Origin of the sequence: Peribacillus frigoritolerans, from assembly GCF_040250305.1 — a bacterium.
GTDB lineage: Bacteria > Bacillota > Bacilli > Bacillales > DSM-1321 > Peribacillus.
On sequence record NZ_CP158190.1, the window covers coordinates 2,822,130 to 2,879,800 of the forward strand.

52 protein-coding genes and 1 pseudogene (2 of these 53 cut by a window edge) are annotated in these 57,671 nt (G+C 35.0%); 5 read left to right on the forward strand and 48 right to left on the reverse strand.

Going from position 1 to position 57,671, the window contains the following annotated elements; genetic code table 11:
- From fdhF to ABOA58_RS13915, 9 genes and pseudogenes are all read right to left on the reverse strand, one after another.
- Positions 1-176 carry the beginning of a formate dehydrogenase subunit alpha gene (fdhF, locus tag ABOA58_RS13875; protein ID WP_350298853.1) on the reverse strand. 2,788 nt of this gene lie to the left of the window's left edge, so 176 of the gene's 2,964 nt are visible here — the first part of the coding sequence; it begins with the start codon at positions 174-176; its stop codon lies off the left edge, out of view.
- 176 nt (positions 177-352) lie between these two features.
- Positions 353-2,239: pseudogene (pulA, locus tag ABOA58_RS13880) on the reverse strand (type I pullulanase); the annotation flags it as partial.
- A 383-nt stretch (positions 2,240-2,622) separates the two neighbouring features.
- A complete protein-coding gene (locus ABOA58_RS13885; protein WP_350298854.1) occupies positions 2,623-4,752 on the reverse strand; it encodes an ATP-dependent Clp protease ATP-binding subunit in 2,130 nt (709 codons plus the stop codon).
- Between the two features lie 764 nt (positions 4,753-5,516).
- Positions 5,517-5,960: a C40 family peptidase gene (locus ABOA58_RS13890; RefSeq protein WP_230175920.1), complete on the reverse strand. Its 444-nt coding sequence runs from the start codon at positions 5,958-5,960 to the stop codon at positions 5,517-5,519.
- A 444-nt stretch (positions 5,961-6,404) separates the two neighbouring features.
- A complete protein-coding gene (locus ABOA58_RS13895; protein ID WP_133346439.1) occupies positions 6,405-7,031 on the reverse strand; it encodes a metal-dependent hydrolase in 627 nt (208 codons plus the stop codon).
- A 242-nt stretch (positions 7,032-7,273) separates the two neighbouring features.
- Positions 7,274-8,239 carry a nucleotidyltransferase family protein gene (locus ABOA58_RS13900; RefSeq protein WP_350298855.1) on the reverse strand — a complete coding sequence of 322 codons (966 nt, stop codon included), beginning with the start codon at positions 8,237-8,239 and terminating at the stop codon, positions 7,274-7,276.
- On the reverse strand, positions 8,236-8,703 hold the full coding sequence (locus tag ABOA58_RS13905; protein ID WP_214768319.1) for a signal peptidase I: 468 nt from the start codon (positions 8,701-8,703) through the stop codon (positions 8,236-8,238). Before ABOA58_RS13905 ends, ABOA58_RS13900 begins: the two co-directional genes overlap by 4 nt.
- Positions 8,693-8,959 carry a PqqD family protein gene (locus ABOA58_RS13910; protein WP_214768320.1) on the reverse strand — a complete coding sequence of 89 codons (267 nt, stop codon included), beginning with the start codon at positions 8,957-8,959 and terminating at the stop codon, positions 8,693-8,695. Before ABOA58_RS13910 ends, ABOA58_RS13905 begins: the two co-directional genes overlap by 11 nt.
- The gene (locus ABOA58_RS13915; protein WP_350298856.1) at positions 8,959-9,729 is read right to left on the reverse strand and encodes a hypothetical protein; all 771 of its coding nucleotides are present in this window, start codon (positions 9,727-9,729) and stop codon (positions 8,959-8,961) included. The genes ABOA58_RS13910 and ABOA58_RS13915 overlap by 1 nt, the downstream gene beginning before the upstream one ends.
- Before the next feature lie 454 nt (positions 9,730-10,183).
- Between ABOA58_RS13915 and ABOA58_RS13920 the strand changes: the two genes are divergently transcribed.
- From ABOA58_RS13920 to ABOA58_RS13930, 3 genes are all read left to right on the forward strand, one after another.
- Complete coding sequence (locus ABOA58_RS13920) at positions 10,184-12,358, forward strand: Ig-like domain-containing protein (RefSeq protein ID WP_350298857.1); 2,175 nt, start codon at positions 10,184-10,186, stop codon at positions 12,356-12,358.
- A 15-nt stretch (positions 12,359-12,373) separates the two neighbouring features.
- Entirely contained in the window at positions 12,374-12,526 is a 153-nt protein-coding gene (locus ABOA58_RS13925; RefSeq protein WP_241594449.1) for a hypothetical protein, read from the forward strand.
- Positions 12,527-12,838: 312 nt separating this feature from the next.
- Positions 12,839-14,884, forward strand: a complete 2,046-nt coding sequence (locus ABOA58_RS13930; RefSeq protein ID WP_350298858.1) for a right-handed parallel beta-helix repeat-containing protein — start codon at positions 12,839-12,841, stop codon at positions 14,882-14,884.
- A gap of 176 nt (positions 14,885-15,060) precedes the next feature.
- Here ABOA58_RS13930 and ABOA58_RS13935 read toward each other — a convergent pair whose 3' ends face one another.
- The 32 genes from ABOA58_RS13935 to ABOA58_RS14090 form a co-directional block, all read right to left on the reverse strand.
- The gene (locus ABOA58_RS13935) at positions 15,061-15,780 is read right to left on the reverse strand and encodes a metallophosphoesterase family protein (protein ID WP_350298859.1); all 720 of its coding nucleotides are present in this window, start codon (positions 15,778-15,780) and stop codon (positions 15,061-15,063) included.
- 56 nt (positions 15,781-15,836) lie between these two features.
- Entirely contained in the window at positions 15,837-17,384 is a 1,548-nt protein-coding gene (locus ABOA58_RS13940; RefSeq protein ID WP_350298860.1) for a lipopolysaccharide biosynthesis protein, read from the reverse strand.
- 271 nt (positions 17,385-17,655) lie between these two features.
- Positions 17,656-18,843 (reverse strand): glycosyltransferase, encoded by a 1,188-nt coding sequence (locus ABOA58_RS13945; protein ID WP_350298861.1) that lies wholly within the window; start codon positions 18,841-18,843, stop codon positions 17,656-17,658.
- Between the two features lie 54 nt (positions 18,844-18,897).
- Complete coding sequence (locus ABOA58_RS13950) at positions 18,898-20,082, reverse strand: glycosyltransferase (protein WP_350298862.1); 1,185 nt, start codon at positions 20,080-20,082, stop codon at positions 18,898-18,900.
- A 24-nt stretch (positions 20,083-20,106) separates the two neighbouring features.
- The gene (locus ABOA58_RS13955; protein WP_350298863.1) at positions 20,107-21,297 is read right to left on the reverse strand and encodes a glycosyltransferase; all 1,191 of its coding nucleotides are present in this window, start codon (positions 21,295-21,297) and stop codon (positions 20,107-20,109) included.
- 242 nt (positions 21,298-21,539) lie between these two features.
- Positions 21,540-21,956 carry an adenylyltransferase/cytidyltransferase family protein gene (locus ABOA58_RS13960; protein WP_350298864.1) on the reverse strand — a complete coding sequence of 139 codons (417 nt, stop codon included), beginning with the start codon at positions 21,954-21,956 and terminating at the stop codon, positions 21,540-21,542.
- Positions 21,916-23,130 (reverse strand): CDP-glycerol glycerophosphotransferase family protein, encoded by a 1,215-nt coding sequence (locus tag ABOA58_RS13965; protein ID WP_350298865.1) that lies wholly within the window; start codon positions 23,128-23,130, stop codon positions 21,916-21,918. Before ABOA58_RS13965 ends, ABOA58_RS13960 begins: the two co-directional genes overlap by 41 nt.
- Positions 23,130-24,185, reverse strand: a complete 1,056-nt coding sequence (locus ABOA58_RS13970; protein ID WP_350298866.1) for a glycosyltransferase family 2 protein — start codon at positions 24,183-24,185, stop codon at positions 23,130-23,132. Before ABOA58_RS13970 ends, ABOA58_RS13965 begins: the two co-directional genes overlap by 1 nt.
- 38 nt (positions 24,186-24,223) lie before the next feature.
- On the reverse strand, positions 24,224-24,565 hold the full coding sequence (locus ABOA58_RS13975; RefSeq protein WP_350298867.1) for a helix-turn-helix domain-containing protein: 342 nt from the start codon (positions 24,563-24,565) through the stop codon (positions 24,224-24,226).
- Between the two features lie 22 nt (positions 24,566-24,587).
- Positions 24,588-25,793 carry a DegT/DnrJ/EryC1/StrS family aminotransferase gene (locus ABOA58_RS13980; RefSeq protein WP_350298868.1) on the reverse strand — a complete coding sequence of 402 codons (1,206 nt, stop codon included), beginning with the start codon at positions 25,791-25,793 and terminating at the stop codon, positions 24,588-24,590.
- A gap of 2 nt (positions 25,794-25,795) precedes the next feature.
- Entirely contained in the window at positions 25,796-26,437 is a 642-nt protein-coding gene (locus ABOA58_RS13985) for an acetyltransferase (protein ID WP_350298869.1), read from the reverse strand.
- The gene (locus ABOA58_RS13990) at positions 26,434-27,048 is read right to left on the reverse strand and encodes a sugar transferase (protein ID WP_350298870.1); all 615 of its coding nucleotides are present in this window, start codon (positions 27,046-27,048) and stop codon (positions 26,434-26,436) included. Before ABOA58_RS13990 ends, ABOA58_RS13985 begins: the two co-directional genes overlap by 4 nt.
- Before the next feature lie 20 nt (positions 27,049-27,068).
- Positions 27,069-27,206 carry a hypothetical protein gene (locus tag ABOA58_RS13995; RefSeq protein WP_350298871.1) on the reverse strand — a complete coding sequence of 46 codons (138 nt, stop codon included), beginning with the start codon at positions 27,204-27,206 and terminating at the stop codon, positions 27,069-27,071.
- Between the two features lie 16 nt (positions 27,207-27,222).
- Complete coding sequence (galE, locus tag ABOA58_RS14000; RefSeq protein ID WP_350298872.1) at positions 27,223-28,296, reverse strand: UDP-glucose 4-epimerase GalE; 1,074 nt, start codon at positions 28,294-28,296, stop codon at positions 27,223-27,225.
- Between the two features lie 29 nt (positions 28,297-28,325).
- Positions 28,326-29,525, reverse strand: coding sequence for a glycosyltransferase (locus ABOA58_RS14005; RefSeq protein ID WP_350298873.1), 1,200 nt, complete (start codon positions 29,523-29,525; stop codon positions 28,326-28,328).
- A gap of 16 nt (positions 29,526-29,541) precedes the next feature.
- A complete protein-coding gene (locus ABOA58_RS14010; protein ID WP_434547733.1) occupies positions 29,542-30,681 on the reverse strand; it encodes a glycosyltransferase family 1 protein in 1,140 nt (379 codons plus the stop codon).
- An 18-nt stretch (positions 30,682-30,699) separates the two neighbouring features.
- Positions 30,700-31,782 (reverse strand): EpsG family protein, encoded by a 1,083-nt coding sequence (locus ABOA58_RS14015; protein ID WP_350298874.1) that lies wholly within the window; start codon positions 31,780-31,782, stop codon positions 30,700-30,702.
- A gap of 6 nt (positions 31,783-31,788) precedes the next feature.
- Positions 31,789-32,688, reverse strand: a complete 900-nt coding sequence (locus ABOA58_RS14020; protein ID WP_350298875.1) for a glycosyltransferase family 2 protein — start codon at positions 32,686-32,688, stop codon at positions 31,789-31,791.
- A 5-nt stretch (positions 32,689-32,693) separates the two neighbouring features.
- Complete coding sequence (locus ABOA58_RS14025; protein ID WP_350298876.1) at positions 32,694-33,803, reverse strand: glycosyltransferase family 1 protein; 1,110 nt, start codon at positions 33,801-33,803, stop codon at positions 32,694-32,696.
- Positions 33,788-34,945 carry a glycosyltransferase family 4 protein gene (locus ABOA58_RS14030; RefSeq protein ID WP_350298877.1) on the reverse strand — a complete coding sequence of 386 codons (1,158 nt, stop codon included), beginning with the start codon at positions 34,943-34,945 and terminating at the stop codon, positions 33,788-33,790. The genes ABOA58_RS14025 and ABOA58_RS14030 overlap by 16 nt, the downstream gene beginning before the upstream one ends.
- 94 nt (positions 34,946-35,039) lie before the next feature.
- Complete coding sequence (locus ABOA58_RS14035) at positions 35,040-36,866, reverse strand: polysaccharide biosynthesis protein (RefSeq protein ID WP_350298878.1); 1,827 nt, start codon at positions 36,864-36,866, stop codon at positions 35,040-35,042.
- Positions 36,867-37,156: 290 nt separating this feature from the next.
- Positions 37,157-37,855, reverse strand: a complete 699-nt coding sequence (locus ABOA58_RS14040) for a CpsD/CapB family tyrosine-protein kinase (RefSeq protein ID WP_350298879.1) — start codon at positions 37,853-37,855, stop codon at positions 37,157-37,159.
- Positions 37,856-37,871: 16 nt separating this feature from the next.
- Complete coding sequence (locus ABOA58_RS14045) at positions 37,872-38,621, reverse strand: YveK family protein (protein ID WP_350298880.1); 750 nt, start codon at positions 38,619-38,621, stop codon at positions 37,872-37,874.
- A 180-nt stretch (positions 38,622-38,801) separates the two neighbouring features.
- A complete protein-coding gene (locus ABOA58_RS14050) occupies positions 38,802-40,589 on the reverse strand; it encodes an ABC transporter ATP-binding protein (RefSeq protein ID WP_350298881.1) in 1,788 nt (595 codons plus the stop codon).
- A 1-nt stretch (position 40,590) separates the two neighbouring features.
- Positions 40,591-41,772, reverse strand: coding sequence for a nucleotidyltransferase domain-containing protein (locus tag ABOA58_RS14055; RefSeq protein WP_350298882.1), 1,182 nt, complete (start codon positions 41,770-41,772; stop codon positions 40,591-40,593).
- Between the two features lie 14 nt (positions 41,773-41,786).
- Positions 41,787-42,242, reverse strand: coding sequence for a lasso peptide biosynthesis B2 protein (locus ABOA58_RS14060; protein WP_350298883.1), 456 nt, complete (start codon positions 42,240-42,242; stop codon positions 41,787-41,789).
- Between the two features lie 33 nt (positions 42,243-42,275).
- On the reverse strand, positions 42,276-42,575 hold the full coding sequence (locus tag ABOA58_RS14065; RefSeq protein WP_350298884.1) for a lasso peptide biosynthesis PqqD family chaperone: 300 nt from the start codon (positions 42,573-42,575) through the stop codon (positions 42,276-42,278).
- Positions 42,568-43,506: an aldolase gene (locus ABOA58_RS14070; protein ID WP_350298885.1), complete on the reverse strand. Its 939-nt coding sequence runs from the start codon at positions 43,504-43,506 to the stop codon at positions 42,568-42,570. The genes ABOA58_RS14065 and ABOA58_RS14070 overlap by 8 nt, the downstream gene beginning before the upstream one ends.
- 89 nt (positions 43,507-43,595) lie before the next feature.
- A complete protein-coding gene (locus ABOA58_RS14075; RefSeq protein ID WP_133346496.1) occupies positions 43,596-43,721 on the reverse strand; it encodes a paeninodin family lasso peptide in 126 nt (41 codons plus the stop codon).
- Positions 43,722-43,735: 14 nt separating this feature from the next.
- Entirely contained in the window at positions 43,736-45,652 is a 1,917-nt protein-coding gene (locus tag ABOA58_RS14080; protein WP_350298886.1) for an asparagine synthase-related protein, read from the reverse strand.
- 545 nt (positions 45,653-46,197) lie between these two features.
- Positions 46,198-47,103 carry a hypothetical protein gene (locus ABOA58_RS14085; RefSeq protein WP_350298887.1) on the reverse strand — a complete coding sequence of 302 codons (906 nt, stop codon included), beginning with the start codon at positions 47,101-47,103 and terminating at the stop codon, positions 46,198-46,200.
- A 238-nt stretch (positions 47,104-47,341) separates the two neighbouring features.
- On the reverse strand, positions 47,342-48,235 hold the full coding sequence (locus tag ABOA58_RS14090; RefSeq protein WP_350298888.1) for a selenium metabolism-associated LysR family transcriptional regulator: 894 nt from the start codon (positions 48,233-48,235) through the stop codon (positions 47,342-47,344).
- A 133-nt stretch (positions 48,236-48,368) separates the two neighbouring features.
- Here ABOA58_RS14090 and ABOA58_RS14095 point away from each other — a divergent pair, with 133 nt between their 5' ends.
- On the forward strand, positions 48,369-49,394 hold the full coding sequence (locus ABOA58_RS14095) for a YeiH family protein (protein ID WP_350302874.1): 1,026 nt from the start codon (positions 48,369-48,371) through the stop codon (positions 49,392-49,394).
- Positions 49,395-49,417: 23 nt separating this feature from the next.
- Here ABOA58_RS14095 and speD read toward each other — a convergent pair whose 3' ends face one another.
- The 6 genes from speD to ABOA58_RS14125 form a co-directional block, all read right to left on the reverse strand.
- On the reverse strand, positions 49,418-50,254 hold the full coding sequence (gene speD, locus ABOA58_RS14100) for an adenosylmethionine decarboxylase (protein ID WP_095391141.1): 837 nt from the start codon (positions 50,252-50,254) through the stop codon (positions 49,418-49,420).
- 922 nt (positions 50,255-51,176) lie between these two features.
- The gene (locus ABOA58_RS14105; protein WP_350298889.1) at positions 51,177-51,839 is read right to left on the reverse strand and encodes an ABC transporter permease; all 663 of its coding nucleotides are present in this window, start codon (positions 51,837-51,839) and stop codon (positions 51,177-51,179) included.
- A 17-nt stretch (positions 51,840-51,856) separates the two neighbouring features.
- Positions 51,857-52,774 (reverse strand): osmoprotectant ABC transporter substrate-binding protein, encoded by a 918-nt coding sequence (locus ABOA58_RS14110; RefSeq protein WP_350298890.1) that lies wholly within the window; start codon positions 52,772-52,774, stop codon positions 51,857-51,859.
- Between the two features lie 11 nt (positions 52,775-52,785).
- Positions 52,786-53,439 carry an ABC transporter permease gene (locus tag ABOA58_RS14115; protein WP_133346510.1) on the reverse strand — a complete coding sequence of 218 codons (654 nt, stop codon included), beginning with the start codon at positions 53,437-53,439 and terminating at the stop codon, positions 52,786-52,788.
- Positions 53,440-53,451: 12 nt separating this feature from the next.
- Positions 53,452-54,606, reverse strand: a complete 1,155-nt coding sequence (locus tag ABOA58_RS14120) for a betaine/proline/choline family ABC transporter ATP-binding protein (RefSeq protein ID WP_350298891.1) — start codon at positions 54,604-54,606, stop codon at positions 53,452-53,454.
- 207 nt (positions 54,607-54,813) lie between these two features.
- Positions 54,814-55,989 carry an acyl-CoA dehydrogenase family protein gene (locus ABOA58_RS14125; RefSeq protein ID WP_350298892.1) on the reverse strand — a complete coding sequence of 392 codons (1,176 nt, stop codon included), beginning with the start codon at positions 55,987-55,989 and terminating at the stop codon, positions 54,814-54,816.
- Between the two features lie 470 nt (positions 55,990-56,459).
- On the opposite strand from ABOA58_RS14125, the gene ABOA58_RS14130 reads away from it, so the two are divergent.
- Positions 56,460-57,092, forward strand: a complete 633-nt coding sequence (locus tag ABOA58_RS14130; protein ID WP_350298893.1) for a 2OG-Fe(II) oxygenase — start codon at positions 56,460-56,462, stop codon at positions 57,090-57,092.
- A gap of 252 nt (positions 57,093-57,344) precedes the next feature.
- Here ABOA58_RS14130 and ABOA58_RS14135 read toward each other — a convergent pair whose 3' ends face one another.
- Positions 57,345-57,671, reverse strand: the 3' end of a protein-coding gene (locus ABOA58_RS14135) for a hypothetical protein (RefSeq protein ID WP_350298894.1). 453 nt of this gene lie beyond the right edge of the window; 327 of the gene's 780 nt are visible here — the last part of the coding sequence; its start codon lies off the right edge, out of view; the stop codon is at positions 57,345-57,347.

A 57,671-nucleotide genomic window follows, 5' to 3' on the forward strand; every position in this document is an offset into this window, starting at 1 on the left:
AGTTCACCATTAACACTCACTAAACATGTATCACATGTTTCGATAGGACCTAGGCTAGGATGGTAACAAACATTCGGGACATCAATGGAGCTATCCGTCAGCATTTGTAATATTGTTTGATTACCTTCCATACTGGTCTCAGCACCATTGATTTTTATATGCACTTTCTCTGGCAAAATAATCGCTCCCCTCTTACACAACGATAAAATTCATCATTTGGTATTTTCTACCCCCGCACATTTTTTCTCAAACTTGCGAAAGTAAATAATGGAAGACTCCTTTTAACCAATTTCATATCAGCAAATGAACAAAGCCGAAGTGAGACATAGTATTCCCTCACTTCGACCTTATGTCATTGGTTAGAATTTGCTTTTAACACAAACGAACTTAAAGGGGCAACGGTTATCTGACTCCCTTTAATCCTTTCTATTTCTTCCAGGCCAGCCCGCTGACCATCCACTAGAACGGACCAATTATCTTCGTGGGGAAGATTAATCGTTATCGCATCCCAATTTGCATTATGAATCACTGCAATTGTTGAATCTTCTGTTTTTAAAGAGAATGCAACCACATTTGGCGGAGCATCAATGAATTGTAAATGCTCTTCAATTTCTTCGGGTGTGCTTAACCTAAAAACAGAATGATTTTTCCTGAGCGAAATCAGTCCTTTCATATACTCCACTTCCCGATCGAAATCAGCTCTTCTTTTCCAATCCAATCGGTTAATCCAATCAGAAGATTGATAGCTATTTTCATCTCCATCCTTTGTGCGCATAAACTCTTGTCCAGCATGTATCATTGGAATTCCCTGTGACAGTAAGACAATTGCCGAAGCTAATTTATGCATTTGTTTCCGTTTTTCTTCTGTCGCATCTGGATTAGTGATGAGAAGCTTATCCCATAAAGTATAATTATCATGTGCTTCAACATAATTGATCACTTGATCTGGTCTTTGATATGTCGCGATATCATCATCATATTCCAAACCACCAGCAATGCCTTTTTTTATAATATCTTCCATTCCTGGTTTGCCATTCACGAATCCTTTATCATGTTCATTCATTACAAACCCTTTTAAACCATCACGGATCGCATCATTAAAGTGAGCGATTCCAGGCATTTTAAAAGCATTCTTTTGATTTGCTTTCAGCTCTTTGGCCAAGGGGGTATCCATATCCCAGCCTTCACCCAAAACAATGAGGGTCGGATCAATTTCTGCCAGTGCCTTTTTCACTTCATTCATCGTTTCCACATCATGAATCCCCATTAAATCGAAACGGAAACCATCAAGGTTAAATTCCTTCGCCCAATAGGTTACGGATTCAACAATGAATTTGCGCATCATTTTACGTTCAGACGCGGTGTCATTTCCTACACCAGTTCCATTAGATAGGGTGCCGTCAGCGTAATAGCGAAAAAAGTAAGTGGGAACGAGTTTATGGAAGTTCGAGTCCTCCACAGAATAAACGTGATTATAGACAACATCCATGATGACTCGTAAACCGTGATCATGCATTCCTTGAATCATTTCCTTTAACTCCCGAATCCTGACTTTTGGTTGATACGGATCAGTCGAATAAGATCCCTCGGGAGCGTTATAATTCTGTGGATCATATCCCCAGTTATATTGTGGTTCATTCAATTTCATTTCATTGACTGTAGCAAAATCGAATATCGGGATAAACTGAACATGAGTAACGCCTAGATCTTTAATATGATCAAGACCCGTTTTCGCTCCTTCTGGACCTTTGGTTCCGGCTTCAATTACTCCTATGAATTTACCTTTATTATTTATTCCGCTTTCAGGATGAATCGACAAATCCCGAGTATGCAATTCATAAATGACTATGTCCTCAGCTTTTTCGAGAGGTGGTTTATCCCGTGTCCACCTTTTTGGGTTCGTATCTGTTAAATCTATCACGACTCCTTTAATACCATTAACAGTAACTGCACGAACATATGGATCGACGGCTTCACTCCAGATTTCTCCCACTCTCACTTTATATGTATAAATCAATCCATCCTGATCACCGTCCAACTCAATCGTCCAGGTACCTTTTTCCGAACGAACCATCGGAATCTCCATTCCATCTGAATCATCCCAATGTTTATAAGTAACTAGCTTAGCTTCAGATGCAAGTGGCGCCCATAACCGGAATGCCGTTTTATCTTTAAGATAGGAATTTCCTAAATCTTTGCCTTCATAGAAATATAGGTCATCCAATTCCGACGGATTTACTGGATTAATATTAGCAATCGGCAGGGATTCCAACTGATTTTCCGTTTCATTATCCGTAGGTTTTCGATTATTTTTATTTTCCTCTTCAAAATAAGAAAGTGAATCTTTAATAGGTCATTCCTCCATTGAAATTCCCATTTCAGAACAGGAATTATTAATTTTTATAATCATTAGCGAATCTTCACTTATGTTATGATTCCACAGGCATTACCCATCAAAACATTTGATCGGCAAATTATGTCGAAAATTCAGAAATCTATATTTTTATCGAAAGCTGTAGGTCATTTAGCCGGACCTTACCCTTTTATGAAAACGAAGCCTAAAAAAGATAAAAAAATGCCTCCATAACAGTTTTACGGTCTTGGAGGCATTTCTAGTACTCTTTATGGTGTTTTAATAATTTTCACAGAGTTATCTTCAACAATTGCAGTGAAGTTCTTAACTTCGGGCTGCTCAAAGATAAAGTCAGTGATGCCGTCTTCGAGCTGTTCTTGTAGAACCCGGCGTAGCGGTCTCGCCCCGAAAGTTGGGTGATATCCGAGTTCAATTAGCCTTTGTTTCGCTTCATTAGTTACATCTAAAGATAAACCATTTGCAGCAAGTGTTTCGTCAAGCTCGTGAATCATGATATCAACGATTTGCAGAAGATCTTCTTTCTTCAATGCCGAGAATTCAATGATGCTATCGAATCGATTCAGGAATTCCGGTTTGAAGAAGCTGCCTAAAGATTGTAGGATTGAAGCTTCTTCTACAGCTGAACTTGTACCGAATCCCATTACTTTTTGTTTCTCACCGACTCCAGCATTACTCGTCATGATGATCACGGTATCTTTAAAAGTAACGGTCCGGCCTTGACTGTCGGTTAAGCGGCCATCTTCCATGATTTGCAGGAACATATGCATTACATCCGGATGTGCCTTTTCGATTTCATCCAATAAGATGATACTGTAAGGCTTGCGGCGAACTTTTTCCGTCAATTGTCCAGCTTCCTCATGTCCTACATATCCAGGAGGAGAACCGATTAATTTAGAAACACTGTGTTTCTCCATGAATTCACTCATGTCAAGACGAATCATCGCTTCCTTGTCCCCGAATAATTCCTCAGCAAGAGTTTTTGCCAATTCGGTTTTACCGACTCCTGTCGGACCAACGAAAAGGAAAGAACCGGTAGGACGGTTTTTTGATTTTAACCCGGCACGACTTCTTCGAACGGCCTTGGAAACCTTTTTGACAGCTTCTTCCTGCCCGATTACTTTTTTCATCAGCTCCGCTTGGAGGTGAACCATTCTTTCTTGCTCATCTTCTTGGAGCTTACCTACAGGTATACCAGTCTTTTGTTCGATGATATTTTGAATGTCTTCAACGGTAACGGTTGGCTTAATTGCAGCTTCCCCAGCCTGCAATGACTTTTCCAGTTTTTCTTCTTCATCACGAAGAACCGCAGCTTTTTCATATGCTTCTTCTTTTAAGGCCATTTCTTTTTCTTTATAGATTTGAGCCAGACGCTCTTTCATGTTTTCTACTTGGCCGTCTTCGATGGTCAAGTTCAATTTGGAACCAGCTTCATCCATTAAGTCTATTGCCTTATCAGGCAGGAAACGGTCTTGAATGTAGCGGTTCGAAAGTTCAACAGCCGCTTTAAGGGCTTCCTCACTATATGTCACACCATGATAAGATTCGTAACTATCCTTTAATCCACGTAAGATGACAAGTGCCTCAGCCGTTGTCGGCTCATTAACGTGTACAGGCTGGAAGCGCCTTTCAAGGGCACCATCTTTTTCAATTTTCCTATATTCTGATAAAGTGGTTGCTCCGACAAGCTGGAGTTCGCCGCGTGCAAGTGCAGGCTTCAAGATATTTCCTGCATCCATTGATCCTTCGGCCGAACCCGCTCCCACTAGCTGATGAATTTCATCGATGAATAGTATGACATTTTTTCTTTCCTGTAATTCGCTGATCAATTGCTTCATTCGTTCTTCGAATTGCCCTCTAATTCCAGTATTCGAAACAAGGGACGCTACATCAAGCATATATACAAGCTTATTACGTAATTTAACTGGCACTGAACCTTCAACAATCGCTAAAGCAAGACCTTCAGCAATGGCTGTTTTGCCGACACCAGGTTCACCGATTAAAACTGGATTATTTTTATTGCGCCTATTTAGAACTTCAATGACGCGTTTAATTTCTTCATTTCGTCCGATAACCGGATCAATAAGTCCTGCTTTAGCAGCATCGGTCAAATTGCGGCCATACTCCTCAAGCAATCCTCCATCCTCGCCATGTTCAGCTGAATCCGGTTTTGGTACACCATTATAATTAAATGGATTGAATGAATTTGGAGATCCGTTAAATTGGAATTTCCCTATATCCATTCCGCCCATAGCTGCTCCAAGTTTGTTTCGCTCTTCTTTATAACAAGTGGAGCACAGTTTCACATCATGCTCCTGACCATTCATATTTAGGTGAACTTGAATATTAGCTTGGTTTACATGGCATTTTTCACAAAGCATGTAGTACTCCTCCTTTAAAAAATGAATTTAAAAATCTTTGACCTTCTTTGACTTTCTGACTTTATTATACATTGACCTTCTTTGACTTTCAATAATTTTGTCTGGGAATTTTTTTGATAAAAAAAGAAATTACCTTGAATTGGTTTGCTAAGCATATTAAACTATCCATTTCCAGTCAAATAAAAAGATTCTATGTATGCCCCTTAGTATTTTCTGTTAGTATTGATTACCCACTTCAGGACTCACCATAACCTTAAACTATTACAAAACGCCAATTCTATTGTCCATATGCACCTCATCCACTCTTATTTTTTAAAACAAAAAAAGACTTTATTAAGTCTTTTTAAGGTTTGTACAATTTTTAAACGTTGGATTTCCACTCCAGGTACTCGCTTTACGCGGGCGGTCGGGGAGCCTCCTCGGCGTCTTCGCGCCTGTGGGGTCCCCCCTTGACGCGCTTTTCCCGCAGGAGTCTCTTACACCCGCTCCAATCAACTTTGTTTTAACTTTAAGATAGAACACTTTTGCCTACAGTCTTTTTTGTTTTTAAGTAGTATTAATACTTGAGGTGATATCGAACTTTCTAAAAAGTCCCCACGTTGTCCAACCCATGCCATGCTTTCCTTTCCGCTATAGCTGCTTCAATTCCAATAAAAAATCAAAAAGGTTTCGGAATGAAACCTTCCGAAACCTTTTTGTCTACAAATTGAAAGAGACTTCATTAAGTCTCTTAGCTTTTTTATATTAAGAATGATTTTCTTCTATTATATACGTTTCGCACCAATATACTTTGGCTTCCAATAGGTATTATTGGTTTTAGCGTATGACACTCCTTTAGATGACGAAGAGTGTATGAATTCATTGTTTCCTATGTATATAGCCACATGTGTAGGTTTTTTCGCTTTATTTGGTGCAAAAAACATTAAGTCACCTTTTTGCAGGCTTTTAACTTTCTTACCTTTTTTATATATGTCAGCAGCAGTTCTTGGTAAATTCTTACCAGCTTTTTGATATGAATACTTCACTAAACCGGAACAATCAAAACCTGAAGAAGAAATGCCACCCATTTTATATTTTGTACCTAATTCACTTTTAGCCACTTTAATAGCTTTTGTATGATATGAAGCAGCTTCCACTTGGTCCCCAGCAAAGGATGCGGTTACAAGCGTAATAGCCAATGACAATCCGACGACAATTTTCTTAAACAAATTATTTTACCCCCTGATGTGATTTGCTAAACCTAATATACTAGAAAAGGTATATCACTCGCATCACAGGATCTTTACAAATATGTTACATTTAGTAGATTTAGGAAGAATGACCATATAAAACATAAAAATAAGTCGAATGATGTGTCCTTTTCGCTTAAATCTTACTTTACCTCATAGAAAAAACAGTAGTTAGATAACCACTGTCCAGTTTATCGATTAAAGAAGATTCGAGAATTTTAATATCCTTCATGTTTTTTATTTGATTATACGAATGGATCCCGCTCTAAAATGAAGAAATTTGCGACGAAATCCAGCTAGCCGAGACCCCACGTCCGCTTGCTTTCATGGTCGGCGGGAGCGAATTTCTGGAATCAACTAACTGCAGGCAAACTGGCTCTACTCCAATTTGTCTGCAGCCTGAACAGCGATAAAAAAACACTGTTAAAATTCTTTTGAGAAAAATGGAAGAAATAATTTCACCCCACGTTTATTAAAAGGTAAACATTTCAAATCTGCAATTAAATGACTTATGTATCCTAATGAACAAGTTGCGAAAATCCCGTCAATCCCCATAAAGGCTTCGAATTGAAAGGCAATGATGCCAAAAAAAGCGATACCGGCAATCGAATGGGTATAACTTCTATGTGGTGTAAAGGATGCCAGGATAATATAGACGCCTAACAGCCACAACCAGCTTTCCTGCAAAGATAAACCGCCGCCTAAAACCGCTAATCCAGTCAGGGTCAGCATATGCCTTTGCCTAATGAATGAAGAAATAATGATGATTCCGATTCCTGCACCTACACCGATCCACTTTTCCGTATCAGAGCCTTCCAAAAGACTATAAATGATCATTAATATCCCAATCGTTTGTGCTATCGTTCGGATAAACTTATGTGAAAAGGTAATCCTATTACTTAACTTCCCATCAATATCCATATCGGGCATCAGCCCTGAAACTCCCCCGATGCCCACCAAGAATAAAGTGGTGGTTGGATCTGTTTGAAGTGTGTTTGCCGTCAAGAATCCAACTGTTGCCCCTATAGCCATGTGTGCTGTACCGTTCACTGTCTCTCTCCTGTCCCTCTAAGATGTAATCTGCTTCCAAAAAACGAATGTTTGTTCGAATCCCTGCATACTAACTATACAACATTTTGGGGAAAATTTCTCTAGTTCTTATAAATAAAGCCATAGAAATCAGTAATTAGACCATATAAAGAACCTTATTATTTTAGTTTCTTAGCTCGTTCTATATAAAGTATACTTTCAACCTTTTTGGGTATTGGGAAATTAAATTCAGCCAGTAACATTTATTTTTGGAGATATAACCAATTACGAAGCTCAATTATGGAATGTTTAGGTGAATCAAAACTTAGAAATGAATAGTCAATGAAGTCCACATACTTATTGATTGCAGAATTCCTTTTGTTGAATAAAGTCGGAATATAGTAAGGAAACTCTTTAACTGAATGAAGAATAGGTAACTGCTCATATACAATCGATAACGTTCTGATGATTCTTTTTTTTGTTTTGTGACGCTTAGCATCCGCTAGTAATCTTTCAAAATCGATATCCAGGTTTATAAGAAGTTGAATGATATCTATAAAATACTTTAATGAATCCATGTTATGCCGCCACCCATGGAGACAAATCGTATAAAAAAGATGGTAATCGGAAAGTTGTTTAACATGAAGTGAGTCATTGATGAGATATCCTTCTTTCCAAAACTCGGTGATTTCCAAATTAGCGGTATCTTTCTTTAAAATATCCCAATGAAGTTCGATGGTTAGTGGGATTTTGGATTCAGGAAGGTATTTACTGAACGAAGTATGAAAATGATTAGGTATTTGTTTCTCCTTTTGTTTATACCCTAATTGTTTGACCGATTCAATTGCCTGATCCATGTCACTAGCTTTAATTAGTAAATCGATATCAGACGTGGGCCGAGCTCCAAGATGGCCGAACTGTTCCTCAGAAAAAAGCGTCCCTTTTAAAGGAATAACATCTAAGCCGTTATGTTCAAATTCACGCAAAACCAAATCTGTTTGACTTTTAATCAGGATATTTTGATAAAAGACACTTTGAAATTTTTCAATTATTACTTGCTGAAAGAACGCTGGAGTATCCATAAACCTCCCATTCCCTTTCATTAGGAACAATATTTGCGGATGAATTTTCGATTTTTCTATTTCATTTAGAAGCTGCCAATAATATTCTGAGTCAATTGGCAACTTTACTTGCGGTTCAAATAGTACCTGCAGAATCGTTGGATTCAATGGGAAAGTCTCCCCTTTACTCTTTGTTGTAAATTTAGGTGCTTTCGTAACATCCTCGATATAAACGGAAATGTAAGTATTAATCCACCCCATGCTTTTGCTAGAAAACCAGAAGCATGCAATTTGGAATTCCGTTTTTGGACATAAACAAGTTTACCAATCAATTGTTCCAATTGTACTGTATGATCAAAGCTTACATTAGTATCTCCTTTGAAAAGGTATCCGGGTTGCTGATCACTTTTCATTTCCTTATAATACCGGTGGGCAATCAATCGATTAGATGAAGTGTAAAACAAAATAATATCCCCTTTTTTTAAATGAAAAGGATTGCATTCATTAAAGTTACATATATCCCCTTCCTCTATAAAAGGATACATACTACATCCTTGCGCAGGTAAATTAAGTGAGCCCTCTTTTTTCAGTGTCATCTTAAATAATTCGACAATCTCCTTGTCAAATAACATGCTGAATTAATCCAAACTGTAATAAATCCAATAAATACGACTCTATGTCATCTTTTGCTATTTCCTCTGCCGTTAAATATTGATCAGTTAATGTCTGAATCAAGGAGTCCACTGTTTGTGCTTGGTTTAAAAGCCCCCAGCAAAACCCACCGATTTCATTTAGCTTTGTCACTGTGAATTTTTCAGTATGTAAAATAATCCATTCATCACCAAGTTGCGTGGCTTCCACATGATTACTTTGAATATATTGGACCATTACGAAATCAACTCCCAAAAAGTATCGTTTTTCTGAAAAAAGAGGTTATATATAGGTACTTGGTTAACCAGTTCCGTTAACATCCCTAGTATCACTTTTTTATTTGCTGGATGATCTGACCAATAAAACACTTTATTTATCATTGTTATAAGCGAATCCGATTTAGTAAGTATTTCTCTTTGGTTTTGAAGAGACTGATGCAAGACTTGAATACTCCCTAATGGGAAAATTTCTTCTTCCCCAGCAGCTAGGATTTCACTTCGGAATGGCGAATTATATACTTCCATTTTTTCGGATGAAATTTTTAAAATGGTTGCTTCATCCGAGAGAAGGTTTCGCGGATAAGATAATTTTGCTGCCGTTGATTTTCCAGCACCAGAATGACCTGCAAAAATATGAGCTTTACCATTTTCTATTACGCAAGAAGAGTGAAGCAGCAGCCCCCATTCATGGTATACAATGAACGAACTGTATAAATTAATTAATGCATGCTTTAAAGCCAATTCATTATAAGCGGAAATCTCTGCATATTGATATTCTGCATCTACTTCCACTAGGTAATCAGACCTTCGAAAATAAATTCTATCAGCCTGCCTATCTTCTTTCACATCATAGTTCACAAAAGATGATCCAAAGTCCATCTGGATTGTTACGGTAAGGTCAGGCCGATAATTTGCGCCCTCCAATTCTCGGAACATCCCATTTATATATTCGGGGGCATTTTCAAATTGAATGAAATGATCCCCTATTTTAGTGTGAAATATTTTCATAATTAGATTCCTTTCTCCCCTTTTTTTATCGACCGAAAATGTTTAAACAGAATATCCAACATTAGGATAATACTCCTACACACGCTATTATAATTCATTATATATTCTTTTTAAAGAACATTTTCAGCTACCTGAATTAAAAATATAAGTATATAAAGCACAAGTTATCTTATACTTTACCTTATTATTTAATTGTTTTTACTGAATTAAATAATTTTCATAAACGCATATTGTTCTTTATGAAGAACGATGGTATTCTAAAAAAAGTCAGGTATTTAGTTCTAGTAAATATTATAAACATGAGATGTAACGAATGAGTGAGGAAAACATACCACTACAAACATCCTGTTTTTTTCTAGACTTATTCTTTATAAATAAAGGCTTCATGTGTGAAAAGGAGGGGATTTACAAGAAAATTCAGCTTATATAAACATTTAACACAGGGGGAAATTTCATGTCATTTGCAAGGAATATTAAAACGCTCACAATTTTAACGATTGCAATCCTTTTTTTATGTCTTGTGGGCAACTCGCAGGCATATGCGACAAATGGAGGTGGAAAAGGAAGTAAACCTGTTCATGTGACAGGGATTTCTCTAGCTCCAGAGACTATAAAAATGAAAATTAATGATAAAGATGTGGAACTTGTTGAAACGATCAAACCTTTTAATGCTTCAAATAAGCAAGTGACTTGGTCTTCATCAAACACTCGAGTCGCAACGGTTTCTAACGACGGTATAGTCCATCCGAAAGGTCCGGGTACAACAACTGTTACAGTCACGACAAAAGATGGGAATTTTAAGGCGAGAACGAAAGTAATAGTATGTGAACCGGATATTGCCGTAAAAAGTGTTACGTTAAATCCGAAACTAGTAAATCTTACTGTTAATGATGAATCGCAATTAACAGCCAAAGTCATACCGGAGAATGCAACAAATCAAAAGCTTAGTTGGTTTTCTTTAAACCCACGAGTAGCTACCGTTTCAGACGGTAGGGTTCACGCCGTAAGGCCAGGAATCGCCATAATAAAGGTTTTCACTAACAATGGGCGGTTCGATTGGTCAATAGTGACCGTTTGTGCTAGTAAACTAGTACCTGTTGAGAGTCTATCACTTAATCCGAAGAATATAGACATGACTGTTGGTGGAAAAGATGAGATCTTAACTGCGACCATCACTCCATCCAATGCAACAAACAAAAAATTAATATGGACTACATCCGACTCGAATGTGGCAACTGTTATAAATGGAATAGTCCATCCAGTAGGTCCAGGGTTGGCTACCATCACTGTTTCTACAGAAGATGGAAAAATACAGGAAACAGCTAAAGTGACCGTAACAGTCCCAGTGACTGGAGTAAACATTAGCCCGGATTCTTTGAATCTAACGGTTGACGGTGAGGATAAAGCTTTAAACGCCCAGGTTTCACCATCCAATGCAACCAACAAGAATGTCACTTGGTCAAGCTCAGATTCAAGTGTTGCCACCGTTGATAATGGTATCGTCCACCCTGTCGGACCAGGCCAAGCAACAATCACTGTTACCACGGAAGATGGCAACTTCACAGCTTCAGCAACTGTTACTGTCAAAATACCTGTTACGGGTATTTCACTGGATCCTGCATCTCTGGAATTGATTGTTGGTGGAAAAAACGGAACCTTAACAGGAACAGTTTCACCATCCAATGCAACAAACAAGAGCGTCACTTGGTCAAGCTCAGATTCAAGTGTTGCCACCGTTGATAATGGTATCGTCCACCCTGTCGGACCAGGCCAAGCAACAATCACTGTTACCACGGAGGATGGCAGCTTCACAGCTTCAGCAAATATTACTGTTACCGTACCGGTTACTGGAGTAACGGTTGACCCTGACACACTTGAACTTATTGTTGGCGGAAAAGATAAAAGTGTAACAGAAACGGTTTCACCATCTAATGCAACAAACAAGAATGTCACTTGGTCCAGTTCAGATTCAAGTGTTGCCACCGTTGATAACGGTGTTGTCCATCCTGTTGGACCAGGTAAAGCCATCATCACAGTTTCAACAGAAGATGGCGGGTTCACGGATATTGCTACTGTCATTGTCACAGCCCCAGTAGTAAGTGTATCTCTAGATCCTAAAAGCCTGAATTTCAAACTTGGAGACGCAGATCAAAGTTTAACAGCAAAGCTTAATCCCTCCAATGCAACAAACCAAAATGTAAACTGGACTACATCAGATTCTAGTGTAGCTACCGTTGTAAACGGGGTTGTCCATGCGGTCGGTATAGGTCAAGCAACAATTACAGTCACAACCGAGGAAGGTGGCTTTTCAGACTCAGCTATCATAACAGTTGTCGATCCGGATACCATACCACCGATTACGAAAAATAAAATGACTCCTATTTTTAACGACAAAAATACCTATGTAATAGCCTTGACGGTTACCTACAATGCCTCAGATGATAAATCTGGAGTAAAAGAAACATTATACCGAATAAACGGAGGAACTTGGCAGGTCTATACAAAACCTTTTGATGTCACTGCCGATAAAACCCACACATTGGATTACTACAGCATTGACAATGCTGGCAATAAAGAAACAATCAATTTATATGATTTTGACAAAGGAACATGCTCATGTTCTAAATAATCGGGAGGAATAATTATGGAAAAGCAAATCAAAGCAAAAAAGAAATACGAAGCGCCTAAAGTATTGCATCATCAAAACGTCACCTTTGAAACAGCGATCTCTTCTGCAACGGGACATTGGGAATTCCAATATATAGATGGATGCTGGGTAAGGGTTTTTGTTCCTTGATGGTTATAATAAAGTAAAATAGCGCGTTAAGGTCTTTTCTAAAGATCTTAACGCGTTTTTTTGTGCAACTTTTTATATTATCTTGTTTGTTTTTCGTTTCTGTAACTAGACCCATTCCCCCTCCTTCCGTTTAGCTATACAAATTTGAAAAATGATACATATAACTGTGCACTTTTGCCCTTACAACTTGTCCATAGATGAATATCATAATCATATAGATTCTTTAATCGATGCTATTTTGTGAGGATTTCTCGAATTATTATGAAAAATAAAGTGTGAGAAGTCTAATTCTTTTAATGAAGGAGAATTTTTATGGAAAGTTCATATGTACTAGAATTGGACCGATGGAACGTGAAAAATAATAATACTGACCCTGTTAATACTTCTAAAGGTATAAATAGCGCATTAGACTGGGCAGCCCAAGAAGGATATATAGAATTTGTATTACCAAAAGGCACCTATTTAATAGATGAAAACAATCCCATTCAACCAAAAAGTTTTATGACATTTAATCTAGGCGGATCAGTTTTGAGGATTAGAGATAATAGCTTGATTGGATATGCAATAATCTCTCTTAAAAATAAGCAGCAATATGCCAGAATAACAAACGGAAAAATTGAAGGTGACCGATACAATCATGATTATTCTAGTGGAGAAACCCATGAATTTGGAGTGGGCATTGAATTAAAACAAGGAGTTCGTTATATTACTCTAGATAACTTGGAAATTTATAATACTACCGGTGATGCAATTATTGCCATTACATCATACGGAGGTATTGTCGGTGGATACCCCTCAATTGGTGGAAATATAGAAAGTGGAGGAATAAATACTTCTAACGGCACATTAGTGAACGATACAAAGAGAGTACGCACAAGTATCAAGCTGCCCATCGTCAACCAGATATTAAACACAGGTTATTTTGGCTTATATGGAGATAGCTACGGTGGCATTGGTAATGAAATAACAACTGATATATATGACGTGGTTTTTTATAAAAGTAATGACACTTTTTTATCATCTGTGACAAATGTACATTTTTTTGATGAGGTAGAAGTCCCTTCTGGCGCAAGTTATGCTAAAGCAGTATTACATCAAAGTGCAGTGCCATCAAAAAACGGGAACACACTAGTTGTAAGAACCCCTGAGTTCCCCAAACATGTTTATATAGAAAAATGTAATTTACATCATTGTAGGAGGTTAGGAATTGCTATTTGTGGTGTTAAGCATTGTTATATCCGAGGCTGTGAGATTCACCACATTAGTGGGACAGCCCCAAGTGGAGCCATAGATATCGAAGATGGATATGACTTAAACCAATATATATATATAGACGGTAATAACATATATGAGAATTCCAATTATAACATTATCGCTGTTTCAGGGCGTCATGTAAGTATTACTAATAATAAAATAAAACTTGGATTATTCACTATAAACCCTGGTGTTAACAAAGCAATTGTGAGTAATAACTATTTTCATGAAGCGGGCCAACGACTATCTGGCGATACACTTTTCACTAACAATCATTTATATAATTGTAGGTTAACCCTATTAGAAGAAAAAGAGGCACTTATAGATAATTGTTTCTTTCATAATAGTCCCTTATCCTTTGATAAAAAGAAAGACTATGTTGCCCAAATCAATAATTGTAAATTTCTTTACGATGAAGATTTTTACTCAGCATCTGTGAATCCTGGTGCACCCTTAGTATTTAGTGCCAAACCTCAACATATATCTAATTGTGTATTTGAAGGTTGTGGCATTGAAGCATTTACAGCAGTACCAACTGGAACGTATGGATGGAGTTTAATCAATGTGACTTTTATAAATATTAAGCATCGAGAAAATAGAATAACTAGGCTCCCGGCTGGTACTTATATTGGGTGTAAGTTTGTTAATACCGGTCGTTTAGGCGAAGGACCTTCACCATTAAAACCAGTTTATCATTTTGAAGGTTGCTACTTTGAATGGGATGGTTATTCTCAATTCTATATGGGTCCCACTGCAAAAATAGACCATTTTAAAATCAATAACAGCTATTTTGCTGGGAAGTCTAATGCTTTTTATCTAAGTGGCGTTTGGAGGAACTTAGAGTTTCATAATAATATGTTTAATTATCCTGTGTCGTCTACTGGTCGAATGATAGAGCTAGTAAATACCCTAGCCGCTGAAACAGTTTTAATTACTAATAATAAATTTACATCTAACAATTCTCTGGTTGCTGTCTATGCTGAAAATTCTCCTTCTGTCCCTTTATTGTTTAAAGATAATGTTCTTCAAAATGTACAATTAAAGCTTAATTTTAATCATATTAAACTAAATAATTTTGTTAATGGAGTTTTAAATCCTAATTAACTTTGATAATTCCACTTAAACCAAATCCCATATTAATCCAAGAGGTTTTATTCGATGGGTTGTTCTCCAAGATGGAATTTCAGATAATAATTTGAAGTCGATAAATATAAAATAATCCATCTCTCTTGTGTTAGATGGATTATTTTTACATGAACGATTTTTTAATACTTTTATGATTAAATTTTCCCATTCAACACAATACTGCTCATTAATTTCTTATTAGGATAATCCAAAATTTCATACTGTTGAATAACTTCCTGAACATCATAATCAACTCTAATAATAGATGCTTCAAAACTATCTTTTTCAATATTAAGTAATGCATATGATGATTTTCTTAGTCCATCAAATGGTAAACCAACACTACCAATATTTATAATGCACTTACCTTCTATATATCTGATGTATGGTTTATGAATATGAGCATAAATGAATATATCGGCTGAATTATTTTTTATTAATTTTTCATTTATAGTTTCATCACTTTCTGAGGGCAAAACTACTTCGAATAAATCATCTGGAGTTGCATGAAACGCATGAATTTTAATATTTTCATATTCTAAGTTTAGTTTTAAAGGTAGATTTTTTAAGTACTCTTTATCTTCAGATGTGAGTTTAGAGTTTGTCCAATTTACTTCTGTGTTCATAATTTCCAACACCTGTTGAGGTACCTCTCCTTCATTTATACCCCGAACTACCCATTCATCTGCATTCCCTTTAATTACAGATGTCTTTAAAGAACGCACTAGGTCAAGTGATCGCTTTGGTTCAGGTCCGCGAAAACAAAGATCACCAAGAACAATAATTTTATCCACATTTTGTTTGTTAATATTATTCAATACTGTCTCTAATGCTATGGCATTCCCATGTATATCAGATATAAATGCAAGTCTCAAAATAAAAACTCCTTTGCTAAGTTAGGCTTGAGTATGATTTTAAACCGTGTTTCCCGCTAAATTATTTTAGTTTGTCCTTTTGAATGAATTTTACTTTTTATTATGTCTGTAAGCAACATGAATATATATTGAAACTCTTTGTTTCTGTAAAACAGTAAAAAATAAATTATATTTGGAACTATTAAACAAATTATCCCTTTAAATATTAGAGGCAATATACCCATGCCTTCTATTAATATATTACAAATAAAAGTTGTTATACTACATGCCACTACTGTTAAGATTACATAATATAAATAAATAAGGAAATATGAGTTAACGGGTTTCTTGAAAAGGTATTTATATACGATTATGGGCTGAGTCCAAAAAATAGTTAAAATAGTACTTATTGTGGTTCCCATAAATATCCCTGCTAAACCAAAATAGTTACTTAAGATTATAGAAGCTAATAAATTTATACCACCTTCTAATAATGGGATATACTTATCTTGAACAAATAAACCTGCCTTAATTTTAAAAGTAGAAATAGTTGTTCGCATTCCTGCTAAATAAAAATTGATTAATATTAGAATAAATGCATTATTATTAAATAAATATTGACTCCCAAGCCACCAAGAAATAAACGGTTCTAATAAATTATATAAAAAAATAACACATAATGAATAAATCCAAAAATTAACCAAATATGAAACTTTAAATATAGAGTAATTTTTCTCGTTACTTTCTGTTGCTATTAAATTACCCACGCTGGCTCCAATTCCACCTAAGATTGGGTTTACTAAAGCTGCTAGTTGTTGTGTTATCATTAAGTAGTTAGAATAAATTCCAACCATCGTGATACTAACCAATGAAGAAATTAGTATATTATCAGTACCAAATACTAAAAAACCACCGATGTTATGTAAAAACATAGCTTTTACATTCGTGATTAAATTCCCTTTCGTCTCAATGTCAATAGGATACTTCTTTTTTGTTAGAATATATGAGTATCTTTTATTCACAATGTTTCCATTCACAATATTTTGAATTATAAATAATAATAATTCTAGAGACAAATAAAGTATATAGTTATTGGTTAAAACTAAGATTATTATTTTGACAATTGTCGTCAATATCTGAAAAACTAGGTTAGTTTTTGCGATTACATAGCCTCTTTGATCTGCATTTATCAAGGCTAATTTGTATGCGTTCAAAAAGGAAACTATATTTTTAGCTATAAAAATATAGTATATTATCGTGAAGTTAGTTATAGATTCTCCACCTTTAACAAGGTTATCCATAAGTGGATATAAGCAAAGACCCAATATTAGAACGATTATAGCTAATACTCTATAAACTTTTTTATATAATTGAATGAGTGAAATAATTTTTTTCTGATCATTTTCTGAAAGAGGTTTATATAAATAATAAACAATGCTAATACCTATACCACTTTCAATTAGCGCAATAACAGATAAAACATTGGTTAATAATCCATCAATTCCTAAATAATCTATTCCTAAGCTATCTAGAAAAACTTTCCTTGAGATAAATCCTAGTAAAATGATTATTATTTGAGAAAGAATGCCTATTGATATATTTTTCATTGAAAGAATGGTTCTCATTTTATTTCCTCATTTAATTCAAGATTTATGATAGCGTTCAAAAGTTTATTTTAAAAAAATTTTATTCTGGTCCATGTTAATAGTAGCTTTTCTATATCAGTTTATTTTTTCAGTTTTCTGAAAAAATATTTTATTAGTGATAACACATTTATTTTTTATTCACAAATTAAAAAGCAGCTTGTTCTAACTAGAATTTACTCATTGCTGGGAGTAAGATTCAATAATTAAGAGGTACTATAATACTGTTCATGTATCAATTTTTAATTCCTCTTTACTTTATATATGCAATTAGCTTTTCAATTTCACGTCTCGTATCGAAATGCTGATTTGATAAATTTTTACTTAACTCGTTCCTTTTATCCTTATGATCTATTAAGTATTTTATTTTTTCGAATAAATCTTCTTCATTACAATTAGCTATTACCCCAGTCTTTCCATCGACAATTTGTTCAATAGCTCCCACAAAATTTGTTGCTACTATTGGTTTATTTAATATTTTTGCTTCTGTTAAAGCTAGACAGTACCCATCATGTAGAGAAGGCTGTACATAAATATCTGCCTTTGATATCTGAGGATAAGGATTAGTTGTTGAACCACAAAGAATGAAATCATGTTTTACTTTGTATTCAGTAATTAATGTTTCGAGTTCTTTTCTATAATTTCCTTCCCCAATGCAATACCACCTCACATCATATCCATTTTTTCTTAATCGTGATAAAACAGATATAGCAATATCTTGGCCTTTTTCTTTTGAAAGTCTCCCAACAGTGACAATCTTTATACCAGAAAAAGACCGATCTAAATACTCTTCCTTTTCCGACATTTCTTTAATTACTTTACTTGAGATAATATTCAAAAATGTACTTGTTTTTGATTTGTAATATGGGAATTTTTTAGTTAATTCATTCCTAGCCTCTTTTGATACGACATAAATTTTACTGAACTTTTTATAAATTTTTTTGTAGAACCTATCATTAATTTGATGATTGGAAATATCAAAGTGAACCCATGATATTTTCTTTTTTGCTTTCACTTTATTTATAATGTAATAATCATTAATATCTGTTGGTCCTTGATAAGAGATAGCTACATCATAGTAATCATTATGATTGGGAACATTTCGAAAAATATTTTTGTAGTAGAAATACCTTTGATTGAACTTTTTGTCCAGATAATAGCTAAATAAAAAAATCAAAAGTTCAAGAAAATTTTTATTATGAATGTAAGTTTTTACTGTCATTTGAGGAGGTTGCGTAATTATTGGCTTGATATATTTATACCAATTAACCTCCTCTACTTTTACCCAATCTGGTAGATAATTTAAAAACTCACCTTTTTTCTCTAAAAGTAAGATCGTTACTTCATAATTTTCTTTTGGAAAAACTGACAGAAAAGATAGTAGGGATTTTTCTACTCCACCTATATTCATACTACTCAACATAATTAAGATTTTTTTCATTTTTTCACCGATATTCTGAAATATTTCAAAAATTCTTTAATGAATTATTTGATATTATATATTCACTATTTTCTTTATCTCATTTTTCGTATCTATTGTTTCTGCAGACAAATTCTCTATGAGTTTTTTGCATCTATTTGTTTCATTTATCAACGTTACAATTGCTTGATATATTTCATCTTCATCACAGTTAACGATTACACCAGTTACGCCATTTTTTATTTGTTCCTTTGCTCCGGTAAAACTTGTAGTTATGATAGGCTTATTTAAGCATCTTGCTTCAGCAAGGGTAATACAATAACCTTCATGTCTAGACGGTTGAACGTAGATATCACAATTTTTTATATATGGGTAAGGATTTGGATCAGATCCTAATAAAATAAAATGTTCTGAAACGTTATTCTTCTGTATTAGTTTTTCAAAATTCAATCTTGAATTACCTTCTCCAACACAATACCACCTCGCTTTATATCCATTTTGAATTAACCTAGTTAAAGCTTGTATTGCTATATCTTGACCTTTTTCGAATGAAAGTCTACCAACTGTTAAAATTCTTACCCCTTCAAATTCGTCAGTGAATCCTCTTCCTTTTTCAGCTTGAAATTTAATTAACTCTTGTGAAAGTAAATTTGAAAAAACTTCTGTCTTTTCTTTTATAGAAGGAAGGATGCTAACTAAATGTTTTCTGCCCTCTTTAGATACGACGAAAATTTTATCGAATTTTTTATAAACCTTAGACGCAAAAAATTTATTAAAACCTATCTGACTAACATCAAAATGAATCCATTGGATTTTTTTTTGGGCATTTATTTTATTAATAACAAAATAGCTTATGAAATCCATTGGACCTGCATAAGCTACCGCTATATCGTATTCATCTTCTACAACTGGAAATCCTCTTAAAATATATTTATAATATAAACTTCTTTCCTTCGAAACCTTTGATATTAAGTAAAAAAACATCAAAACAAAAGATTTAATGAGATGCCCCTCTTTAAAAAGATCTAAAGCATACTTATGTAATGGGGTATTCAGTGAATTTTTAATGTGTTTATATTCTGGCACGATTTCAACTCGAACTCCATCAGGAAGATAATTTAAAAAGCCCCCGTATTTTTCTAACATTAAGATAGTAATATCATATTTATTTTTCTTAAGTTCTGAAATCATATTTAGCAAAGCCTTTTCAGTTCCCCCAATATTCAAATTTATTAACATAAATAATATTTTTTTATTCATGGATTGACTCCTTCGAATATGATGTTATCCCATTAAATTGTATATCTTTTCCATTTCCTCTACATTTCCTTTTTTTTCTGTTCTAAGATAGTTAATGATTTTTTCTTTTAACTTTTCTTCTTTAATCAAAGTACGTATACCTTCACTAACCGCATTAGAGTCCATATCAACAACTAAACCATTTTTTTTATCTATCATTTGATTGTAAACAGCATCAAATCGCGTTGTGACTACTGGTGTATTTAGCATTCTTGCTTCAGCAATTGCTAAGCCAAAACCTTCGAATCGAGATGTTTGTACATATATATCTGCATCTTTAATGAAGGGATATGGGTTCGCTTCAACCCCTAATAATCTGAAATGATCATTTAACCCCTCCTTTGCAATCTGTTCTTCCATTTCATCTCTTAATGGTCCTTTCCCTAAAACATACCACCTAAAATTCACTCCACTTTCTTTTAGTGTTTTACAAGCTGCTAATGCAATATCATATCCCTTTTGTTTAGCAAGTCTTCCGATAGTAAGTATTCTTATTCCCTTAAAACCATCCTCGTAACTTTTTCCCATTTCAGCCATTTCCATAATTAAATTCGCATTATTAATATCATAAATTACTTCAGTATTTAATTTGTATTGATTAAATGTTTCAATAAAAACCTCTTTTGCCGTTTCAGAAACCGCGATTATTTTATCAAATTGATCATAATATTTCTGTTGAAAGTTCTTCTCTACTTCATCTAATCGGTAAATTGCATTTACCCATGCAAATTTTTTCTTTGCTTTTATTTTTTCAGCAACATAAAAAGTGGGTACACCTTGTGCGTAACTTATAGCAAAATCATACACTTTAGTATTATGTTCAATGACATCACTAACGGATTGCCAAAAAATCCTAGCCTTTTGAGGATTGTTAAAATGTTTACGACGGATTTTATATGAATATTTCAATCTGGAAGATATCATCTTGAAATTCAATTTTCCTAATGAGTATTTGAATGCTGATGATAAACTAAGGTTTGAAAATTTTGTATAAGTTAGAGGTTCTAATATATTTACTTCTCTAGGTACTGATTTTATTAAAATTCCATCATGCGCAAATAACATTAAGTCTACCGAATACTCTGAGTAATCTAATAGTGAAAATAAAGAAACTAAGCTTTTTTCTGCACCAGCACAATCCAAAGAATCAATTACAAATAGAAGGTTTTTTTTCATTTTTCTCACTTCTCTTTTAATAATTTTAATAAAATATATATAAATATAGAATTATATATATTTTACTTTTGTTATACTTTGCCTAATTTTATTTTTAATCTAACTGATTCTTTTTTGAAAATATCTATCTTTAGATCCATCGTTTACAAAAATACTTCGCCTTAGTTAAAGACTATGAAATTACACTATTTTAAATATTCACTTAAATAATTATCATAGTTATAAATAGGTAAAGTTAGTTCCTATAGTTTAATTTTCTCTTTGACAATTGATGTGGAGACTCCCTTCGTATAAGGGAAATAGATGATGTCTACACCCACCTGTTTAAATTTCATTTCCAATTCATTGAATAGAGGGTCACCTTTCCAATCATCCCCTACAAACATCCGATTGAATTGAAGGCTTTCCCATGCAGTAAACTTATCCCGATTCGTTTGAGAAACTACTTTATCTACATATTTTATACCTGCTATGATTTCCATTCTTTCATTATGAGGGATTACAGGCTGTTGACTTTTATATTCCATCACAAGTTCATCTGTACTTACGCCAACAATAAGGTATTCACAGTTTTCTTTTGCTTTTTTCAAAATATTAAGGTGCCCAACATGAAATAAATCAAACACTCCTGTTGTATAACCTATTTTGTATTGATTCATCAATTTTCCCTCCTGGTTTATTAAAGCAAATTTTTTCTATATGATTTAATAAACTTTCACTTGCTTTACCATCTTCATATGTTTTAATTCGTTCAAGAAAGCCGCTCAATTCGTTTTCATACATTTCAGTATTAAATTGTAAAATTTCCATATTTAAATCTGCATTATTGGCTGAACTAATATACGGTAAATCTGAAATGTCATAGTACAGTTTTCGATCCGTGTTTGTATATTCCAATAAATCTGGCACATATAAAAAACATGGCCGTTTCGTGATTGAAAAGTCAAAAATCATGGATGAATAGTCCGAAATTAGAATATCTGATATAGATAATAGTTCTTGAATATCGTCATATGCTGTTACATCCATAACATTTTCACCCTTTATTAATTTATGCGCTTCAGAGAGTAAATGAGGATGTAGTCTAACTAAAAAAACCCAATTACCACTGAACTTTTCTTTCAAAGTTTTTAGGGTACTTGAGTAGTCAAGGTTATAAATTTCAGTGCTGTTGCCTTTTCTGAAAGTAGGAGCATATAAAATTACTTTAGTTCCTTCTGGAATGCCTAGTTTAGTCAATATTCCTTGTTTTTGTTTAGGATCGGAATGAAAAAGGAAATCATTTCTTGGTATACCCTTTTTGAAAATTTCTCCATTATACCAAAATGCTCTTTTGAGAATTTCCGTACTATCGTGACACCCGGATAATAGTAAATCACATTTTAAAGAATCCTTTTTAGCCATTTGAATATACTGTTCTGGTAAATTTTCTTCAGCGTCTTTTTCAATTTGTTTTAACCTTAAGGAACTGTGCCAAGTTTGAATGTAGTATTGATTTTTCCTTTTTATGAAGAATTCATTAGTTCTATAATTAGTTATGATTATCTTAGAAGTACATAATTCATAAAAATACTTAAAAGTCATGGTTTTAACTTTTCTGATGTTTGTTATTTCTGTTTTAGATTCTAAGTCATTAAAAGCCCAGACTAGATCGAAATAGTCTTGAGGGTAATGTTTTAGTATATATTCAGTAATATATTTAGGGTTACACCCATATTGGCTGCCATAATAACTATAAAGAAATATCTTATTTTTTTTAACAGGAAGCAGATTTAATAAATGAATAAGAAGAAAAGTGATTCTTTTTTTTAGAACTAGCCATAGTGTACCCATTATTCAGGAATCCCCTTTATGTTGTTTGATAAATTTATACGTTCTAGTTTAGGAGACTTTGCATGAAACCCTGTCAATCTAAAAAATCTGTTTACAGCCAAATATAAAGTATGCAGATAAGGGTGTATGTTAAAGAGATGTAATTGAGTTTGTAATTGGCGATTATACGAAACAGCTTCATTAATTTCACGATAATGAGTCTTTAAATAGTTTTGAAGATCTTTCCTTAACAATCCGCCTTTGTCTTTTGATCGGTTAGCTAAAAGGAGATTATAATGAATAAGAATATTCTTTAGAAGAGATTGGTACGAATCATTGGCCAAGTTTTCATAAAATTCTTCTATAAAACTATGTCTTTCTTTTAACCCTTGTATAATATCCAAGTTCCTTGTGGTATAAGAGGCAACGATGCTGTCATCTCTTTGAAAATAGTAACACAAGGGTTTATGAACAATTACATAAGAATTGACTCGCTGCATAACATGATGAGCCCAAAATACATCCTCGAATAAAACGCCCTTTTTGAAAGGTATATCCTTTATAATGCTGGTCCTATAGAGCTTCCCCCATGCAAAATTCTTCACTCTTTCATTAATGACTAACTCAGCCATTAATGATTGATTGTCTAATATTAATGGGGGGGCATCTTTGGTAAAATATCTATTATCAAAAATTAAATGATCTTCATGGGCATAATAAAAAGCAGATTGAACTATATCTGCTTTAAATGTTAAACTCGTACGGACAAGTTCTTCAATCATATTAAGCTCCAACCAATCATCACTATCTACAAAAATAGTTAATTCACCTGTAGCTATTCTCATCCCGTAGTTTCTAGCATCGGATAGTCCTCCATTTTTTTTATGAATTACTTGAATTCGGGAGTCCTTTTTTTCATAATCATCTGCGATTTTTCCACAGTTATCGGGTGAACCATCATCAACTAATATTATATCAAGATTAGTGAAGCTTTGATTGACGATACTATCAATACACCTTGTTAAGTATTTTTCCACGTTGAAAATAGGTACAATAACACTCACTTTCGGTAACATTATCATTGTAACCACCTAACTTTTATGAAAGCTTTATCTCATTTATTGGATGTGTTATTTTGCCATTTTATAAAATCAATTAATGGTTTGTACTGAGGAATATGTTCTTTCTCAAGACCATTCCTTTTTAGTTCTTGAACAAATTCAATCCATTCTTTTTCTAAATAATTTGGAGCGACCTTTGTAGTCTCTTGTAGAAGTGAAACAAAATCGACATTCAATACATGCGCAATTTTTTCCATAATGTGAAGTGAGGGATTGCGATTTAGATTGCGCTCAATGTTACTTAGATAAGACTTCGATATATTTGCCTGTTCAGCCAATTCAGATAACGTATATCCTCTTTTCTTACGCAATTCTGCAATATTTTTTCCAATCATTTGATTACCTCTTCATCCTTTTTTACCCATTTCCAACTGGATTCCCTTTGGATGGATGGGTGTTATCAATTCCTTCATTTATAGCATTTTTTATTGAATTGATGACTCTCATTTGATCATCCCGACTCATGTTTGATCCGGATGGTAAACAGATCCCTGTAAAAAATAACTGTTCAGAAACGCTCGTTTCTCTATAATGAGGGTAATAGACATACCCTTTAAAAATAGGTTGCATGTGTAGCGGCTTCCAAACATGTCTAGCCTCAATATTTTTTTCCTGTAGATCCTGTAATAATTTTTTTATGGAAATTCCAAATTCAGCTTCATTTATGGTCAATGCGGTCAACCATCTGTTTGAACGGGTATTTTCTAATTCGGGCATGAATTTTAAACCAGGTAAATCAGCCAATTGCTGATAATATAAATCATAAACCGCTCTCCTTGCTTTTACTCTTTCCTCCAATACCTCTAATTGCCCTCTTCCAATTCCAGCAAGAATATTACTCATACGGTAATTGTAACCAACCTCACTATGCTGATAATGAGGAGCAACATCTTTAGCTTGAGTAGCTAAAAACCGAGCTCGTTGTATTGCATTAGTATCGTTAGAAATTACCGCTCCGCCACCAGAGGTTGTGATGATTTTATTTCCATTGAATGAGTAAATTCCGAATTCCCCAAATGTCCCACTCGCTTTTCCTTTATAAGTGGCACCTAATGACTCGGCTGCATCTTCGATGATCGGGACTTCATACTGATTACAAATAGTTATTAGTTCATCCATTTTAGCTGGTTGACCGTATAGATTAACTATTATGACGGCTTTAGGGAGTTTGCCGGCATTAGCAGCTTCTTTTAATGCTCTTTCTAAAGCATTAGGAGACATATTCCAAGTTTCTGGTTCAGAATCTATGAAAATAGGTTGTGCATTTAAATAAAGAATCGGATTGGCGGTTGCCACAAAGGTAAGACTAGAGCAAAAAACAGTATCATCTTTTCTCACACTCAATAAAGAAAGAGCCAAATGAATTGCGGCAGTTCCTGAGCTGACTGCAAGCACTTCTTTGACTCCTACATATTTGGCTATATCTTTTTCGAAAGCATCCAGATTTGGCCCCAGCGGTGCAATCCAATTTGTTTGAAATGCTTCTTTAATATACTTTTCTTCATTTCCGCTCATATGGGGAGATGATAGTAAAATTCTTTTTTTGCTTGTTGCATTTAGCATTTCTACACATCTCCTATACCTATTTTTTTCATTTTTGCAGGGGTTCCGACTGCTAAACTATGGGATTGAATGTTATTTATAACAGTAGCTCCAGCACCAATCACGGACCATTCTCCGATATTCACATTTGGTATCAGTGTAGAACCGGCACCTACATGAGTCCCTTCATCTACTTTTACGGCACCAGTTAATGTCGCATGGGGTGATATATGTACGAAATCACCTATTTCGCTATCATGTTCTATCACAGAAGCTGTATTGATGATTGAATGACGGCCAATTTTAGCATCAGCATTGATGACAGTTGATGGCATGACTACTGTCCCTACTCCTATCTTTATGCTTGGACTAATAATGGAAGAAGGGTGAATCACCGATACATAATAAGAATCAGGTATATTCAATTCCTCTACAACTTTTTTACGAATATGGTTATTACCTATTGCAACAATGAATTTTATATCCTTGAATTGCTCTAATAAATCGGATACGATTGAAAGCGGTGCAAAAAACAGATGACCTTTCACGATTGTTCTATCATATTTATCGTCTAGGTATCCAATTAATTCGTAACCATCAGCTCTATCAATCATGTCCTTTATAACTTTACTATGACCGCCTTCCCCAATTAATACAATTTTCATCCCTGCCCCTCTCTTTCCTGATTATCAGATCCCCTAAAGGGAAGCATGGTTTCATTTGTCCCTGAATTTACTCCTTCAGATCTAACCACTTTTACTATCGTGAGTAATAATATTTTAAAATCGAGTAAAAATGATTGATGATTTACATACCAAACGTCCAATGTGAATTTTTCTTCCCATGATATCGCATTTCTACCATTTACTTGTGCCCAACCAGTTATACCAGGACGAACATCATGACGTTTAGCTTGATCGTCGTTATATAAAGGAAGGTATTCCATTAATAAAGGACGTGGTCCGACTAAACTAAGATCACCTTTAACAACATTAACTAACTGTGGCAATTCATCTAGACTTAACTTTCTAAGTGTATTTCCAAATCTGGTTAATCTCAAATGGTCAGGAAGGGGTATACCGTGTTCATCGGTTTGATTATTCATGGAACGAAATTTATAAAGGGTAAAAGGCTTTCCATTAAAACCTGGTCTTGTTTGTTTAAAAAGTATAGGCGTTCCAAGGTTAAACTTTATTAAAATTCCTAGTATCATCATTATTGGACTTAGGATAACTAATAAAATAAATGAAATTAAAAAATCAATTATTCTTTTCATAATCTTCACTTCCGAGATTTTTATTTACCATTTGTCATGACAATTTTTTGTTTGATTTCTTCTATTATAATAGATACTTTCATATCTGATTGATTACCCAAGTTGTAGGCAACTAATAAAATATCTTTAAAGTTATCCTTCTTTGCTTTTTTGCTCATCCTTTACACCATTTTTCTAATTATTTGGTATTAAAAAATCCTCGCTTTGTATTAAGCGGGGATTTTCCAATTCTTCATTTATTTTATATCCATCAGGATTACGTGATTGCCATCTCCAAGAATCCTCACACATTTCGTGAATGCTTTTGTTTGCAATCCAGTTTAATTCTTTTTCCGCTTTCTTAGGATTTGCATAACAAATGGCGGCATCTCCCGGCCTAGAATGTGTAATGTTAATGGGGATTTTCACTCCTGTTGCTAATTCAAAAGCTGACACTACTTCTAACACGCTGTATCCTATTCCAGTTCCAAGATTATAAATATTAACACCGGTTGATTTTAGAGTTTTATCCAGTGCTGCTACATGGCCATTTGCAAGATCAACTACATGTATATAATCTCTTACACCTGTCCCATCTTTCGTTGAATAACCATTTCCGAAAATATTAAGTACATTTAACTGACCTACGGCCACTTTAGTGATATATGGCATTAAGTTATTAGGGGTTCCGCTTGGATCTTCACCTATCAAGCCGCTTTCATGTGCTCCTATTGGATTGAAATATCTCAGGATTGTAATGCTCCATTCATTGTCTGAAATATATATGTCCTGAAGAATTTCTTCGACCATTAATTTTGTCCTGCCATATGGATTCAAAGCTTTTAAGGGAAATCCTTCTGATATTGGTACTGTATCCGGCAACCCATATACAGTGGCAGATGAACTAAATACCAGTTTTTTTACACTATATTTTTGCATAAGGTCACAAATTATAATGGTCGTAGTGATATTGTTTTTATAATATTTCAGAGATTCTTTAACAGATTCACCTACCGCTTTAAGTCCGGCAAAGTGGATAACTGCTTCAATTTGATTTACTAGGAACACTTTTTCTAAAGATTGCGAATCTAAAAGATCCAAATGATAAATCATGATGGATTTTCCTGTTATTTCACAAACACGTTTTAGCGATTCGGGTTTACTATTAGAAAAATTATCTACCACAATAATCTCATAACCTTCATTCAAGAGCTCTATGCATGTATGGCTGCCGATGAATCCAGCTCCGCCGGTGACCAGTATTGCCATTTATTAGTTTCCCTCACTTTCATTTAAATTTAATTGTTAATTAATCCATAGATTTTATTAATTTCATTTTCATTGCCATAATCCTTTGAAAGTACGTTCGAAACTATTGCCCCCCTAAATTCATCGTCTACAATCATTTTTGCAATCCCTCTGGCAATTCCATCCTGACCGCACTCTGTAATTAAAGCATCAAACCCATTATCCGCTTGGCTTTTTGCGGTAGGGAAATTGGTTATTACAACTGGTTTACCTAGTACTTGTGCTTCTCGTATTGTTACTGCTTTACCTTCATAGCGTGAGGGTTGAACATAAATATCACAAGCTGCAATATATGGATATGGATTGGTTTTCTTCCCTAATAATATAAATTGCTTTTCTACTCCTAATTTCTTTATTAAATTTCTTAACTCGTTTTCGAGAGGTCCATAACCTACCACATACCACTGAATGTCAAATCCCTCGTCTATTAGTTTTTTACAAGCTCTTATTGCTTCATCTAAACCTTTTGCATGTGTTAAACGTCCCACTGTTACTAATATGGTTTTTCCAGGCAAATTAATGATTTCTTTTGGAATATCTGCCTTTGCTTGTTCTCTAACAAAATCTGGAGAAAGAATATTTTCGATTACGGTTGTTTTTTCCTTGAAGTCAGGAAAAACATCTAAAAAAGTTTGTGAACATTCTTCAGAAACCACTACAATATCATCTATTTTCCCCCACATTTTCTTCTCTATTTTCTTATTCACATAAATATTGGAATAATCGGTATGAATCCAACCGATTTTCTTCTTGGCTTTGACTTTATCCCCGATAAAGTGATGCGGCCATAAAAAACCTATGGCAACATCATATTCTTTATTAAGATTTGGTAAATGACGGGTAGTTAGCTCCCAACCGTACTGAATGGATAAATAACCTGGTTCTTCAACCTTTTTTACTTTTCCATGTACTACACCTGAATACTTTGCGATGACTCTAGAGATAGCGATAGGATAAAAACCCTCTTTTACTATTTGTTGAATTGATTTTCTAAAGGTTGTATACGAAGGTTCTTCCGGTAATAAATTGGGACCGTCCGGGATATATGACAGGAATTCTCCTTCATGTTTAAATAATAATAAATCGACATCGTATTTAGCATAATCGATTTGATTTAACAATCCTATTAGACTTCTTTCGACTCCTCCGATTGCCAAGTCAAAAGATGTGATCAAAATCTTTTTCTTCATCGTAAAAACCTCTTTTTCAGGAAACATCATATAGCCTTAACCAATCCCTAACATTCCCATGTATATCATAACCCTTATTCGATATTTTTCTTTTAATAGTTTCATTGTCAGGTGTATCGATCAATAAGGATCTAATTACTTCGTTACACCAAACATCTAGTGGCTCCTGCAAACTAATAAATGATGCTAAGCCCAGGTCCATATCTATACTTTTTGGTAAAGTATCCGACATAATGCAAGGCGTTCCAGATCCTTGTGCTTCTAATGCAGCAATTCCAAAGCCTTCGAATAATGATGGGAATATGAAAACATCAAAAGCTTTCATTAATCTAGGAATATCCGTTCTTACACCTAAGAACTTGATATTTTCTTGAATTCCTAACGCTTCTGCTTTTTGCTCTATTTCCAGTCTTAAAGGACCATCTCCGATTAAAAGGGCAAAAAACCTTCTATCTTTCTTTAATAATGTATTTAAAAATTGCAAAATAAAAAGGTGGTTTTTCGACTCCGAAAACCGCCCCACATGTCCAATGATTTTTACATCTTCGTTTAAACCAAACTCTCTAATGATACTATCCTTACTATTTACATTTGTTTCAGTAAAGTCGTTTACATTTATTCCATTCTTTAATATCGTGACTTTTCCATTTTTTACTCTTTGTTTACCAAACATGAATTGAGCGGCCTCAGGACTACATCCGCAAAATCTATTAGCAGAAATTTTCATGATTGTTTGAAGGAGCTTAAGCGTAAATCTTTCTTTGAAATGGTTTCCTTTTGCCCAATTATTACTGTGTGAATGACAGATCCTTATTTTAATCCCTGCTATCTTTGCTGCTAATGCTGGAAAGCCTGCTTGATAATCCGTATGGGCATGAACAGCTTGGTAAGGGTTGGAAGACATAATTCTATTTAGTTCTTTAAGATAGGATATTGGACCAACTTTACCTAAGCTTGGTATTTTAATCAGTTTTCCACCTAAACCAATAATTTCATCTTCAAAATCTTCTTTCTTATTTGAATGGGTAACAAAGTCAAATTGAATCTTCTCTCTGTCCAGATTTCTATATATATTCATAATAATTGTTTCTGCCCCGCCACGATCCATTGCACTGACAATATGTAATATTCTCAAAGGAGCACTTAATTTAACCAATATATTTCCCCCCTTCCGTCAAAATAGGTTTTCTAATATTTCACTTTTATACAAAATATTCAAACTGGTAACATTTTCATAAAAATAAAGAACAAAAAATAAAGCAATTATTGAATAATATAATAGTTTTTGATCTTTCTTACTGAATAGCTCAATAAGCCAGGAAATCAGAATGAGTTGATATAAATTAAAGTAGATGGAAATCCTTGCAAATATCCATTGTTGAGTTGAAACAATCATAAAAATCAGACCCAACAATGCCATATTTACTATATAGTCACTTTTTGGAAATATTTCACGAAGTTTATCTTTACCTAAATATGCAATAACTAAGGGAGCGGCGCTTACAGCTACTCTGAGTATATTAGCTCCCCCTTCATTAAATTTAGAATAGTCACTATATTGTGAGTCCTCGATAGCTGAAAATAATAAGGAAGAGAATTGTTCATAACCCAAAACGACAATGACCGAAAAAGATAACCAGGCAATAGTGGACTTTGTCCAAGCTTTTGTTCTAACTAAAAAATAAATGGGTATAAGGATAAGAGCACTTTGGTGAAATGTAGATGCTATTAAAACAATTAATGAGTATTTCATAAAATTTCCGTTTATTAAATATTTAGTAGCTGTAAAAATAATGGCAGCTGCAAGCACTTGCCGTATTCCATTCATTGATACTAAATGCAAACCACCTGTAATATATACAAAGGTGCTTAGTTCAAAAAGTCGTGAATATTTATATAAAACCATGACAATTAAAACATTTGTGATCATAGCAGTTGTAAAAATCAGTATCTGAGGGTCATCCGAGAATTTCTTTAATAACATCTGCAGAATGCCAAATCCCATATCCTTTTGTGAAGATATATACTCCCAAGTAAAGTCATTTTCGATATAAATATTTTTATAATTGAAAGTATCACCAATATTTGTCCTGAGTCCCGAAACACATACTAAACATACAGCAGCTAAAAAAACCAACATCTTATTCGGTTTAAAGTCATATAATCCAGTCGGTGTTATAAGTGAATATGTTGAAAAATACCTACCTAAATATGAAAAAATAAATACGATGGCGAGATTGATCCAAAGTATGGTCATTTAACATTAATTCCTTTCAATTAACCTAGTCCTTGTTTTACTGATGATCAAAGCATATAAAAGTATGCCTAATGGAAAGGCCAAAACAGTGAGTGCTTTCTTAGGAGTTTCAATGAACAGCTTCGGGTTTTTCATTAGTAGGTTGCTTGATACATAATGAATGGCTTGCTTATATTTGAAAAGCTTCCCTCCAAAAGGTAACTTCATAAGCTCTTTCCGGTAAAATGAGAAGCCTCTAGGATTTTTAAGATATTGGTTATACATATTTCGAGAGGATCCATCAGGAAGATATTCAACATGACACAGCACTTCATTCATCAGTAACAATTCATATTTCTTATCCAGCATATAGTATTTATATGCTAGCCCTACATATTTCTCGTTTTTAAAAACAGGATAGGGATATTGCTTCGTCAATTCTGTTCGATAAACCAATTTCTTGTCTCCTGTTACACCATATTTGTTATAGAGATCAAACAATGTAGAACTTTTTAATTTCTCTGGTAACCTTGACCCTATAATTTGATGATCAATTGTTGCATCTAAAGCTGCTATACCACTTACATTTTCGTTACCATGCTTTCTCCAAAATGAAAGGATACTTTCTACTGCCCCATCCGCCATATAGTCATCGGAATCAATACAAACATTCAATTCCGTTTCAATTATTTTATAGGCTGTATTATGTGCACCATGCATTCCTTGATTTTCTTGCCAGTAATACTTAATATCAATTTTCTTTTCCTGAATCCAATGATGTGCCATTTCTTTTGTATTATCTGTTGATCCATCATCAATAATTAACCAAATAAAATCTTTATTGTTTTGACGTACTAAGCTCTTATAACATTTTTCTAGACAATAAGACCTATTATAGGTTGGAGTAAACACTGTTAAAGTTTTCATATGATTCACCCTGACATTGATATATAAAAATCTTTTAGTTCATTGGCTGTTTCATTTATCGAATACCCCTGTTTGGATAATGAATCCGGTTGTATACTTCTTTTCGTATTGTTAGTAGTTAATTTCATTAAATGGGAGGTCCATTCTGATTTACTGGTAATGGGCAGAAATTTAATAAGATTGATACCCAAGTCTACCTCTTTGGAAATTTGGTCCGAGATTAAGCAAGGCAGTCCAGCTGCCTGAGCTTCGATAAGTGAAACCGGCAATCCTTCATGTAAAGAAGGAAAGACAAAAACATCGAAGGCTTGTAGGACTTGATTTATATCACTCCGTATCCCAAGGAATTTAACTTTTTCTTCTAATTTATGAGCTTTAACCTTTGCTAAGATTTCTGGTTTCAATGGCCCATCTCCGACTAAAATCAAGTAGGAATTTTCCTTTTCTCTAATAAAATTTGCAAAGATATCAATCAAAAAAGCATGATTTTTTTGTTGAGCAAATCTTCCAACGTGTCCTAAAACACATGCATCACTTTCGATATTTAATTCTTTTCTTAATTTACATCTTGTCTCAGGTGAGAAAGAAAATAATTGGTATTCAATGCCGTTTTTTAAAATATTGGCATTATTTGTCTTATCTTTAAATAACCACTGTGCTGCCTGTCTAGAACAAGCTAATAAATTTGTAGCATTGGGCAGGATCAATGTCCCTGCATACCATTTATAAATCCTGGAAGCTAAGCCACCTTCACTTTGGGTGTTATGACTATGTGAAATTCTTTTTGGAATTCCTGCTTTTTTAGCTGCTTGAAGAACGATTCCGCTCATTTTATCCATATGGGCATGAACGACCTTATAGGAATGATTTTTCCTAAAGAATCCATCTAACTGTTTTTTATAAGCAAAGTGACCTACATCAGAAATATAAGGAATTCTATGAATCTTACCGCCAAGTTTTACGATTTCATCATCAAATACGCCTTCTTTGGATGTAAGAAAATCAAATTGAATTTTCGAGCGGTCCATATTGCGATACAAGTTCATGATCAAGGTTTCCGCTCCGCCCCTATTCATATTAACGACAACATGCAGGATCCTTAGTGGATTCCCCATACTCTTTCCTCCGTATCTTCCATGTAGGATTTATAAAGTTGGCTTTTAGCTTCCAAGATTTTTTTTGTACTATATTTCCTTTCCACCATTTTATAGCTACTTTCACCAAGCATTTTTCTCATACCCATATTTCCAGCAATTTTTATGACCTTTTCAGAAAATGATTTTTCATCATTCCTGCCAATTAACCACCCATTTTGACCATTGAAGACCAACTCCCTATGGCCTCTATTTTCATTAGCTATTATTGGCAGCCCACAAGCCATTGCTTCCATGATATTTACCGGTAGTCCTTCTCTCAAACTTGACGCTACAGCGAGATCACTGATTTTCAATAATTCATCAATATCTTTCCGAAAACCAAGAAAATCAACCCTATTTCTAATTCCTAAAGAATCTGCAAGCATCTTGCATTCGTCTAATAATGCTCCATCTCCGGCCAATAGTAACCTTGCATTTGAAACCTCCTCTTTTATCAAGGAAAAAGCTCGAAGCAATAGTTGCTGGTTTTTGTTTTTATTGAACTCGGCTGCATAAAACATAAGGAAATCCTCTTCACAATACCCTTTTTCTAACCTTAGTTCAGTTTTCTTATTTGTGGAGACAGGATGGTATTGATTTGTATCAACTCCAACACCAAGGATATGAGTAATCTCCTGTGCCCTGAAGTTTCTTTGTATGGCAATTTGAAAATCTTCATTATTGATCGTAATCAAACAATCTGTCATTCTTGCTAAAAATTTTTCAATGGGATAGTAGACTAGCCAGTTTAGGATAGGAGCGCCTTTGAAAAAATGGAAGCCGTGTGCCGTATATAGCATTTTTGTATCACGTTCTCTCGCTTTCCGACCAGCAAGTCTGCCTAGAACTCCCCCCATTGGGGTATGACAATGAATGATTTGAAAATTATTGTTATCGATGATGTACTTTAATTCTTTGTATGCCATAATGTTTTCTTTTTTAAATGGAGACCTCTGAATGGGAATAACATGCTTTTTATCAACAAATGGGAGATTCAAATCACCATGTGCCGCTGTATGAACCTTATACCCTTGCTCTTTAAACCATTTAAAATATGGCAAGTGAAACGCTTCAAAATGATAATCCTTTGTTGCACAAAATAGGACTTTTTTCTCCATCATTCACTATCCTTTCGATATCCTGTTCCTTGTTTCATTCCATGTTTCTTGCAGCAATATTTTCTTATATATAAGATCTTAATTATCGTTTAGTTGTTTAGTTGGAAACTTGCACAAGTAAAGGGGCAGTGTCACGCTCATTCGCCAGATCTACAAGTTTTTTTCTTAGTGATTCTTTATCCATATCAGGATAACTGTTTATAATATCTTCAATCTCCTTTGAATATAAATTCCCCGTCTTCCCTATGTAAATATTTGGATATATTTGTTTTTCATGAATTTCATCTTGATTCAACAGCTCTTCAAATAGTTTTTCACCTGGTCTTGTTCCCGTGAATTCTATTGATATATCATCTTCAGAATGTCCGGAGAGTTTAATCAAGTTTTTCGCCAAATCTACAATCTTCACTGGATGGCCCATATCAAGTACAAAAATCTCCCCGCCTTGTGCTAACGCCCCCGCTTGGATGACAAGTCTTGAAGCTTCAGGGATAGTCATGAAATAACGAATCATATCAGGATGTGTCACTGTGACTGGCCCGCCTTTTTCAATTTGTTTGGTGAATAGCGGGATGACACTTCCTCTGCTCCCCAGCACATTCCCAAAACGAACGGCTACAAACTTCGTTTTGCTTTCTTTATTTATTTGTTGAATCGTCATTTCCGCTAGCCTTTTTGTGGAGCCCATAACACTCGTAGGGTTAACTGCCTTATCACTGGATATCATCACAAAAGTCTTTACTCCGCTCCAGCTAGCCGCATTGGCAACATTCCTTGTACCTATTAAGTTATTTTTGACGGCTTCTTCAGGGTTTCGCTCCATCAATGGTACATGTTTATGTGCTGCTGCATGATAAACGACATCTGGTTGATATTCTGCCATAACAGCCAGCATTTTTTTTTGATCTTGAAGATCAGCAATTTCTGTTAAAAACTCGATTTTTTTGTTTTTATATGTTTCTTTCAACTCCATTTCTATTGTATAAATACTGTTTTCACCATGACCGAGTAAAATTAACCTTGATGGATTAAATTTAGAAATTTGGCGGCAAATTTCTGATCCAATTGAACCTCCAGCCCCAGTGACTAGAATTACCTTTTCGGTTACATACTCTGAAATTACATCAATATCTAATTCTACAGGTTCTCTTCCAAGAAGATCTTGAACCTGTACATCTCTAAATTTATTGACTGAAAGCTTTCCTGTTAATAAATCTTCTAACATTGGGAGGATTTGTGTCTTAGCATTTGTTTTTGCACATTCATGGAAAATTCGATTCATTTCCTGTTTATTCAATGAAGGAATGGCAATGATAATATGTTCGATATTCAATGCTTCAACTTTTCCGGAAATTTTGCCCACTCCTCCCACAACAGGTATGCCTAAAATATCAAGATTATGTTTTCGTACGTTATCATCAATAAATGCTACTGGTAATAAATCCACATCATTATTCTTTAATAATTGCCGGGCAACCATCGTACCTGCTGAACCTGCCCCTATTATTAACGTTCTTTTCTTATTTTCATATTTGATTAAGTATTGATCTCTAAACATCCTCCAACAAAATCTTGATCCGCCTATCAATAGCATGTGAAGTAACCAAGTTACCGCCAACAACCGATAATATACATCTTGAAAAAGGAGCGCCTGTACGATTGATGTAGTAAAAATTGATACCGTAACAGTTTTGAATATAATGACTAATTCACCTATGCTCGCATACTCCCACGCTTTTTTATATAGATGAAAGGTAATAGCAAAAATATGATGGCTGAGGAGAATCGTAACAGAGCTGAGCACAATCGGAATAGTAAAAACATAAATACTGGCATCTACTAAAAATCGCCCTAAAAAAATAGCTGATAAGACAATACATGAATCTATTAATATAAAAAGTGATAGTCTTTGCTGATATGTCAATACTTTCCCCCCTTATAAGATCAATTTATTGTTACAGTTAAAAGGAATTAAATGATAAAGTGCTAATGAATGCTGTCTTATTAAGACAGCATTCATTAGCACTTTAATAGAATAATAGGGCATTTAACCCTCCCTCACCCCACACTCTTGACGACTGGCGTCTAAGGTCCATTAAACCCACAGCATGATCGAGTGCCTCCGTTTATAATGGCAAGGAGACATCACCAAATACTTTATTAATTTTATTTTCGTTCGCAATAAAGAACGGTACTGTAAAAATTTTTTCGTCTTTATAAGATTTTCTTCAATAAATTGGTAAACAGATTTTCTGGATTATCGTTTAAAACGACTCCTACAATCTTTTCTTCAACAAATTGAAGGATTCTTTTTGTAGCTAAAGCTTTTTTTAACTCCGTTTTGCCGTTATTGAACACCAGAATGATCCCATTGCAATAATTGGCCAAAATTTTTGTGTCTGTAACCTCCAATATTGATGGGGAGTCTATCAGAACAATATCGTATTGCTCTTCACACTTAACAAGGAAGTCCTGCATGATTGGCAACCCTATTATTTCGCCTGGATTGAAGGGTATAGGCCCACTTGTCAAAACATCTAAATCACCCATTCCCGTCCTGTATACAGCCTTTTCAAGAGATGTGAAATTTGAATCAGATAAAATATTTGTCAATCCTACTTTATTTGGAATCTTAAAAATCGAGTGAATTGCAGGATTCCTTAAATTAGCATCTATCAGTAAAACCTTTTCTTTGTTTTGGGCCATTGAAACAGCTAGATTTGCAGCAGTGGTTGATTTACCTTCTCCAGATGATGGAGAGGTTATCATGATGATATTCCGTTTTTTCGATACGGAGGAAAACTTAATATTTGTTCGAATCGTTCTATATTGTTCGGAGATAAAAGAATCCGGACTTGAAAAAGCTACAAGATTCCTTTTCTTTAGTCTATCCCCGATTTTTTGTTTATTCATCGTCATTCAAACCACCTCACAATTCTGCTCTTGTTTCTTTTGAATGTTTAGCTTGTTGCACTTCTTTAATTTTTTTTATATTGTTTTTACTGACATTCGAATTCTTTTTATTCATTTTAGATACATGTCCTATAACTGGAAAACCTATGATATCCTCTACTTCTTGCTCGTTACGAATTGTATAATCCAATGAATTCAATAAAAATGTAAGCCCGATGCCCAAAAATAAACCTATAATTCCGCTTTTTATAATTGTTCCATTATTGTCTCCGTTAATGGGCACTAAGTTTACCTTGGCCGGGGACAAGTTTCGTATTTTTTTAAAGTCCACTATATTAGGAGCCTCATTTTTAAATACTCTCGCCGTCGTATTGGCGATCTCGGCAGCTGTATAAGGATTGGATGATGTGACGCTGATACTGACTACTTCTGATTCCTCTACACTGGTTACGTTTATAGCCCCAGCCAATGCTTCTGGTGATAGCGGTAATTCCATTTCATCGATAACTTTCTGTAAAACTGTAGTATCTTTTATTATGACTTGAAGAGTTTTCATTTTATCTTGATTGGCTTCAATAATAATTCTCGTAGATGCCTGGTAAAGAGGGGTTGTTGTTAAAGTTTTCAAATATCCTGCCAGTATGAATAAGAGTGTGACAATAATGACGATCCAGATACGCCTACTAATGATTCCGATCAGTTCTTTTAAATTTATCTCTTTGGCAGGTTGTTGATTTTCAAAGTTCCTTTTTGAGTAATTTGTCATTGAACCACCTTTTCAACTCACTTTTCTTTATTAAGAACAATAGTGTTTTAAGCCTCGATGTAAAACAGCTAAAACTGTACTATTCTTCTTATGTGTTAATTTTCCTATGAATATATCCTTATTTTAGTTCTTTATAAAGAACGAGTCAACTAGTTATCTACTTTTATTTTAGAAATTCTTTCATGAATTTATCGTATCCACTTCTCTTGTTAGCAATTGTTTAAATAAACCTCTTTCTTTAGACAACTCACTATATTCACCGTTCTGTAAAATTTCACCTTTCTCTAATACGATGACTTGATCGGCATTCCTTATGGTGCTTAAACGGTGTGCAATGACAATGATGGTCATGCGGCCCTGTAAAGTTTCGATAGCTTTTTGAATTTTGGCTTCAGTGTCGTTATCAAGGGCGCTGGTAGCTTCATCCAAAACCAGAATCGATGGTTTACGTAATATAGCCCTTGCTAGAACTAGTCTCTGTCTTTCTCCCCCGGATAACCTAATGCCTCTATCCCCAATTACCGTATCTATATTTTGAGGCAATTTAATCACAAAATCAGCTGCGGCAGAAAATTCCAATGCTTCCCATATTTGTTGGTCGCTTGCCTTCGGATCGACTAAAAGCAAATTCTCCTTTATACTTCCATTGAATAAAAATGGATCTTGGGAAACATAACTAATCGATTTCCTTAAACCGATTAAATCTTTTCTAGAAAGTTTTTTACCATCAACTATAATCTCTCCCACATCAGGGAGCATGAGGCCCATTATTAGATCGATTAATGTGCTTTTACCTGCCCCGGATGGACCAACGATAGCCGTCAACCTATTAGCGGGTATTGCTATATTGATATTTTGCAGAGTATAGTCTGCTTCAGTTTTGTTATAACGAAAAAAAAGATCATGACATTCCAGTTTTTGTTCGATGACAATTGGCATGATATTCTCAAGACTATAAGCCTCTTTGTAGCCTTTCGCTTCACCTTCTATTTTCATAATGGATTTGAAAGCTGGTAAAGTTGAAGAAATATTTTCCATATTGCTTTGTATGGCTGTAAATCTAGGCCATAACCTTGAAAAAATAAGGATAATGAGTAAAAGTTCTTCCTGTTGAGCAGCAAAAAGTGTAATGGATAAAAAAACGAAAGATGCAATTAATAAGGCAGATGATACTTTATATGATAATTGAGATTTTGTGTTTAATTTAATATACTCAACTTGCTCGTCATTCATTTCTTTCGTTAAAGAACTGATCCAATTTACATGTGATTTCTCTAAATGATAGCTTTTTATATCCTTAATTCCATTTAACTGATCGGTAACGCTGGCTAAATATCTTAGTGCTAATTGAGACGTCCTACTTCCTAATGACTTAGCTTTTCGGATGAATTTCCTTGAAAATAAGGCCAGGACCAAACCAGCAACCAAAACGAATATTGTAATTTTCGGAGCTAACCAAAACGCCACACAAATTTGAATGAAAGTAAAGATCACTGAGGCTAATAATTGTAAGATTAAATTAATTCCTGCACTAACTCGTGCTAAATCGTTTGTCATGATATTTATTAAATCCGATTTCCGTGTTTTAATAAAGAACTCCCAGTTGGCATGTAATAATGACTGATACAATTGAATCCTTAAATGACTTATATATGCTTGCTGCATTCTCACATCACGTATTGTAAGATTTCGTTGCAGGATGTTTTGGAGAATCACTAAAACAATATAAAAACCTAAAATAATTGATAGACTTATCATTTTAGGTATCTCGACTATCCATGAGAGCGTGGAAGGAAGATTATTTGATAGATCTATATCTATAATTCCACTAACACTTATCATCGGTACTAATAAAAGAATGCCTACACTGTCCAATAAGCTAACAATGACCATTCCTAGCATATTGATAAAAAGTATTTTCCCTGTGAAAGTGTATAGCCTTTTGAAAAAGAACCACAGCTGTTTCATCTTATCCTCCTATGACATTTCGTATTCTCGTTTTTCTCCAAAACCATAATAAAGGCCTCAAAGGAAAATATAAAAAATGGAACTTTTGAGGCAACGGCAAGGTTTTTGTATCCTCAAAATAAGGATGAAGAAAACTGAGGATGAATAACAGTTTATTCTGAAATGACATGAGTGAAAATAGATGCTTTTTATGATAACTAGCAATCTCTTCAGATAGTGGTTCATCATGAAGGTTAATGAATCGTTTAATATAAAATAGTGCTTCTTGTGCCAATCGATTGGAACGGTATTTTAATGTAAGATCGTTTACTTCCTTGTATATCGGTGTATTTAACAATTGGGAAGTCAGGACTAATGTTTGACCTGCAACATGCATATATTGATATTTTTTTAGCAGACTAATGATTTTATCCCAATCCAATTTTTTTTGGCAAAGTCGGTCGATATCCACTAGCCAGCGAAGGCGTGACCATCCATGACGTGCCCCATGTGAAGTTAGAAATAAAAAGAGATCCTCATTACCTAAACAATATATCGGATATGAAGTAGTTAGTGAGCTAACCCTTTTTCTTAGCCATAATTCATTAAAAGTTGGTTCCTTGGCTGGACCTGGGTTTAAACGCCAATGAATTTCAAGTTTAATCTCTTTCTCGGTATGAAAATAGACAAAATGATGATGGCGCCACTTCCAATCATTTAATACGGTTTGTATATATTCATCTTTTACATATCCCATTTGAATTAAAAGGGACTCGATCTTTTCTAGATCATCGATGTTAACCAAAATATCAACATCACTTGACGTCCTTTGGGATATACCTCCATATAAGTCAGCTGCCAGTATAGGTCCTTTTAAAAAAAGCGTGGAAATTTCATTTTCAAAAACAACTCGGGAAATTCTTTCGATTTCCCCACTTAGCTTTAACATTTTAAAGGTGTTTTTTTGATAATCGTAGTACATCGATTGAGTTATAGGTGCAGGAATATAATTTGCGGATTTTAGTTTTGGATAAATAAGTGGGTAAACCCGATGATGCCTGGCTAGTTTCAAGAACAAATTCCAATCAAGGTTTTGTTCTACATTAAATGGAGACTGCTTGTTTGTTTCACTTTTCAGACAATCCAATAAAAACTTTAATTCATTAGATATGCTTGAAGAATCGAAATTGGTTTTGTCATTCATTTAATTCCCTCTTTTTAAGCTTTTTTTGTTTTAGCGAATTTCCCGACAACAATGAATTTACCCATTTCTTCTGCGCCCGTTACATAATACGGACCACTCCGCAACCAAGCATGAGCAATCAAATCACCTTTTTCATCTCTTGCCGTGCCAAAGTAAACTGTACTTTCCATTCCTCTTCTTTCAAGCATTTTCATTCCAGCTACCGCCTTAACTAAACATTGGCTCTCCCAGAATGTATAACGGCTCATGATATGTATGGCATCTGAAATGTTCTTGATTACTTCTTTATCTAAATATTTTATAGAATAGCTGGTTTCTTCCATGTGGTTTCCCAGTAATCGGGCACTCTTAATAAATGGAAACAATTTAAAAATACGGCCCACTGCTAAAAAAAATAAAGCTTCAAACAATAACCCCTTCATGCTCCTATTGAATGATATGAACGTGTTAATTTTTTTATAAAGATTCATATTTTGCCCCTATATAAACTGGAATATAAATGCTTAAATTTCAGCTGGTAAGATAATTAACCCCTCATTATATAAATCACTTAAAAACGATAACACTTCTTCTTCGCATTCTTGTTGACTGACGTCATACTGTGAAATCAATTTATCTAGTAAGTCACTAATTATAATTGGTTTTTCAATTAAACTCCAAATTTCCCCACCTAGAACTCCCAGATTATAATAATTCCCTTTTTCAATGCTAAGCATGACCAATTCCCCATCCATATCACTAACAATATTTCCCTGACTTTGAGTAATTACTTTATTTTTTGATAGAACTGATGCGTTAATCATTTATTTTCTCTCCTTTAATTACACTTAGAACCGTGGTTACAATTTCGTGGGCTGTGAATGTTGAGGTTGGACGACTTAATCGATAAATCGGCACGGAATTCATACACTTTGCACAAATCTTGAAATGCCAATCCATCATATGCATTCTTTCAATTAGAGATCGTCTATAGGTATGTTCGTGCATTACTTGAAATCGATGAAGCTTTTCAATAGTTTGAAGTTCAATCGATTCTATATCAGCTCCAACTAATTCGAATATCCCTCCAAGTGGCAAAGGTTTGTTATAGAAGTCTGCTTGCACTGGTATCGAAAATTTTGTCGTCCTATCGAATAAAGGTTGGTAATCAGTTGAATTCAATCCAAAAGCGTTTAAACTTTCCTGCCATAACTTTTGTTGAGGGTATGAGGGGTTAACCCATGGCTGGTTTTCCTCCATTAGAGATATTGCCACTACATCATCACTTAAAAGTTTATACCCCTTGTTTACGAAAGAGGAAGCTAGAGTAGATTTGCCAGCTCCTGATTCACCAATAAAAGCATATGCTTTTCCTTCAATCGCTATTGCACTTCCATGCAGTGGCAATACCTTTCTTTGCATCAACAAAATTCCTAAACAGCTTCCTAAAATATAAAGCCGAATCTTATCATCGTTATCACTGTCGTAAATTGTAAACGTAATGGTTTTCCCATCTTCTATTGAAAAAACAGCTACTCCCGGCACTTCGAACATTACGCGATTTCCTTCAACGACAAAACTTGTACGAATTAAAGGATTTATGTTTGACCAAACATTTGATAAATCTTTCTTTTTAATCGTAATATCTGCTTCCTTTTCAATATCTGTCAATTTCTCTAACTCAGGAAGAGGAAGTACACTTTCTGCAATTAACCCAAATGTGGTATACGTATATGTTTTTTCCGTGCTTAGCATTCTTCTTCACTCCAAACATATCATCACTGTTTCCAAAAGAAACCCTTACACTTACACGGTGTAAGGGCATAAATCCTTTTAAATGAAATTTAACTGAATTTTACCGGATCATCCGGATCTGGTTGAATCGCATCAGGAAGTCTCCTTCCTGGTCCAGCCATTGTTAAATTAACATTAAGTATTTCTAATTTTGGTTTTTCCCATTCTTTTTTCATCGTTTCACCTCCCTTCAAAAATGTTTTTTTATAAATCGTGACACGATTATGCTGCGCATTAAAATTCTGAAATCATCATCAAACACTTTTTCTGGAAGAGGGTTTTGTTCGACGCTAATAAGTGCTTTTCTAACTTCCTCCAAATTTAAAAATTCAGACATGACTTCATCTTTACTAACACTATGCATTTCATCTATAAATGAACTCCATGATGATGCCATCCTATGAATTCCATCTGAGCCTTGTATTCCGCGCGTTTTATTATTCAGCCTAACATTATCAGGCAGAAACCCCTTAGTGGCCCTTCTTATTAAGGAGCGATCCTGACCATTTAATACATATTGTGATTCTGGAACTGAATTGCAAAATTGGATGATACGCAGATCGTTAGTTGGATCACGTTCAGCTATAGAATGTCTTAAGGATAGCTTGGTGGAAATATTCCCATTGATATTCCAATAGTATAATTGTTCAAATTGAGTTCTTTTCATAGTAAAAACATTTTGTCTAATGGTACCTTTAACATCAATGTTATGTTCTTCTAATTTGGTGAATACTTTCGTTCTTCTTGCGAATTCAGGGTTTATTAACATTGGATAAGGTTCTCCTGCTGATGATGGGAAGGCTTTTTTTCTTACCTCTGTCATAACTCTTGATTTGTTCACTCCATGATTTTCACTGAATGAATGTAATTCTTTGTAAAAGTGAACCAGTTTAAACTGCTTTAATAAACTAGCTTGATAGTCTAAAGCATGTCCCCATGATATGGTCCAATTACCTCTTTGACCATTTAGTAGCACCCTGATATTTTCTTGTGCAGCTTTTTCATAAATTCCTTTTAACCAAAAACTATTTTCATAATATTTATAAGGCATTTCTAGCACTTCAAGCCAATCATCCACCTCTGATAAAGGGCTTTTATCTTTAAAATCCAAATAGTGATCCCTGATATTTCCTACATGTTCAACAGTAGAAGAAATAAAAGGCCTTTCATCAGCTACTCTGCTTTTAGGAGTCCAATCGACAAAATCCTCAACTGGTACATAGCTGTATGTATATAACTGTTTTTTTTGCTCATCTAAAGCCCTGGCTGCAAAGCTAACGACGGATCCAGAGTCCAGTCCTCCACTTAAATGTGAACCAATATTAAATGTGGTCCTTAATTTGGATCTCACTACTTTATCGAAAACTTCTCTGAAAGCTTCCTCATATTCTTCATTAGTCTTTAACTTTAGCTTCACTTCGTTTTTAATAAAGGAATAACGTGAAAACTTTATATTTCCATCAATGATCGTTATTGAATGTGAAGGGGGTATCTGTTTAATGTTTTGATAAACTGTTGAAGAGGAATCTACTGATTCCACATTAATGGGAATGGCCAAAAACTCCGATAACCACTCCTCATTCAATCTCTTTTCTATATATGGCAAATTAAGCAACGGTTCAACCGTAGTACAAAATGCTAATTTATCTTGATTTATAAAAAAATAAAGAGTGCGACTTCCTGAAAAGTCACGAGCTCCAAACAATTTGCGTTGTTTTTGATCCCAAATCATGAAAGCAAATTCACCAACCAAATACTTTGGTGTTTCCTCTTCCCACTTATAATAGGCAAGCAGAATCAATTGGCTATCCGTCATATTCAGTCGGTCAGAATTCTTAACCTGTAATCGTTCAAATAATTCTTCCCGATTATCAATGATTGCGTCGGAGGTAATGGCAAGCTGTCTGGCATAATCATAAAATGGCAGAGTTTCATTCACCGATTCAGGGGTAATCCATTGATTATGGCAGCCAAATAGGACTCTCTCATCATTCCATATTTGAATGCTGTCTGCCGGAAATTTATGTAATGATTTCATTAATATATCCCCATGATGGAGATTGATTGGTTCTTGGTTTAAATGATAGAGGCCAGCGATTGCACTCATATTTTTCCTCCTGCCGGTGAATGTTCAAGATAAAATACATCATATGATATGTACTTAAAAAAGAACTTCCCAAACCATAATTCTTGTAAGCTTTCATTATTCGTTCTTTATAAAGAACGCCTATGTATAAAGTACCACCTACGTTAATCAACTGTCAATATACAACAAATATATTTTACGAATATTTTGATTTTCCTTTTTTATTGACATTTATTTTATTTCTCGGAAATCATCTTTTAATACTATATTGAACGCGGAACATCATAAAGGAAACAACATTAACATTTTTTAATAAATTGAGGTTTTTCATGAAATTTTATCCATAATATGAATATACTAATCTATAAGGGGAGTGATTCAGATAGCTTTTTTAAATGCCTTCAATAATTTTAAAAATGGGAAAAAGTCTAAGAAAATAAAGAACATGGATTTTAGGGAACAGCATGTCAATAAATCGTCTGAGCTCATTGGAAACAATGAAATTGTCCAAAATATAATTAACAATCACCTTTCCAAAAAAAATAACCACTTGTAGGGTGGTTTTTTTAATTATTATGGGAAATGGTTTCATTCTTTTCCAACTTCTCGCTCGCTTCGTAAATATAGTTATATTGTAAATAGTAATCGTAAATGACGTTTTGCAGGATTTTTAGCATTGATTTATCGAATGTATCGAATTCAGTTTGATAACTATTTAAGACAGTGACGAATTTCCCGTCCATGTTTTCGAAATAAAAAAGAAGGAAATTCTTGTAATACTCACTATCGCTGTTACTTTTATTCGTAATGCACGGATCGCCGGTTTGAATCGACTTATCAAGAATCGTTTTGATGGATTTAGGCAGCTTTGCTTTTTTGAACTGGTTCAGGGTATAGATATCATAGGTAAAGGAAAGTCCTAATTGATCGGAATAAAAATCCACGGCACAGTCCAATGTATAGACTAAGGGTGCTTTAAAATCCTTGCTGTTGGCAATTTCCTCTGATATCTCCAATTGAAATTCCTCGGATGTTAAATACGCAGCAAATTTCATTTTTGAACTGCTCATGCTGAATACTTCATAAACGGCTGCATCTTGTTTTTCAATTTCAATTTCGATATTAAAAAATTTAAAGTGTTTTAAACGGTAAAAAGCAATCGGTGCTAATAGGAAAAGCAATATCCAAACTAGGTAAAGAAATAACGTGTTAAAGATGATTTGATAAAATTCAGATGTTACGATCGGTTCGATGATTAACGATATCAATGTATGTTCAAAGCCTTGAGAAACAGGGGGGGCAGGTACAACGGTTTCCTCTGGCTTTTTCAAAGTTTGGATACCTAAATGAGCCATCGCAACTAGCGTATAAACAAAAATTAAAATTGTTCCAATCACATAAAATTTCGGCATGAATCCAATAATCCTGTCGAAAACAGAAATCCGTTTATCTTTCTGCTCCTCTATAGCCAATGTGGTTGCTCCTTTTAAGATTATTAATATCAGGAAAAGTCTACAGGGACTTAGAACTTCCTGGAGACTGCCTATTAAATTTATATGTTTGCTATTATGTTAAAATACGTAAAATTCGTTTAATCATTGACATATTCCAAATTACTTTCGACGTTTTCATTAAAATTAATAATATTTCGTCGTTAAAAATGCCCAACCTCTTCATTGAAAATGAAAGGATGAGCAAATGTTTAAGGTTTTATTTAGGACGGCCCTTTATCGCAAATTCTTCGACCTTCCTTAAAAACAACTCCATGGCTTTTGATGCTTCGAAGTCCAACTTTTTCACGATCGAAAAAGGTCTTATAATGGGCTCATTTTTCAAATGGAAGGTTTTCAATTCATTGGACTTCAATTCTTTTTGTACAGTCAATCGAGATAAAAGGGCAATGCCAAGCCCAGCCATCACCGCTTCTTTCACTCCTTGGATACTGGTGAAAATAAAGGTTTTCTTTATGTCTAACTCCAGACTGCTGAGAAGTTTATCGGAATATGTACGGGTTCCCGATCCTTGCTCCCTTAGTACCCATGTTTGGTTTTGGAGCAAGGTGCCCTCGATGAGATCCATCTGTGAAAGTGGATGATCAGGGGGGACGACAACTATCATCTCGTCATTCATGAATGGTCTGACATCTATATCTTTATAATCCGTTTCACCTTCAATCAAGCCGATATCAAGCTTATTCGAACGTATTCCTTGAATGACATCATTTGAATTCGAGATGATGATTTGTATGTCCACCATCGGATATTGAGCCGCAAATTCTGCCAATACTTTTGGAAGGTAATATTCTCCTATCGTGAAGCTTGCACCTATTTTCATCGTTCCGCTAACCACGTTATTAAATTCATTTATTTCTCTTTTTGCTGTCTCATAATGATTAAGCATTTGCTTTGCATGTCTATACAAAATTTTTCCCGGCTCTGTTATTTGAACTTGTTTGGGAGAACGATAAATTAATTTCGTTCCTAACTCATTTTCCAGATTCCTTATGTGAAGACTGACTCCTGGCTGCGACAGGTTCAGAATGTCCCCTGCTCTTGAAAAGTTTTTCTGTTCGATTACGGTTACGAATACTTTTAATGGATCCATGGTTACCTCCCTATTTACCTATGCGTTTCATTTTATCATAAGTAGAAGTAATCATTGAAATAGCAAAAATATATTTCACTTATTTTTAATTAAGCTTTAAAGTTAAGGCATCAACATAGATGGAGTGATCACACTGGAACAAACAAAGGTTATAACTAAAAAACTTGGATTTACAAAAGGAATAGCATTGACTTTGCTAATTGCCATTGCAGCAAAATACTTAGCAGAGCTTCCATTCCTTCATATAATGGGACAGTTAGTCATTGCGATACTGATTGGTGTTGTTTGGAAATCGCTAATTGGCGTCCCAGCCTACGCCGTTGCAGGGACAAATTATTCAAGTAAAGTCCTTTTGAGAGTGGGCATTATCTTATTGGGCATGCGCTTGAACCTAAAGGATATTTTTAATGCCGGTCCGAAAACATTTGCAGTTGGTGCCATTAGTCTTGCATTTGGTATATTAGTAGTTTATGGATTGACCCGCCTATTTAAAGTTGAGAAAAAACTTGGCATATTGACAGCTTGCGGAACGGGAATTTGCGGAGCTGCTGCCATCCTGGCAATTTCCTCGCAAATAAAAGCAAAGGAAAAAGATACAGCAATAGCTGTAGCGACGGTTGCTGTTTTAGGCACAACCTTCACTTTCGGATATACGATCCTATATCCATTATTGCAGTTATCCGATCAAGGATATGGTATTTTTTCGGGTGCGACACTCCATGAAATTGCTCATGTCATCGCTGCAGCAGCTCCAGGGGGAAATGAGGCAGTCGACTTGGCAGTGGTGGTCAAATTGACAAGGGTGGCACTGCTCATTCCCGTTGCCATTTTAATTGGGTTCATCATGAATTGGAAAGACCGATCAACAGTTACCGGAAAGAAATTTTCCTGGAATTCCATTCAGATACCGTGGTTCATTTTTGGATTTTTAATAATGAGTGCCATTTACTCTACTGGTGCAGTTCCTGAACCTTTAGCTGATAAACTTGTTATGCTTTCCTATATCCTCATGGCTATGGCCATGGCAGGACTAGGATTGAATATTGACCTTGTAACTTTTAAAAAATATGGAGGTAAACCTTTTTTAGCTGGACTGATCGGCTCTATCTTATTGACATGCCTCGGGTATGTATTGGTGCAGGCATTCCATTTAAATTAACTTTTCAAAAAAACAAGCATCCCTTAATCGGCATGCTTGTTTTTTTCTATTGGATGCGGAACATTGGCACCATAAAAAATTTCATCCATCTCCGTTTGAAGCCTTTCTATAATTTCTTGCCTTTCCTCTTTATTCAGCTTTTCCTCTGTATAACCGAATAAGTAATTATTAATATCAAATCTTTTCAGCTTACATTTTGTATGGAATATATTTTCCTGGTATACATTCACATCAATCATGTCATATAAACCCTTTACTTCATCAGGAATATAGTTTTGAATGGAATTAATATCATGGTCAATAAACAATTTCCGCCCATCTTTATCTCTCGTAAAGCCTCTCACTCGGTAATCGATCGTGATAATGTCGGTATCGAAGGAATGAATGAGATAATTAAGGGCTTTAAGAGGTGATATTTCTCCACAAGTAGAGACATCAATATCGGCCCTGAATGTGCTAATGCCTTCATTTGGGTGGTATTCAGGGTATGTATGTACGGTAATATGGCTTTTATCCAGTTGCATGACCACATTATCAGGTAAAGGTCCTGGTGATTCCTCATAAGTCCCCATAGGTACTTCGACGACAGGTCCTTCTGAAACAAGAATGGTTACACTGGCGCCTTGAGGGACATAATCCTGTTTGGCCGTATTTAAGACATGCGCCCCTATTAAATCCGCAACATTGTGCAAGATCTTCGAAAGCCGCTCTGCATTATATTGTTCATCGATATAATCCAGGTAGGCCTCCCTCTCTTCCCTGGTTTTTGTGTAACAAATATCATACATATTAAAGCTTAAAGATTTCGTAAGATTATTAAAGCCATGAAGTTCAATACGCTGCTCTGGTGTAAGTTTCATGATTGATTCCCCTTATATTTTTTTAGCACTATCCTTATAGTTACCCTTTTTCTGAAATAAAAAACTAAGCAGACAGGGCTCAACTTCCATCTTCTAAAAGGAAAAAGTTATTTTCTGGTATATAAACCTGATAAAAAGAGCCATTGCATCAGCATTGGCTCTGAGTCTGTAGACAACCGTTAAAATGATTTTGCCTATAGTTTCTTTATGGCTTACATTTTGAACGTTGATTTCCGTTCCAGGCACTCGCTTTCCGCTGGCGGTCCGGGAGCCTCCTCGGCTTGTGCCTGCTGGGTCTCCCCTAGACGCGCTTTTCCCGCAGGAGTCTCGCACACCCGCTCCAATCAACTTTGTTATAAAATATAGATAGAAAACATACCTGAGAGTTGAAGGCGTTGCTTCAAATCAGTTGTTTTGGAAACATCACTTGAGGAAAGATTCTATTAAACGAAGAAATCACACCTGCTTTCCCCCTATACACGTTCTCGCACAAAAGAAGGATTCTTTCGCATCAAAAATGACTTTGTTTACGATAAACACTTTAATTGTTAATGTTACCTTTGCCCCTTCGGACGAAATTTTTAATTACTCAACAATTAAAGAAGGTTATCGCGAGTATCGCCAAAACAAATTAGTGCAACATGCTCATCTTTATCACGATGTACAGAAAGCAAAGACCATCAAAAGGTAGTGACACGGCATCTGGCAAGCTTATTAGAAGAAGCAGATTATCTGCGGGAATCATCAAGATGTAAAACCTATATATGCGAAACGCAAAGTAACGAGCGTGTTTTCGCAGATGCAACAGAAAACCAAAGGGAATTTTAAAAGGGGTTCGGAATTTTTTTATTCCGAACCCCTTTTGCCTAGAAATTGAGAGCCGTTTCATCAGCATTGGCTCTTTTATTGTCTTGATTTTGTTCTATGCAGTATGAATTTTTTTCTTTTTTATCGGTGAAAGAATTCGTTCCAGCCATCCGAGTATAAGATCTGAGAGAATGGCCATCATTGCCGTCGGGATTGCTCCTGCAAGTATGATTGCCGTTCCATTTGAAGCATTCGTTCCCCTGACAATGATATCCCCCAGTCCGCCTGCCCCTACGAATGTACCGACAGCAGTTACTCCAATTGCAACGACAAGCGCTGTACGTAAGCCAGCCATGATGACAGACAGAGATAATGGCAGTTCGACCATTCTTAGTAACTGCAGCTTCGTCATCCCCATTGCCTTTCCAGATTCTAAATAAGCATGATCTATACTTGTAATACCGACATAAGTGTTCCTCAGGATCGGCAGTAAGGAATATAAAAACAATGATAAGATTACTGTATTTGTTCCTAACCCCATTACTAGCATCAAGAGTGCGAGCATAGCCAATGCTGGTGTGGTTTGTATGACATTCGTTATCGAAAATACCCAATTACTCAATTTCTTATGTTTAGCGATGAAAATGCCTATCGGGATGGCTACAATTGCTGCAAATAAAACCCCATATGCTGACATTAAAAAATGGCGATAAAATTCAGTAAGTACATACATCCAATTCTGTGAATAATAAGTTCCCAGCTGTTGCAAGGTTTCCATTAGTTTGCACCTCCCATTTATTCAAAATATTTATGTGCTTTAAGGAATTCTGAAGCTACGACCGATGGCTCCTTCAAGTTCCCATCAACTTCATAGTTCAGTTCCTGCATGGTTTCAGTAGTGATTTCGCCAATTAACTTATTAAGTTCATCTTCAATCTCAGGATATCGTTCCAATAATTCTTCGGTAACGACCGGTGAACAGTCATATGGTGGGAAATATTGTTTATCGTCTTCTAAAAGCTTCAAATCATTAACCTTAATCCGTCCGTCTGATGAGTATGCAAGAACAATATCCATCTGTCCATTTTTGACTGCATCGTATACCAGGCCAATCTGCATCGGATAAGTTTCCCCAAATTCCAATCCATATGTATCGACGAACCCTCTATAACCATCCCCTTTTCTTTTCAGCCAAGCACTATCTACACCTAACCTTAAATGATCTGCATCCTTTTCCAAATCAGATATTTTCTGATACCCTTTTTCCTCAGCCAATTCATTTGAAATCGTAAAGGCATACGTGTTATCGAACCCATAGGAATCAAAAAATTTGAACCCATATTGTTCTTTGAATTCCCTTTGAACAATTTCCATCGCCTTTACTGGATCCTTTTCGATTTCCTGTCCCAGGACACTCGTTAAATCCGTCCCTGTATATCGAGTTGCGGCAATGTCTATATCACCGGTCTCCATCGCTTTTTGCTGAACGAAATTGGAACCTAGATTTTTGATGATTTTCGTATCAAGTTCCGTATTCCTTTCAAGGAGTTGAGCAATCATGTTCGCAAGAATTTCGGATTCGGTCATGCTTTGGGCACCGATCTTGACAGTAGATTCAGAAGATGACCCTAAACCAGGTAAAGAACAACCGGTGATCATTAATGAACAAACTAAAAGGGCCATTAAAATTGTACGTCTCATTTTTTTATACATGGTAATCCTCCTCAAGCAACTTCCTTCATACCTTTCAATCCTTTTGGAACGACTTTTCGTTCAATGATCGAGAATACATAATCCACAAGGATAGCCATGATGATTACCGGAACTGCACCTGCGATGATATATTCTGTTTGGTATAAATTCAAACCGATAAAAATGTAATCTCCAAGTCCTCCGCCTCCAATAAAAGAAGCCAAGGTGGCCCACCCGATTAAATAGACGGAAGCCGTACGGATACCAGCCATAATGACTGAAAGTGCCAGCGGGAATTCTACCAGACGAATTCTCTCCCAGCTTGTCATTCCGATGCCGCGGCCGGATTCCAGCAGATTTTCATTCACGCCTTTAATGCCTGTGTATGTATTCCTGAGTATGGGTAAAACAGAGTAGAAAAATAACGCAATTATTGCGGGTGTTTTCCCAACGCCGAGGAAAGGAATGAAAAAGGCCAGGACTGCAAGGCTCGGCAGTGTCTGCATTATGTTTGCAATTCCGATTATTATCGAAGCGCTCCTTTTCATTCGGGTCAACATGATCCCTAATGGTACAGCAACTATTATTCCGAGGAAAACAGCGATCATGGATATATATAAGTGCTCCCATGCCTTATAAATCAATTCTTGCCAGTTCGTTTGTAAAAAATTGAGCAAAGCTTCCATCTGATTCACCTCCTAAAACATTTCTGCCATTTCTGCCATTTGATTTTCTTCCTCTCCCCAGATGCTGTCATATACGATGTCGACCAATGTTGCCCTAGTGACAATTCCGACCAAATGTTTATTCTGGTCAACCACCGGCACATATTTGAACCCTCGCTTTAAAATCTTTTGAACGGAATCACGGATTAAAGTATCCTGTTTCACTGAATAGATTTCAGTATTAATGACTTCGCTGATAAATTTAGCTTTTTTTCGATATTCACTGATCGTTTCAACATCTACGAACCCTTTCAAAACATTTTGCTCATCGACCACAAGTAAAGAATCGACTCTTTTCTCCCGCATTATCGTTATAGCATCGGTAAGGGATTTTTCTTCTGTAATGGATATTGGGTTTCGACTCATGATTTGTTCGACCAACTCAACATTCGGTCTTGTTTGGAGCAATCGATCTTTTCCGATGAATTCTTCCACGAACTCATTGGCCGGGTTTCTTAGAATTTCATCCGGTGTTCCCACTTGGACTATTTCACCAGCCTTTAAGATGACGATCCTGTCGGCTAGCTTAATGGCTTCATCCATATCATGGGTAACAAAAACGATTGTTTTATCAAGTGTGCGCTGCAGATTTTTAAATTCCTCCTGAAGGGCATCGCGGGTGATTGGATCTAGTGCACCAAAAGGTTCATCCATTAAAATGAGTGGAGGATTGGAAGCAAGTGCTCTGAGAACGCCTATCCTTTGTTGCTGCCCGCCGCTCAATTCGTAAGGATACCTTTCCAGGTATTCGGGTCCCATATCGACAAGCTTTAGTAATTCCATTGCGCGTTCCTTTTTCTTCTGTTCATCCCATTTAAGAAGTTTTGGAACGAGGGTGATATTTTCTAGAATCGTCATGTGAGGGAAAAGTCCGATTTGCTGGATAACGTACCCAATCTGTCTTCTTAGCTCGACTGGATCTTTATCCATGATATTTTCACCATTAATAAGTATTTTGCCTTCAGATGGTTCGATAAGGCGGTTAATCATTTTCATTGTCGTTGTTTTACCACATCCACTCGGACCAATGAAGCAAATGAACTCCCCTTTTTTAATATCCAAAGAAATATTCTTTACAGCTTTCTTTCCTCCCTTATAGATTTTCGATACATTTTCGATTTTTAACATAACAAGCACCTCCATCATTCGCATACAATTACAAATTTTACAAATATATTAATTTTTCATATGCACAGTCTCTTGTACCCATAAGATAAGCTGTATAAACCTTTTTATTTAAAAAACTAGTCATATGTAATTATATTGAAAAAATGCTATAAAAAACCACCTCATTTTAATTGAGGCAGTTGATTGATTTAAAGTATTAATAATGAATTAAAACCCGATATTTTTAGCAATCAGAATTTTTACTGTTTCATCTGTCCCTGTAAAGAATGCTGACAAAGGAATGTCCCGGTGACGCCGGGTAATTTTATCGTCTTCCATATATCCGTATCCATCATGTAACTGCATGCACTTTTCAGATATTCGCTTAGACATCTCTGTTATCCAATATTTAGCCATCGATACTTCAGTAATGATATTCTCCCCAGTCATATGTTTACAGATCAACTCATCAACAAACGTCCTTCCCAGGTGAATATCGGTCGCTATTTCAGCAATGGTAAACTGTGCATTTTTAAATTTACTTATTTTCTTATCAAATGCTTTTTGTCTTTTTATAAAATTCATCGTTAAGTGAAGCATGTCTTTCGCTGCGATTAAGGACCTGATCGCACATATTAGTCTTTCCTGCTGCAGTTTTTGCATGATATATGAAAGACCCTTCCCTTCCTCACCAAGGAGGTTGCCAACAGGTACTAAAGCATCATCGAAAAAAAGCTCGGCTGTGTCTGAACTTCCCTGTCCTGCATTACCAAGCTTTCTTCCTCGTGAAAACCCTGACGTATCTTTATCAATGAGCAGCAAACTGATTCCGTCCTGAGAAGGAACAGCATTAAGATCAGTTTTGCATGCTACTATCATGAAGTCAGCTTTAAAACCATTTGTGACAAACGTTTTAGCTCCATTGACTATATAATACCCGTCTTTCTTGATGGCTGTGGTTTGAATATCCGCTATTTCCGAACCCATTCCCGGCTCTGTGAATGCAAATGCGGAAATCATTTCTCCTGTAATGGACTTTGGTAAATACCTTTGTTTTTGATCTATTGTTCCGAATGAAGCTATATAAGGGGCTACAACATCCGAATGAATGGATATTCCCCCTAAGGCTGATCCAACCATTTCCAATTCTTCTGTCAGCACAACTGAATATCCAAAATCTGCTCCTAACCCACCGAATTCCATATCAAGCCACGGACATAAAAATCCATTATCTCCAATCTTTTTCCAAAACGAGCAAGGTATCTCCCCTTCATTTTTCCATTGATCATAAAAGGGGACAGCCTCCTTGGCGAGGAATTCACGAATTGATTGTTTAAATAATAAGTGCTCTTCCGTTAGGAAGGAACGGGAATCATCTTTATTGATTGCCATCGTGCTAACCATGGGTTAACCTCCATTCGCTAATGGTTTTGTTAAATACATCAATGTGAAAATAACCTATAATCACTCCCACGAAAATATGTTAAATACCCAGATGTAAACGATTACAATAACACATCATCAAACAGTAAAAATGTTCCACAATATTCATGTTCAACAAAAGTATTGAATTCCCTTTAACAAATCTATTTTTTACCATTTTAATTATGTATTACTTAACTGCTTTGAATATGGTTTTATCATATATTCTACCGAGGTTATTTTTGGAATACTGATTGGAATAAATTAACACGACTTCTTTTTTAAATCCCATATCCCATTTTTTCGACAAAATGTTCAATTAAATTATCTCAATATAGATGTTAGCAGAATAAGAAACAGTTATATAACAACGTTTATGGTATAATTAACAGGGAAACCGCTTACAGAAACTAATTGTTCGGAAAATTCATTCTTTTAGGAGTCGATGAAAGTTGACAGTTAAAGAACAAACCATCTTTAATCATATTGGAAATAAAATTATAACAGAAGATCGAGAAATTAACGTAATTGCTAGATTAGAAGAACCTCTAATTGTAGTTTTAGGAAATGTTTTAAGTGAGGATGAATGTGACGAACTTATTAGATTGTCAAAAGACAAAATGCACCGTTCCAAAATTGGAGTTACACACGAGGTAAATGAAATAAGAACAAGCAGTAGCATGTTTTTTCAAGAAAATGAATTTGACATCATAACCAAAATTGAAAAAAGAATATCAACCATCATGAATATCCCCATTGAACATGGAGATGGTATTCAAATTCTTAAATATACTCCTGGTCAAGAATATAAAGCTCATTTTGATTTTTTTACATCTACAAGTCTGGCAGCAAAAAATAATAGAATTAGCACAATCATCATGTATTTAAATGATGTGGAGCATGGAGGGGAAACTTTTTTTCCTAAATTGAATTTTTCAGTGTCACCTCGAAAAGGAATGGCTGTATATTTCGAATATTTCTATAACGATAAAAACCTAAACGAACTAACTTTACACAGTGGAGCGCCAGTTATCACTGGTGAAAAATGGGTTGCAACACAATGGATGAGGAGACAAAAAAAATAGTCTGCAGCTTGATAATGTAAACGCTGGACTATAAATGCTTCAATTTTAGGTGCCAAATGAACTGAGGCACCTATTTGTTCATTTGGAATCTGTTTTTTTAAAATGGCCAAACGAATGGAATCAAAATATTAATGTTCCCTTGAACTTCATAGCGCTCTGGATCCTAAACAATCGATTCGTTTCAAAACATGCTTTTTCCCTGGAATTCTCGTTAAGTTTGATTTGATCATACTTTGTATTATTTAAACACTCTCATTTACCTTTGTTGCTCTTTCTAAAATTATCGTAATCAGTCTTAATGTAATGAAATACCTTCGCGTTGCCATTATGGTCAGGATGAGTTATTTTTAATAACCCTTTATATTCTGCTAACACTTCTTTATTGCTCGCCATTTTAGAAAGCCCTAATTTTTTACTATAATCATTTGATTGAGCAGTGGAGTCAATATTGTAATTATTTCTGATGTTTTCTTTTAATTTTATCAATTCATTACGTAATTCAATATTTTCTTTTAATAAATCCTTTGTTTCATTTTGTAATTCACTTTTCTCATTCTTTAGTATGGCAACTTCCTTTTT

Bases quoted from the DNA above. Each gene is read 5' to 3' on its own strand.
- ABOA58_RS13885 (WP_350298854.1), bottom strand. From the start codon at position 4,752: ATGCTTTGTGAAAAATGCCATGTAAACCAAGCTAATATTCAAGTTCAC.
- ABOA58_RS13905 (WP_214768319.1), bottom strand. From the start codon at position 8,703: ATGTTATTTGACAAGGAGATTGTCGAATTATTTAAGATGACACTGAAA.
- ABOA58_RS13910 (WP_214768320.1), bottom strand. From the start codon at position 8,959: ATGGTCCAATATATTCAAAGTAATCATGTGGAAGCCACGCAACTTGGT.
- ABOA58_RS13915 (WP_350298856.1), bottom strand. From the start codon at position 9,729: ATGAAAATATTTCACACTAAAATAGGGGATCATTTCATTCAATTTGAA.
- ABOA58_RS13920 (WP_350298857.1), top strand. From the start codon at position 10,184: ATGTCATTTGCAAGGAATATTAAAACGCTCACAATTTTAACGATTGCA.
- ABOA58_RS13925 (WP_241594449.1), top strand. From the start codon at position 12,374: ATGGAAAAGCAAATCAAAGCAAAAAAGAAATACGAAGCGCCTAAAGTA.
- ABOA58_RS13930 (WP_350298858.1), top strand. From the start codon at position 12,839: ATGGAAAGTTCATATGTACTAGAATTGGACCGATGGAACGTGAAAAAT.
- ABOA58_RS13940 (WP_350298860.1), bottom strand. From the start codon at position 17,384: ATGAGAACCATTCTTTCAATGAAAAATATATCAATAGGCATTCTTTCT.
- ABOA58_RS13945 (WP_350298861.1), bottom strand. From the start codon at position 18,843: ATGAAAAAAATCTTAATTATGTTGAGTAGTATGAATATAGGTGGAGTA.
- ABOA58_RS13950 (WP_350298862.1), bottom strand. From the start codon at position 20,082: ATGAATAAAAAAATATTATTTATGTTAATAAATTTGAATATTGGGGGA.
- ABOA58_RS13955 (WP_350298863.1), bottom strand. From the start codon at position 21,297: ATGAAAAAAAACCTTCTATTTGTAATTGATTCTTTGGATTGTGCTGGT.
- ABOA58_RS13960 (WP_350298864.1), bottom strand. From the start codon at position 21,956: ATGAATCAATACAAAATAGGTTATACAACAGGAGTGTTTGATTTATTT.
- ABOA58_RS13965 (WP_350298865.1), bottom strand. From the start codon at position 23,130: ATGGGTACACTATGGCTAGTTCTAAAAAAAAGAATCACTTTTCTTCTT.
- ABOA58_RS13970 (WP_350298866.1), bottom strand. From the start codon at position 24,185: ATGTTACCGAAAGTGAGTGTTATTGTACCTATTTTCAACGTGGAAAAA.
- ABOA58_RS13975 (WP_350298867.1), bottom strand. From the start codon at position 24,565: ATGATTGGAAAAAATATTGCAGAATTGCGTAAGAAAAGAGGATATACG.
- ABOA58_RS13980 (WP_350298868.1), bottom strand. From the start codon at position 25,793: ATGCTAAATGCAACAAGCAAAAAAAGAATTTTACTATCATCTCCCCAT.
- ABOA58_RS13985 (WP_350298869.1), bottom strand. From the start codon at position 26,437: ATGAAAATTGTATTAATTGGGGAAGGCGGTCATAGTAAAGTTATAAAG.
- ABOA58_RS13990 (WP_350298870.1), bottom strand. From the start codon at position 27,048: ATGAAAAGAATAATTGATTTTTTAATTTCATTTATTTTATTAGTTATC.
- ABOA58_RS13995 (WP_350298871.1), bottom strand. From the start codon at position 27,206: ATGAGCAAAAAAGCAAAGAAGGATAACTTTAAAGATATTTTATTAGTT.
- galE (WP_350298872.1), bottom strand. From the start codon at position 28,296: ATGGCAATACTGGTCACCGGCGGAGCTGGATTCATCGGCAGCCATACA.
- ABOA58_RS14005 (WP_350298873.1), bottom strand. From the start codon at position 29,525: ATGAAGAAAAAGATTTTGATCACATCTTTTGACTTGGCAATCGGAGGA.
- ABOA58_RS14015 (WP_350298874.1), bottom strand. From the start codon at position 31,782: ATGACCATACTTTGGATCAATCTCGCCATCGTATTTATTTTTTCATAT.
- ABOA58_RS14020 (WP_350298875.1), bottom strand. From the start codon at position 32,688: ATGAAAACTTTAACAGTGTTTACTCCAACCTATAATAGGTCTTATTGT.
- ABOA58_RS14025 (WP_350298876.1), bottom strand. From the start codon at position 33,803: ATGGGGAATCCACTAAGGATCCTGCATGTTGTCGTTAATATGAATAGG.
- ABOA58_RS14030 (WP_350298877.1), bottom strand. From the start codon at position 34,945: ATGATGGAGAAAAAAGTCCTATTTTGTGCAACAAAGGATTATCATTTT.
- ABOA58_RS14040 (WP_350298879.1), bottom strand. From the start codon at position 37,855: ATGAATAAACAAAAAATCGGGGATAGACTAAAGAAAAGGAATCTTGTA.
- ABOA58_RS14045 (WP_350298880.1), bottom strand. From the start codon at position 38,621: ATGACAAATTACTCAAAAAGGAACTTTGAAAATCAACAACCTGCCAAA.
- ABOA58_RS14050 (WP_350298881.1), bottom strand. From the start codon at position 40,589: ATGAAACAGCTGTGGTTCTTTTTCAAAAGGCTATACACTTTCACAGGG.
- ABOA58_RS14055 (WP_350298882.1), bottom strand. From the start codon at position 41,772: ATGAATGACAAAACCAATTTCGATTCTTCAAGCATATCTAATGAATTA.
- ABOA58_RS14060 (WP_350298883.1), bottom strand. From the start codon at position 42,242: ATGAATCTTTATAAAAAAATTAACACGTTCATATCATTCAATAGGAGC.
- ABOA58_RS14065 (WP_350298884.1), bottom strand. From the start codon at position 42,575: ATGATTAACGCATCAGTTCTATCAAAAAATAAAGTAATTACTCAAAGT.
- ABOA58_RS14070 (WP_350298885.1), bottom strand. From the start codon at position 43,506: ATGCTAAGCACGGAAAAAACATATACGTATACCACATTTGGGTTAATT.
- ABOA58_RS14075 (WP_133346496.1), bottom strand. From the start codon at position 43,721: ATGAAAAAAGAATGGGAAAAACCAAAATTAGAAATACTTAATGTTAAT.
- ABOA58_RS14080 (WP_350298886.1), bottom strand. From the start codon at position 45,652: ATGAGTGCAATCGCTGGCCTCTATCATTTAAACCAAGAACCAATCAAT.
- ABOA58_RS14090 (WP_350298888.1), bottom strand. From the start codon at position 48,235: ATGGATCCATTAAAAGTATTCGTAACCGTAATCGAACAGAAAAACTTT.
- speD (WP_095391141.1), bottom strand. From the start codon at position 50,254: ATGAAACTTACACCAGAGCAGCGTATTGAACTTCATGGCTTTAATAAT.
- ABOA58_RS14105 (WP_350298889.1), bottom strand. From the start codon at position 51,839: ATGGAAACCTTGCAACAGCTGGGAACTTATTATTCACAGAATTGGATG.
- ABOA58_RS14110 (WP_350298890.1), bottom strand. From the start codon at position 52,774: ATGTATAAAAAAATGAGACGTACAATTTTAATGGCCCTTTTAGTTTGT.
- ABOA58_RS14115 (WP_133346510.1), bottom strand. From the start codon at position 53,439: ATGGAAGCTTTGCTCAATTTTTTACAAACGAACTGGCAAGAATTGATT.
- ABOA58_RS14120 (WP_350298891.1), bottom strand. From the start codon at position 54,606: ATGTTAAAAATCGAAAATGTATCGAAAATCTATAAGGGAGGAAAGAAA.
- ABOA58_RS14125 (WP_350298892.1), bottom strand. From the start codon at position 55,989: ATGGTTAGCACGATGGCAATCAATAAAGATGATTCCCGTTCCTTCCTA.